The 57,671-nt window shown below is 30.8% G+C and carries 52 protein-coding genes; 45 read left to right on the top strand and 7 right to left on the bottom strand.

What is annotated here, in order from left to right:
- Positions 1–305: 305 nt before the first annotated feature.
- From C6368_RS15145 to C6368_RS14940, 42 genes are all read left to right on the top strand, one after another.
- Positions 306–2,564, top strand: a complete 2,259-nt coding sequence (locus tag C6368_RS15145) for a TDP-N-acetylfucosamine:lipid II N-acetylfucosaminyltransferase (protein ID WP_107040071.1) — start codon at positions 306–308, stop codon at positions 2,562–2,564.
- A gap of 102 nt (positions 2,565–2,666) precedes the next feature.
- Positions 2,667–3,782 (top strand): glycosyltransferase, encoded by a 1,116-nt coding sequence (locus C6368_RS15140; protein ID WP_107040070.1) that lies wholly within the window; start codon positions 2,667–2,669, stop codon positions 3,780–3,782.
- A 1-nt stretch (position 3,783) separates the two neighbouring features.
- A complete protein-coding gene (locus C6368_RS15135; RefSeq protein WP_107040069.1) occupies positions 3,784–5,016 on the top strand; it encodes an EpsG family protein in 1,233 nt (410 codons plus the stop codon).
- A 736-nt stretch (positions 5,017–5,752) separates the two neighbouring features.
- Positions 5,753–6,841 carry an MBOAT family O-acyltransferase gene (locus tag C6368_RS15130; RefSeq protein WP_199851657.1) on the top strand — a complete coding sequence of 363 codons (1,089 nt, stop codon included), beginning with the start codon at positions 5,753–5,755 and terminating at the stop codon, positions 6,839–6,841.
- Positions 6,842–6,843: 2 nt separating this feature from the next.
- Entirely contained in the window at positions 6,844–7,779 is a 936-nt protein-coding gene (locus C6368_RS15125) for a hypothetical protein (protein ID WP_107040067.1), read from the top strand.
- A gap of 247 nt (positions 7,780–8,026) precedes the next feature.
- A complete protein-coding gene (locus C6368_RS15120; RefSeq protein WP_107040066.1) occupies positions 8,027–9,133 on the top strand; it encodes a hypothetical protein in 1,107 nt (368 codons plus the stop codon).
- Positions 9,134–9,145: 12 nt separating this feature from the next.
- Entirely contained in the window at positions 9,146–10,261 is a 1,116-nt protein-coding gene (locus C6368_RS15115) for a hypothetical protein (protein ID WP_107040065.1), read from the top strand.
- A gap of 36 nt (positions 10,262–10,297) precedes the next feature.
- Positions 10,298–11,362: a glycosyltransferase gene (locus C6368_RS15110; protein WP_159038630.1), complete on the top strand. Its 1,065-nt coding sequence runs from the start codon at positions 10,298–10,300 to the stop codon at positions 11,360–11,362.
- 3 nt (positions 11,363–11,365) lie between these two features.
- Positions 11,366–12,310 (top strand): hypothetical protein, encoded by a 945-nt coding sequence (locus C6368_RS15105; protein WP_107040063.1) that lies wholly within the window; start codon positions 11,366–11,368, stop codon positions 12,308–12,310.
- Positions 12,307–13,446 carry a glycosyltransferase family 4 protein gene (locus C6368_RS15100; RefSeq protein ID WP_107040062.1) on the top strand — a complete coding sequence of 380 codons (1,140 nt, stop codon included), beginning with the start codon at positions 12,307–12,309 and terminating at the stop codon, positions 13,444–13,446. The genes C6368_RS15105 and C6368_RS15100 overlap by 4 nt, the downstream gene beginning before the upstream one ends.
- Before the next feature lie 145 nt (positions 13,447–13,591).
- Positions 13,592–14,653 carry a ketoacyl-ACP synthase III gene (locus tag C6368_RS15095; RefSeq protein ID WP_107040061.1) on the top strand — a complete coding sequence of 354 codons (1,062 nt, stop codon included), beginning with the start codon at positions 13,592–13,594 and terminating at the stop codon, positions 14,651–14,653.
- Between the two features lie 23 nt (positions 14,654–14,676).
- Positions 14,677–14,907, top strand: coding sequence for an acyl carrier protein (locus C6368_RS15090; protein WP_107040104.1), 231 nt, complete (start codon positions 14,677–14,679; stop codon positions 14,905–14,907).
- 26 nt (positions 14,908–14,933) lie between these two features.
- Positions 14,934–15,992 carry a 3-oxoacyl-ACP synthase III family protein gene (locus C6368_RS15085; RefSeq protein ID WP_107040060.1) on the top strand — a complete coding sequence of 353 codons (1,059 nt, stop codon included), beginning with the start codon at positions 14,934–14,936 and terminating at the stop codon, positions 15,990–15,992.
- Positions 15,993–16,772 (top strand): SDR family NAD(P)-dependent oxidoreductase, encoded by a 780-nt coding sequence (locus C6368_RS15080; protein ID WP_107040059.1) that lies wholly within the window; start codon positions 15,993–15,995, stop codon positions 16,770–16,772.
- A gap of 34 nt (positions 16,773–16,806) precedes the next feature.
- Entirely contained in the window at positions 16,807–17,556 is a 750-nt protein-coding gene (locus C6368_RS15075; protein WP_107040058.1) for an SDR family NAD(P)-dependent oxidoreductase, read from the top strand.
- A gap of 70 nt (positions 17,557–17,626) precedes the next feature.
- A complete protein-coding gene (locus tag C6368_RS15070; RefSeq protein WP_159038629.1) occupies positions 17,627–18,250 on the top strand; it encodes a PglD-related sugar-binding protein in 624 nt (207 codons plus the stop codon).
- Between the two features lie 49 nt (positions 18,251–18,299).
- Complete coding sequence (locus C6368_RS15065) at positions 18,300–18,641, top strand: holo-ACP synthase (protein WP_107040056.1); 342 nt, start codon at positions 18,300–18,302, stop codon at positions 18,639–18,641.
- A 41-nt stretch (positions 18,642–18,682) separates the two neighbouring features.
- Positions 18,683–19,408, top strand: a complete 726-nt coding sequence (locus C6368_RS15060) for a sugar transferase (RefSeq protein WP_107040055.1) — start codon at positions 18,683–18,685, stop codon at positions 19,406–19,408.
- An 11-nt stretch (positions 19,409–19,419) separates the two neighbouring features.
- Positions 19,420–20,166, top strand: a complete 747-nt coding sequence (locus tag C6368_RS15055) for a YdcF family protein (protein WP_159038628.1) — start codon at positions 19,420–19,422, stop codon at positions 20,164–20,166.
- A 141-nt stretch (positions 20,167–20,307) separates the two neighbouring features.
- Entirely contained in the window at positions 20,308–21,456 is a 1,149-nt protein-coding gene (locus tag C6368_RS15050; RefSeq protein WP_107040053.1) for a LegC family aminotransferase, read from the top strand.
- A gap of 234 nt (positions 21,457–21,690) precedes the next feature.
- Entirely contained in the window at positions 21,691–22,773 is a 1,083-nt protein-coding gene (locus C6368_RS15045; protein ID WP_107040052.1) for a DegT/DnrJ/EryC1/StrS family aminotransferase, read from the top strand.
- 2 nt (positions 22,774–22,775) lie between these two features.
- Entirely contained in the window at positions 22,776–23,975 is a 1,200-nt protein-coding gene (locus tag C6368_RS15040; RefSeq protein WP_107040051.1) for an ATP-grasp domain-containing protein, read from the top strand.
- Positions 23,976–23,991: 16 nt separating this feature from the next.
- The gene (locus C6368_RS15035; protein ID WP_107040050.1) at positions 23,992–24,666 is read left to right on the top strand and encodes an LbetaH domain-containing protein; all 675 of its coding nucleotides are present in this window, start codon (positions 23,992–23,994) and stop codon (positions 24,664–24,666) included.
- Between the two features lie 5 nt (positions 24,667–24,671).
- Entirely contained in the window at positions 24,672–25,148 is a 477-nt protein-coding gene (locus tag C6368_RS15030) for a DapH/DapD/GlmU-related protein (RefSeq protein WP_107040049.1), read from the top strand.
- Between the two features lie 295 nt (positions 25,149–25,443).
- Positions 25,444–25,878 (top strand): GNAT family N-acetyltransferase, encoded by a 435-nt coding sequence (locus C6368_RS15025; protein WP_107040048.1) that lies wholly within the window; start codon positions 25,444–25,446, stop codon positions 25,876–25,878.
- Between the two features lie 1,223 nt (positions 25,879–27,101).
- The gene (locus C6368_RS15020) at positions 27,102–28,106 is read left to right on the top strand and encodes an SDR family oxidoreductase (protein ID WP_107040103.1); all 1,005 of its coding nucleotides are present in this window, start codon (positions 27,102–27,104) and stop codon (positions 28,104–28,106) included.
- An 86-nt stretch (positions 28,107–28,192) separates the two neighbouring features.
- Positions 28,193–28,525, top strand: coding sequence for a hypothetical protein (locus C6368_RS15015; protein ID WP_107040047.1), 333 nt, complete (start codon positions 28,193–28,195; stop codon positions 28,523–28,525).
- A 78-nt stretch (positions 28,526–28,603) separates the two neighbouring features.
- Complete coding sequence (locus C6368_RS15010) at positions 28,604–29,950, top strand: lipopolysaccharide biosynthesis protein (protein ID WP_107040046.1); 1,347 nt, start codon at positions 28,604–28,606, stop codon at positions 29,948–29,950.
- Positions 29,951–29,968: 18 nt separating this feature from the next.
- A complete protein-coding gene (locus C6368_RS15005) occupies positions 29,969–31,261 on the top strand; it encodes a glycosyltransferase family protein (protein WP_107040045.1) in 1,293 nt (430 codons plus the stop codon).
- A 3-nt stretch (positions 31,262–31,264) separates the two neighbouring features.
- Positions 31,265–32,515 (top strand): EpsG family protein, encoded by a 1,251-nt coding sequence (locus C6368_RS15000; protein WP_107040044.1) that lies wholly within the window; start codon positions 31,265–31,267, stop codon positions 32,513–32,515.
- A 16-nt stretch (positions 32,516–32,531) separates the two neighbouring features.
- Entirely contained in the window at positions 32,532–33,149 is a 618-nt protein-coding gene (locus C6368_RS14995; RefSeq protein ID WP_107040043.1) for an acyltransferase, read from the top strand.
- Positions 33,150–33,205: 56 nt separating this feature from the next.
- Complete coding sequence (locus C6368_RS14990; RefSeq protein ID WP_107040042.1) at positions 33,206–34,612, top strand: phenylacetate--CoA ligase family protein; 1,407 nt, start codon at positions 33,206–33,208, stop codon at positions 34,610–34,612.
- Between the two features lie 116 nt (positions 34,613–34,728).
- On the top strand, positions 34,729–35,769 hold the full coding sequence (locus tag C6368_RS14985) for a GNAT family N-acetyltransferase (protein WP_107040041.1): 1,041 nt from the start codon (positions 34,729–34,731) through the stop codon (positions 35,767–35,769).
- The gene (locus C6368_RS14980) at positions 35,769–36,731 is read left to right on the top strand and encodes a polysaccharide deacetylase family protein (RefSeq protein WP_107040040.1); all 963 of its coding nucleotides are present in this window, start codon (positions 35,769–35,771) and stop codon (positions 36,729–36,731) included. Before C6368_RS14985 ends, C6368_RS14980 begins: the two co-directional genes overlap by 1 nt.
- Positions 36,724–37,884: a glycosyltransferase family 4 protein gene (locus tag C6368_RS14975; protein WP_199851656.1), complete on the top strand. Its 1,161-nt coding sequence runs from the start codon at positions 36,724–36,726 to the stop codon at positions 37,882–37,884. Before C6368_RS14980 ends, C6368_RS14975 begins: the two co-directional genes overlap by 8 nt.
- Positions 37,885–38,029: 145 nt before the next feature.
- Positions 38,030–38,665: an acetyltransferase gene (locus tag C6368_RS14970; RefSeq protein WP_107040038.1), complete on the top strand. Its 636-nt coding sequence runs from the start codon at positions 38,030–38,032 to the stop codon at positions 38,663–38,665.
- A gap of 283 nt (positions 38,666–38,948) precedes the next feature.
- Positions 38,949–40,160: a polysaccharide biosynthesis protein gene (locus C6368_RS14965; protein ID WP_107040037.1), complete on the top strand. Its 1,212-nt coding sequence runs from the start codon at positions 38,949–38,951 to the stop codon at positions 40,158–40,160.
- A gap of 175 nt (positions 40,161–40,335) precedes the next feature.
- A complete protein-coding gene (locus C6368_RS14960) occupies positions 40,336–40,770 on the top strand; it encodes a four helix bundle protein (RefSeq protein WP_107040036.1) in 435 nt (144 codons plus the stop codon).
- A gap of 143 nt (positions 40,771–40,913) precedes the next feature.
- Positions 40,914–41,585 carry a sugar transferase gene (locus C6368_RS14955; RefSeq protein WP_107040035.1) on the top strand — a complete coding sequence of 224 codons (672 nt, stop codon included), beginning with the start codon at positions 40,914–40,916 and terminating at the stop codon, positions 41,583–41,585.
- A 119-nt stretch (positions 41,586–41,704) separates the two neighbouring features.
- The gene (gene wecB / locus C6368_RS14950; protein ID WP_107040034.1) at positions 41,705–42,799 is read left to right on the top strand and encodes a non-hydrolyzing UDP-N-acetylglucosamine 2-epimerase; all 1,095 of its coding nucleotides are present in this window, start codon (positions 41,705–41,707) and stop codon (positions 42,797–42,799) included.
- A 320-nt stretch (positions 42,800–43,119) separates the two neighbouring features.
- A complete protein-coding gene (locus C6368_RS17595; RefSeq protein WP_107040033.1) occupies positions 43,120–44,001 on the top strand; it encodes a hypothetical protein in 882 nt (293 codons plus the stop codon).
- On the top strand, positions 43,998–44,603 hold the full coding sequence (locus C6368_RS14940) for a hypothetical protein (protein WP_107040032.1): 606 nt from the start codon (positions 43,998–44,000) through the stop codon (positions 44,601–44,603). The genes C6368_RS17595 and C6368_RS14940 overlap by 4 nt, the downstream gene beginning before the upstream one ends.
- A 115-nt stretch (positions 44,604–44,718) precedes the next feature.
- Here C6368_RS14940 and C6368_RS14935 read toward each other — a convergent pair whose 3' ends face one another.
- The 4 genes from C6368_RS14935 to C6368_RS14925 form a co-directional block, all read right to left on the bottom strand.
- Positions 44,719–45,771 (bottom strand): alpha/beta hydrolase, encoded by a 1,053-nt coding sequence (locus C6368_RS14935; RefSeq protein WP_107040031.1) that lies wholly within the window; start codon positions 45,769–45,771, stop codon positions 44,719–44,721.
- Positions 45,772–46,434: 663 nt separating this feature from the next.
- Complete coding sequence (locus C6368_RS14930; protein ID WP_107040030.1) at positions 46,435–47,475, bottom strand: alpha/beta hydrolase; 1,041 nt, start codon at positions 47,473–47,475, stop codon at positions 46,435–46,437.
- 215 nt (positions 47,476–47,690) lie between these two features.
- Positions 47,691–47,813 carry a hypothetical protein gene (locus tag C6368_RS17560; RefSeq protein ID WP_262494886.1) on the bottom strand — a complete coding sequence of 41 codons (123 nt, stop codon included), beginning with the start codon at positions 47,811–47,813 and terminating at the stop codon, positions 47,691–47,693.
- Positions 47,814–47,904: 91 nt separating this feature from the next.
- Positions 47,905–48,714 (bottom strand): alpha/beta hydrolase, encoded by an 810-nt coding sequence (locus tag C6368_RS14925; RefSeq protein ID WP_107040029.1) that lies wholly within the window; start codon positions 48,712–48,714, stop codon positions 47,905–47,907.
- A gap of 429 nt (positions 48,715–49,143) precedes the next feature.
- Here C6368_RS14925 and C6368_RS14920 point away from each other — a divergent pair, with 429 nt between their 5' ends.
- Together C6368_RS14920 and C6368_RS14915 are read left to right on the top strand one after the other, a co-directional pair.
- Positions 49,144–50,601 (top strand): MBOAT family O-acyltransferase, encoded by a 1,458-nt coding sequence (locus C6368_RS14920; protein WP_107040028.1) that lies wholly within the window; start codon positions 49,144–49,146, stop codon positions 50,599–50,601.
- 9 nt (positions 50,602–50,610) lie between these two features.
- Complete coding sequence (locus C6368_RS14915; RefSeq protein ID WP_107040027.1) at positions 50,611–51,537, top strand: hypothetical protein; 927 nt, start codon at positions 50,611–50,613, stop codon at positions 51,535–51,537.
- 520 nt (positions 51,538–52,057) lie between these two features.
- On the opposite strand, the gene C6368_RS14910 is transcribed toward C6368_RS14915, so the two are convergent.
- Positions 52,058–53,257 (bottom strand): exo-beta-N-acetylmuramidase NamZ family protein, encoded by a 1,200-nt coding sequence (locus C6368_RS14910; RefSeq protein WP_234369150.1) that lies wholly within the window; start codon positions 53,255–53,257, stop codon positions 52,058–52,060.
- A 57-nt stretch (positions 53,258–53,314) separates the two neighbouring features.
- Between C6368_RS14910 and C6368_RS14905 the strand changes: the two genes are divergently transcribed.
- The gene (locus tag C6368_RS14905) at positions 53,315–55,015 is read left to right on the top strand and encodes an ABC transporter permease (RefSeq protein ID WP_107040025.1); all 1,701 of its coding nucleotides are present in this window, start codon (positions 53,315–53,317) and stop codon (positions 55,013–55,015) included.
- A gap of 184 nt (positions 55,016–55,199) precedes the next feature.
- On the opposite strand, the gene C6368_RS14900 is transcribed toward C6368_RS14905, so the two are convergent.
- Positions 55,200–56,162: a GSCFA domain-containing protein gene (locus C6368_RS14900; RefSeq protein WP_107040024.1), complete on the bottom strand. Its 963-nt coding sequence runs from the start codon at positions 56,160–56,162 to the stop codon at positions 55,200–55,202.
- A gap of 3 nt (positions 56,163–56,165) precedes the next feature.
- Positions 56,166–57,452 carry a polysaccharide deacetylase family protein gene (locus C6368_RS14895; RefSeq protein ID WP_107040023.1) on the bottom strand — a complete coding sequence of 429 codons (1,287 nt, stop codon included), beginning with the start codon at positions 57,450–57,452 and terminating at the stop codon, positions 56,166–56,168.
- Between the last annotated feature and the right edge of the window lie 219 nt (positions 57,453–57,671).

The raw sequence follows: 57,671 nt of genomic DNA, 5'->3' as shown, positions 1-57,671 counted from the left end.
ACACCAAAACTACGATATACTGGATTCTGTCATTTGGCCTTGATTTGGGAGAAATCTCATCTGCTTAAATTTCAGAAAAACTTAATAATTTACCATTGACGGATAACCTAAATACAATAAAAACTATTCAAAACAAAAGGGACATTTAGCTTATCAAAATAGAATACAATTTCAATGTACCGAAATCAAAAAGGTAGTAAAATATATAATTTTTCATTAATTAAGAATTGCCTCACTGTTTTACATAAAATATGAAATCACCATCATCCCTAAGAATTGAAATTTAAAAAAAATAGCACTTAATAATGAAAAAATTCAAAATAGTTCATATACATTCAGATACCAAATTCATAAATGAATCTTATCGATTTTATGGGGAACAATTTGAAAACAGTATATTTATTATTGGTCTAAAAGACAGTTATAACGGAGAACTAAGTGAATCTGTAAAGTACTTCAACTCTTCAAAATCTGAATTTAACAAAATCATAAGTATCTGTAATAATGCAGATATGGTAGTAATGCACAATTTGAATTTCCCTAAAAGTTATATCGCAAATAGATTACATAAGTCTGTTAAAATAGCTTGGCGATTTTTCGGCTCAGAACTATACAGTAGAAAACCAGAACTAGTTTACTCAGAAAGGACTAATAGCATTCTGGATAAACAAAAGAAAAATGGCAACTTTTATAATTTTAAAAACAAAATAATAAATTATTTGGTCAGCATAAAATACATGGCAAGTCCTAATAAAGAATTTGAAAAAGCAGCTTTTAAACGAATTGATTATTTTTTAGGACTTTCAAAAAATGAACATTTATACTTAAAAAACATATATCCTGAACTACCCGAATTTTTCCAAGTTAGTTATAGACCATATCTAAAAGCTAAAGAATTTAGAAATACTAAAAGCAATACCATAATAATAGGGAACAACAAAAGTGCATACAACAATCATAGCGACATAATTGATCAAATTCAGAATTCTCCATTTAAAGAGAAATTTAAATTCTTAATGTTTTATAATTATGGACAAGATAATTTTTACACCAGTTCAATAAAAAAACAAGCCAAAAAAATTAAGGAAATTGAGGTTGTGGAAAATTTTCTACCCTATGAAGATTTCCAAAAAGTATATTCAGATTCTAGCGCATTCGTTCTAAATGGTTTAAGACAAATGGCCATGGGAAATATTTGGACGGCTATTAAAGAAAACACTAAAATATACTTAAACAAACATAATTTAGTATATCAATGGTTAATAGAAGAAGGTTTTTACATTTCTTCAGTAGAAAATTTCACATCAGATCTAGAAAACAATAATATTTCCCTTTCTAAAGAACAAGCGAACAGTAATCAAGACCAAATGATTAAGTTCACTGAGAAGTACAATAAACAAAATTTTCATAATACACTATTTGATATTTTAGATAAGAAATTAACAATCTATCATGTCCATACCGATGTAAAATTCATAAATGGAGTTGGAATATTCAATAATAAAAAGTTTGACAATAAATTAATTGTATTGGGTCAAAACAATACTTACCAAGGTCCTTATAAAGATCAAATACAATATTTCGAATATACCCGAAATGAATTTAAAAAAATAATTCAATTATGTAAATCAAGCGATATTGTTGTGTTATATGGTTTAAATTTTCAAAAAAGTTATATTGCCAATCGACTACCTAAATCAGTTAAAGTAATATGGAGGTTTTTTGGTTCTGAATTGTATAATTTAATCCCTGAATTCGTTTTTTCAGAAAAAACCCAACCTATTCTAAGTGGTGAAAAGAAAGATGGGTTTATATTGAAAACAAAAAAATGGATAAGATTTACCTCCATTCAAGTAAAGTATCGTGCTAAAGTAAAAACAGAAATAAAGAAAGCTGCATTTGAGCGTGCGGATATATTTTTGGGCGTGTTCAAAGATGAATATGCGTTTTTGAAAAGTAAATGGAATGAACTACCACCATTTATGCAAATTGGAATACCAACTATAAAATCCTCAAGCAGTTACACACCTGTAGTTAGTAACAAAATCATTTTAGGGAATAACAGAAGTGCGTACAATAACCATTTAGACATTCTTGATTATATCGATCAATCGAAAAAGAAAGGCAATTACAAATTCTTAATGTTGTATAATTATGGTTACAAGGACCACTATACTGAAACAGTTAGAAGTAGAGCTGCTGAAATAAAGGAGGTTGAAGTAATTGAAGATTTTATGAATTTAGATAAATTCAATGAAATATATGAAGAAGCAGATGCATTTGTTATGAATGGAAGAAGGCAAATGGCCCTCGGAAATCTATGGGAGGCACTAAAAAGAAATACAAAGTTATATTTAAATGAGAAAAACATCACCTATAAAACTTTAAAGGAAGAGGGTTTTGTTGTATTTACAATTGATGACTTCGTTAAAGACATAGAAAACAACAACTTAAAACTAACTGAAGTAGAATCCAATAAAAATCAAAAGAATCTCCAAATATATTCCGGAAGATATAACTGTGAAAATTTCCATCATTCCATAAAAAATCTTTTAAATCATTAAATTAAGTCAGTTAGCAATATTAGGATAAGAATCTAAAAAATATAATTTTGCATTACTGAATCTTACTTAATTACTTGGATTTCGTAGAAAATTTAACAACCAATGAATAAAAAGAATATTTTAATTATAGCTAGTGGATTCTATCCAGTTCAAAGCCCAAGATCTTTCCGGGCAACAGAATTAGCAAAGGAATTTTCTCGTCAAGGCCATAAGGTAACAATAATGGTACCTCATAAGGAGAACATTCAACCATTTCTCAATGAATATAAAATTGATTATATAAGTCTAGGAAAATTAACTTGGAAAATACCTAATCTAAAAAGACTTGGTAAGATAGGTGCATTATTCAATAAAGGTGTTAACCGTTTACTTCCATTATTTTTTGAATTCCCTAAGATTGAGCATTACTTTAAAGTGAAAAGGAAATTAAAAGAAGAAAAAAACAATTATGACCTGCTCATTTCAATTGCTGTTCCCTATCCTATTCATTGGGGAGTTGCAGCTGTCTGGAAAAACGATAAATCAAAAAACATAGCACCCGTTTGGCTCGCAGATTGCGGAGATCCATATTGTATTCAAGAAAATGATACTTATCAACCTCCATTCTATTTTAAATGGATAGAAAAATGGTTTATGAGAAAAGTAGATTTCATCACCGTACCAACTGAAACGTCTTACAGAGGTTATTTTCCTGAATTTCATTCTAAAATAAAAGTAATTCCTCAAGGATTCCGGTTTGAAGATATTGACAAGAAAGCTACAATAAATGATGGAATAATTCGTTTTGGATATGGTGGTTCTTTTGCCCTCAATAGAAGAGATCCTAAAGAACTTTTAGAGTTATTAACTAATTTGGATAAATCAGTATTATTTGAATTTCATATCTTTACCAGACATAGTAAATTTGTAGAATCATTTGCTAAAAAAGACTCAAGAATTGTTCTACATAAACCTACCTCTAGAATTGAATTATTAAACACTCTTTCTGAATTTCAATTCGTAGTTAGTTTAGCTAATTTTGGTACTGCACAAACGCCTAGTAAATTGATTGATTACGCAATAATAGATAAACCTATCTTAGAAATTCAAACTGGAAATCTCGATAAAGACACAGTATTACAGTTTTTAGATGGAAATTATAATAATAAGGTCCAGATAAACGAACCTAATCGCTACCGTATTGAAAATGTGGTAACCCAATTTTTAAAATTTTCTTAGCATGGCTAAATTTGATAAGAAGTCTTTTCTTTTAATGTGGTTGGTAAACCCAATGATTAGCGCTATATATTTATTTAAAAATTTCAAGCAAAACACAAATATATTCCCTTACTTACTGTTATCGATATTTTTCGGAATTTCGTTCATTGTTTCTACAGCTGGTGGAGATTCACAAGCCTATGCTTTAGAATTAGAGGAATATAGAATAAAAAATGTTACACTCGTAGAGCTTTTTGAAGGTTTCTATTCGGCTGGAAGTACAACAATTGATATTTACCAACCATTAGTGACCTGGTTGGTTAGCCAATTTACCGGTAATTCAAAGGTACTATTTGGAGTTTATTCACTAGTATTTGGTTTTTTTCTATTCAAATCTCTAATAATAGTTCGGAGTCATTTAAATATTAAACTAAAAGGGCTTGCATTATTGGTATTCATCCTTCTGGCCCTTATGAATCCACTTTGGAGTATTAATGGTGTTCGAATGTGGACTGCTGTTGCCGCATTCTTCTATGGAATGGTTTCATTACATTTAGATAAATCTAAGGCTTCATGGGTTTATTTGGCCTTGCCTATGTTAATACATTTCTCAATGTTTATGCCCTTCGCTATATATTTAGCTTACAGATTTATTCCTTACAAGAATATGTCTGTACTTATGGCATTGTATGTGGTTACATTTTTCCTGGGAGAATTAAATCTAGATATATTTAAAAAATATTTTTTACTTCTACCAGGGTTTATGCAATCTAGAGAAGGATATCTAAGTGACGAATATGTGGATGTAATTAATATGAAGGCTGAGGCGAAATCATTTTTCTATAAGACTGCCGCACTTGCATTGAAATGGAGTATATTCGGGGTAGCATCTCTAATTTATTTCTATACTATTTATAAAAACAAAATTAAGGATAGGTTTATGAATGAGTTCTTTCACATGGCCTTGATTTTTATGTCCTTTAGCAACTTGGTACAGGTTGTTCCTTCTGGAGGAAGATTCCTAATTTTATCAAATTTGATTTTATTGACAGCTTTTCTATTCTTTTTAAATAAAAACATTTGGATGCATCCAATATTGAGATCCTTCCTTAAGCTTTCGACCCTTTTAGTCATTATTCTAAGAATTCGTGAAGGAATAGAACATTTTGGAATATTCCTTTTCATTGGTTCTCCTTTTACGAACTGGTTCATTATAGATACCACTCTAATTGAAGTACTTAAGTCTATATTTTAAAATGAGGTAATATTGACGAATTGATATAATATTTTATTGATTATTTTTTAAGATAATACAAATTTATGAATCTTTGAATTTCAATAATCTTATCTTGACTGTTTAATTTATGTAGAAATAAAAGTGGAATTTGCTAATAGAATCGAATAATGCTATAGAAATAGCAGATATCGAACTTTTTTAGTAACCTTACCATTTGACATAGGAATAAAACCTAATAACATTATTACTATAAAAATTCAATCAAGAATGATCAGAAGTTAAATTAGAAATAACTTTTCGCAATGTTAAAAATAACCTTTATCACAAAAAAAAGATTATTTATTCACATTTTAGCAAATACATAATACAAGATTTATACACTTTTTTCTTATATGCCATCATATATCACCTAAAACAAATCATATAAATGCTTTTTAACTCATTAATTTTCTTAATCTTCTTTCCGACGGTGGTGCTGATTTATTTTTTGCTGCCACATCGATTTAGATGGATATTTTTGTTAATAGCTAGTTACTTTTTCTACATGAATTGGGAGCCAGTTTATGCGTTATTAATAAGTTTCTCGATTTTAAGTACATGGACGTGCGGTTATTTACTTGATAAGACGAACAATGTCCTCAGGCGTAAAACCTACCTAACCATTAGTATTCTTGCAAATTTCGGAATCCTGTTTATATTCAAGTATTATAATTTCATTAATGAAACAGTTTTTTCCACTCTAGAGTATTTTAATATGAGATGGGAAGTTCCGAACCTAGATATACTTCTACCAGTGGGGATTTCATTTTACACTTTCCAAGCAGTTGGATACACAATAGATGTATACCGAAAAGATATAAAGTCTGAAAAACACATTGGTATCTACGCAATGTTTGTTACATTTTTCCCTCAATTAGTTGCTGGTCCAATTGAGCGCTCAGGAAATCTATTACCTCAATTTAGGGAAGAGAAAAAACTTACTGCTGCAAATCTATCAGCAGGTTTTAAAATGGTTTTATGGGGCTTTTTTCTAAAAATTGTATTAGCAGACAATTTAGGTATGTATGTAGATGCCGCTTTTAATAATGTAGAAAATCACGGTGGAACTACTCATGCCTTGGCTTCATTTCTTTTTGCTTTTCAAATTTATGGAGATTTTGCAGGGTATTCATTGATAGCTATTGGTGTTTCGAAGATGATGAGTTTTACACTCATGACCAATTTTAGACGACCTTATTATGCAACAAGCATTACCACATTTTGGAGTAGGTGGCATATTTCATTATCAACTTGGTTCAAGGATTATTTATATATCCCATTAGGAGGAAATAGAAAATCAAAAGCGAGAACTTATTTCAATTTATTTCTAACTTTTTTTGTAAGCGGTATCTGGCATGGCGCAAATTTCACTTTTATAATTTGGGGTGCTTTACACGGCCTATATATCGTTATTGAGAAAGCATTGGGTTTAGGTAGAAAGAAAGAAAAGAACAAATTATCCTTTAATGTTTTAATCAATATCGTAATTACTTTTATTCTTGTTGATTTAGCTTGGATATTTTTTAGAGCTAGTAGTTTAACTGAAGCTTGGGAAATTATCACTAGAATATTTACTGATTTTGGTTCTCAATTATTTATTAAATGGGATATATTCTTTATTGCAGCAGTATCTATGATGATTTTGTTTTTCAAAGAATTTACGGATGAATTCTATCCCAAAAAGTTTGAATTACTCAACAATAAGAATTTATATGTTAGAGTATTCTCCATGGCATTATTGCTTTGTATAATTATTTTGTTGGGCGTTTTCGACTCAGATAAGTTTATTTACTTCCAATTTTAGATATGAAAAAACTAAACAAAAAATTTCTGTATAAGGTTTTTCTATTTATTGCAATAGTCTTTTGCGTTGATTATGCTTCAGGTATAGTTTTTGGAAAATTATATAAAACGGCTAAATCAGGAGTTGCATTTCAAGAAAACTATATTATGAATAAAACCAGCCAAGAATTATTGATTTTTGGATCTTCTAGGGCTGCCTATCATTATATACCTGCAATATTAAAAGACACTTTAGGAATTTCAACATATAATTGTGGGAGAGAAGGAACAGGTATTTATTATCACTATGGCGTTTTACTCAGTACATTAGAAAGATATACGCCAAAAGTTATTTTCCTAGATATTGATTACAGGGATATTTATGTTGGGGAAGGAATCTTTGGCGTAGATGCACTGAAAGAACATGCTCCATTTTACCATTCAGTTTCACCAGAATTTGACTCACTTTTATCGTTAACTGGAGAAAAGGAGGTTTTTAAATTAAATTCTAATTTATATAAATATAGCTCCAAAAGCTTTAAGATTTTAACAGGAAATTTAATTCAAGGTCGCGATAACAAACAAGGATTTAGAGTTCTTACAGGAAATTGGAATAAAACTATTGATTCTTTAGATGCCGAAAAGTTGGCTGTGGACGAAAAAAAAATAGAAACCCTTCAAAAGTTTATTGATAAAGCCAAAACAAATAACATTAAATTTGTTTTCACAGTGTCTCCATATTTTAAGATCACCCCAGAAAATTTGTACAAGCCTTTAATAGAACTTGCTAAAAAAAATGATATTCAAGTATTAAATCATCTGCAAGATCAAAGATTCTTAAGTGATAAATCAATGTTTAATGATGAGCTTCATCTAAACAAACAAGGAGCTCAACTGTACTCCAGAATGATCGCTTCTGAAGCATACAGTATTCTAAACAACACATTAATAGATAGATAAATTAAACACAATATTCAGGACCTATAAATTTATAAAAGTTGGTTTTTAGCCTTTTAAACTAAATAAAAAGGATTGTAAAACTTTAAACTAAAACATAAAAGGATCACAGTAAATCGAAAAAGAAATATTATTTATTAAGGACAAAAATTGTTTTAATTTTCATAATTAAAGAATCAGAATAAAGTCAATCGTGAATATTATTCATAATTTTATCATCTCATATTCCAAATTTTAAAAAGTATCAATCATGCTCTCGTTAAAAGAAAAAACAGCAAAAAACTATATAAACTTCCGCGGTTGGTCAACCAAAAGAAAAATAGTAGTTATAGAATCAGATGATTGGGGAAGTGTTAGAATGGCGGATCAGAGTGTATACAATGAATTACATGAAAAATATCCACAAATTACCAAACATAGATATCTGGTTTATGATGGTTTAGAACGAAAAAGAGATTTAGAAAGCTTATTTGAAATGCTAACTAAACACAAGGATTCTAAAGGTAAACCACCTGTTGTTACGGCATTATCTTTAACATCAAACCCAGATTTTAAGAAAATAAGAGAGACCGACAATTATCATTCTGAAACAATTAAAGAAACTTATGATCGATATGATGAAACTGATCTATTGAGTTTTTGGAAGGAAGAGGGAATAAAAAACAATTTATTGTATCCCCAATTTCATGGTAAAGAACATCTATTTCCTGAAAGATATTTCAAAAGAGTGAAAGATTCGAATGATTTAGAACATGTTGGATTTAACCACGACTCTGTATTTGGAGTTGATAATTTTACGAGAGAGAAAAATTTCCTCGCTGCTTTCGAATATCATAATGAAAGTGACAAAAAGTTAATTGAAAAAAGAACTGCCGAAGGATTAAAAGAATTTAAAGAAATTTTTGGATTCAATTCTATATCATTTTGTCCTTCGCAATCAGTTTACGGAAATCATCTTTTTGATGTATTGAAGAACAATGGAGTATTAGCAATTCAAGCTGGTCAGCAGTTTTACCCAGAAGACATGAAACTCAAGAAAAAGAATCATTTATGGGGAGATAAAACTAAAAATGGGATAGTATTTTGGAGACGTAACTGTACTTTTGAACCAGGTAGAAGCAAAAACTCAGATTATGTAGACAAATGTTTAAAAGAGATTGAAATTGCCTTTCGTTGGGGAAAACCTGCTGTTATTAATAGCCATAGAATTAATTACACAAGCAGAATTACAACTGATTTGAGAGATAGAACATTAAATGATTTAAACAACATGTTGACCACAATAATTAAAAAATGGCCAGAAGTTGAATTTATGAATAGTGAACAATTGGCAAAAACATTACTTGAAGATAAGTAACCGAAAAGGATAATGAAACAAACTGTAAAGAAACACCTCATTAATCTTCGTGGTAGTAGAATCAATAAAAAAATTGTTGTCTTTGAATCCGATGATTGGGGATCCATCAGAATACCAAACGATACTATAAAGCAAGAATTATTAGAAGAGGGATTGATAAGATCTAAAGATGCCTTTTCAAAATTCGATACTTTAGAGACATCTGATGATTTCACATCTCTGTTTGATGTTCTTAAAAGTTTTAAAGACAAAAATGGAAATAATCCTGTAATTACGGCCAATATCATTTTAAATAACCCGGACTTCAATACAATAAAAGAAACTAATTTTGAAGAGTACCATAGTGAACCTTTTTACAAAACATATCTAAGTTACCCAGGAAGTGAAAATGCTTTTGAAACATTGAAAAGTGGAATTAATCAGAATTTAATTACTCCTCAGTTTCATGGCAAAGAACACCTAAATGTTGTGCGATGGATGGATTTTCTTAAAGCCGGTGATCAACGCTATCATTTTGCATTCGAAAGAGGATGTTTTTCTATTGACGAAAAAAGCGCTCAAAATAGAAGAGGAAATTTAATGGCTGCCTATGATTATGAAAACGATTCTGAACTCGATTATGTAAAAAGGAGCATAAGAGAGGGACTCAAGCAGTTTGAAGAAATATTTGGAATCAAATCAAAGACAACTGTAGCGCCATGTTATGTTTGGGATGAACATGTGGAAAAAACTTTCCTTGCAGAAAATGTTCAAGGTCTACAGAGTTCTTACCAACAAAACATTCCATCACCTGGAGCGGCGTTCAAAAAGAGATATCCTTATTCAGGACAAAAGAATAAATTAGGACAACTTTATTTTGTTCGTAATAGTTTATTCGAACCTAGCATTAATGCAAACATTGATTGGGTTGAAAAATGTATGGAAAGTATAGCAATTGCTTTCAAATGGGGGAAACCAGCAATAATTGGTACACATAGAATAAATTTCTGTGGAAGATTAGACATTAATCAAAGAAATAAAAATCTAGAGGACCTTAAGCTTCTATTGACTAAAATGCTTAAAAAATGGCCTGAAATTGAATTTATGGATAGTCCAACCATTTCGGATTTTTATAATGCCAATCAATAAGTAACTTAAAAAATTAACAGTAAAAAAAACTTTTTTTTGAAAAACATTATACTTGTTTCACCCAAGTTAGGAATAGGTGGTATACAAAGAGCACTTACTAACATTGCCAATTGGTTTGCTGAAAATGATTTTCAGGTTACTTTCATCTCATGCAAAAATGAAGAGGTCTTTTATGATTTGGATAAAAGAGTCGAAGTCATAGTTCCCAGTAAAAAACATCCTGGTAAGGGAGGAAATATAGTTTCACACTATTTATATATCATCAAATTTTTACGAAAAGAATTTAAAAAACACAGTGCTGAAAATATAATATCGTTTGGCGATACATTCAATCCTTTGGTATTAATTGCGGGTCTTAGGTTGAAAAAGAAAATTCATATTTCAGATAGGACAAGTCCAGATTATAAGTTTAAATCTTATGTGAAGATCTTAAAAAAGAACACCTATCCCCTTTCCACTACATTTATTGCTCAAACAACAAGAGCAGCGAAATGGAATGAAGAGAAATTTGGAAAAAAATTGAACATAAAAACAATTCCAAATCCAGCCAGGAAAGTGCAGGTTCAGGATATTGGAAAAAAGAATATTGTTTTATACGTTGGAAGATTCGCATGGGAAAAAGCCCCAGATAGATTAATTAAATCTTTTGCGAAATTAGAAAATCGCCAAGGATTTAAACTAAGGATGTGTGGGGATGGACCATTGCTAGCCAAAATGCAACAACTTGCTATAGATTTGAAAATTGCAGATGAAGTAGAATTTCTTGGAAGAGTAAATAATGTAGATTTTCATTTATCGGAAGCAAGTATTTACGTTCTACCTTCTGTACTGGAAGGGTTTCCAAATGCATTATGCGAGGCAATGTCCGCAGGCTTACCTTCAATTTGTTTTGATACAATTCCTTTTGAGGATTTGGGAATTCCAAATGAAGACTTCTTAGTTGCTGAAGAAAATTCTAAAAACAATCTTGAATTTTGTATTCAAAAGTTAATAGATTCGAAAGAAGTAAGAACTAAAATTGGTAATTCAGCTTTAAAAATAAATGATACACTAGATAATGATATCATTTGCCAAAAATTTGCAGATTTAATTGCACCCTAACTTATGAATGTTCTATTAAGTTTTTACTACTCGTTGCCCAAGTTAGAAAATAGATTTCTAATTTATAAAGCATTTATTAGAGGAATAGCCAAAGTAATTAAATTATATTTAGACTGGTGGTATCCCATTTTTCTGAATAAGAAAGGTAGTAAGCCAAGTCTGAATGAAAACTCAGGAAAACCAGAAAATGAAAAGGTAATTGCTAGTTTAACAAGCTTCCCTGCCAGAATAAAATACACTTTCATTAGCATTGAATGCTTACTTCGCCAAAGTGTTAAACCAGATAGAATAATTTTATGGTTAGCAGAAGAACAATTCCCTAATAAAACAAGTGATCTCCCGGAAAACCTAGTGAAATTAACTGATCGAGGATTAGAAATCAAGTTTTGTGAAGACCTCAGATCTCATAAAAAGTATTATTACAGTTTATCCAACAATCCAAAAAACAAAGTAATTATGTTTGACGATGATCTTTATTATCATAAGGATATTGTTAAGCACCTCATTGAACACTCCAAAAAGCATCCGAAGTATATAACTGCATCACGTGTTCATAAAATGAAGTTTAAAGATGCAGAATTATTACCTTATAGAAATTGGACCCATAATTACCAAACTAATGAACCCGGCTTAAATCTGCTTCACACTAGTGGAAACGGTACATTAATACCAACAAAAGAAATATTAGATGATATACTATTTGACAAATCACTGATTTTAGATTTGTCTCCAAATTCAGATGATGTATGGTGGAAAATAAACCTAATTCGATTGGGGATAAAGGTTTCTGTTTTTAACAAATACAATAGAGATCCAGTTACCGTTAAATCAACTCATCAAAATTCACTAGTTAGTTCTAATACGTTCAAAGGGGGAAAAGATTTGCAAATTAAAAATACTGCAAATCACTTTGGTATTAAATTTAAAAAAGACAAACACTCATTATGAAAAAACTAATCATTGGAATAACGGCCGAGGGTTCTGTAAATTTATTGCTAGGCCAATTAAAGCATTTTAAATCATTAGGTTACAAAACCTATGTAATGGGACCATTAAGTGATCGATCTGCAGCATTTTGTAAAAACGAAGGTTGCGAACACTTGATTATAAATATTGAAAGAGAAATTTCACCTATCAAAGATTTTAAAACATTATTACAAATTAGGAAGATTTTCAAAGAAGTTCAACCGGATATTATCAATTTTGGAACTCCGAAGGTTTCATTGCTAGGAATGATAGCAGGTGCAATGGTTGGTGTCAAAAAGAGAATTTATACATGTAGAGGATTTAGATTTGAACATGAAACTGGTGTAAAAAGAAGAATCCTGATAAGTATGGAGAAGATAACCTCTTCCCTAGCCCATAAAGTGATTTGTATAAGTAATTCCGTATTAGAATTAGGATTAAAAAACAACATATTCAAAAAAGAGAAAACGATTATTACACATAAAGGAAGTAGTAATGGCGTGAACCTTGATTTATTTAACCCTGATATTAAAAAATATCAAGATGTTAAGGACAGTCTTATCAAAGAATATAATTTAGAAGACGCTTTTGTTTTTGGATTCTTAGGAAGAATAGTTGACAGGAAAGGAATCAATGAATTGTACGAGGTATTTTCTAAAATTTACAACTCAAATCCGAAGACCAAATTATTTATAGTTGGTCCATTCGAAATGACACAAATTAAAGACAAAACGTTAGTTGATAAAATCAATAATCATCCAGGAATAATTAATTACGGTAGAATTCTCCAGGATGAAGTTCCCCCATTCATGATGATTATGGATGTATTTGTTCTTCCAGCTTGGTGGGAAGGATTCGGAAATGTTTTGGTTCAGGCTTCTGCTATGGGGGTACCAGTAATTTCAACCACAGGAACCGGAACAGTTGATGCTGTTTCAAACGGATATAATGGCATTCTAATCCCTGTTAAAGATGAAGTTAAGCTTCAAGAAGCCATGGAAAGCATGCTTAATAACGAAAATCAAAGAATAACTTATAGTCAAAATGGACCAATTTGGGCCAAAAACTTTAACAGAGAAACCATTTGGGAACAATTGGACCATGTTTATAAGAACTAAATATTTTTGATATTACTAAAAATAATCTTGGATTATCTCCAAATCTACGTTACAGAAAATCAAATTGTTGACATTGTTTAATCAGTTCGTTGATTCTTACTAATATTACGACTTTTTTATTACTTTTGATTTATAATTATTTCGAATGGCCTTTCAACACTTCAAAAATATAAAAATACAAGGTTTTGCAGCCTGTGTACCTAAAAACATAGAGTCTAATGAAAATCTTGAACTTTTAGGTAATCCTGATCAAATTAAGAATTTTATAAAATCGACTGGAATAAAGCAACGTCATACTGTAACTGGAACTTCCATTAGAACTTCTGATATGTGCCTGGCTTCCGCTGAAAAGTTAATTGAAGAATTAAATTGGGATAAATCAGAAATTGACTGTCTTATATTTGTCTCTCAAACAGGAGATTATATTTTCCCAGCAACATCATGCATATTACAAAATAAATTAGGCCTTTCAAATGATTGTTTCACACTTGATATCTCATTGGGATGTTCAGGATGGATTCATGGAATGGCAACCATTGCTGGATTAATTCAAAATGGTGGTTTTAAAAAAGGGATTTTATTAGTTGGAGATACTTCAACGATGACTAAGTCTCCTTACGATAAAAGTTCGTATCCTTTATTTGGAGATGCAGGTACTGCCACAGCCATTGAATATGTTAATGGAGCCGATGGAATTAAGGTGCATACTTCTACGGATGGAAAAGGCCATGAAGCCATAATTATTCCAGATGGCGGTTTTAGAAATTTTTATTCTAAAGATTCTGAAACCTACTCTGTAGATGAAGATGGTAATAAAAGAAACAGACTTCAAACATTTATGGATGGCGCTGCAGTTTTTACTTTTGGAATTACCAAAGCTCCTAGAAGTGTAATGGGTTTAGCGAAGGAATATAATATTAACTTGGATGAAGTTGACCAGTTTGTATTTCACCAAGCGAATAAATTTATGCTGGAAAAAATTGTAAGAAAACTTAAAATTCCTAGCGAAAAAGTTCCTTATTCATTAAACGAGTATGGAAATACATCTTGTTCATCAATACCTTTAACAATTGTATCAAGGTTATCTGAACAAGTCAAAAATGAAAAATTAAAGATAATGACATGCGCTTTTGGTGTAGGACTATCATGGGGTTCAATTTATTTTGAAACCACTGACATAGTGTGCCCGAAAGTGATTATGATTTAAAACAACAACATAAAAACAAAAATATGGAATCAAAATTTATTGAATTATTCAAGGAAGTATTAGAAAAGGAAGAGCAAGAAATGAACTTAAGCGATAAGTTTAGAGAATATGAAGAGTGGGATTCTTTAGCTTTTTTATCAACAATTGCCATGCTAGACGAAGAATATGAAATTATCATTGATACTGATGAATTCAAAAAGATCGAGACAGTTGGTGAACTATTAGATGAAGTAAAAGCACGTTTATCTAAGTAATTTTCAAAAATTAAATACAAGCAGTTATGGCTTTTCAAACAATTCCAAACGTTAAAATTTCTGGTATCACGGCATGTGTGCCTAAGAATATTGAAAAAAATATTGAATCTATAGCCTTTACGAATAGAGAAGATGCAGAAAAATTCATAAAAAGTACTGGAATAATTGAAAAAAGAGTATCATCAAGTGAAATCACAAGTGCTGACCTTTGTTTCCACGCTGCCGAAGATTTAATTGCTAATTTAAATTGGAATAAAGAGGAAATAGATTGTTTAATATTTATTACCCAAACACCTGATTATGTCGTTCCGGCCACATCATGTGTATTACAACACAGGTTAGGTTTGTCTAAAGAATGTCATGCTTTTGACATCTCTCTAGGTTGTTCTGCTTGGACTTATGGATTATCAATAATGGGTTCCCTAGTTTCAACTGGTAATTTCAAGAAAGCACTATTGCTGGTAGGTGAAACAACAACTAAAACGAAATCAAAAACGGACAGATCTACTTATCCACTTTTCGGAGATGCAGGTTCAGCAACAGCAATTGAATTCGATCAAGGAGGTGTTGGCTTTAAGATTCATTCAGGAACTGATGGATCTAAATTTGAAGCTATTCATATACCTGATGGAGGTTTTAGAAATCCAACAAATCTTCAATCTTTAGAGACAATAAAAATTGATGAGGGAATTGTAAGAAATAAATTGCAATACATAATGGACGGAGCAGCAGTATTTACCTTTACTATTTCTGCTATACCAAAAAGTATAGCAAAATTAATGAAGGAAAATGGATTAGAAAATGAAAATATCGACTATCTAATTCTGCATCAAGCCAATAAAATGATTGTAGATAAAGTGAGTAAAAAAGTAAAATTCGAAGAAGATAGAGTTCCTACTTCATATGAAAGCTTTGGAAACACTTCATGTGCATCCATTCCTTTAACTATGGTTCATAAAATTAGAACTCAACTCTCTGAAAAGAAGTTGAATTTAATTGCTTGTGGTTTTGGTAGTGGCCTTTCTTGGGCTTCAGTTTACTTTGAAACAGATAAAATCGTATGTTCTAACTTAATAGAAATATAGATGGACAGATTTAACCTAATCAATAAAAACATAGTTATCACAGGAGCGTCTTCTGGTTTAGGAAGAGATTGTGCAATAGAATGTGCCAAGATGGGTGCTACACTTATAATTCTTGGTAGAAACAACGACAGGCTTTCGGAAGTTTATGATGAATTAAACAAACATTCAAAGGAAAACACAAGGGATAAACATCTAAAGTATAGTCTTGATTTATTAGATAATATAGATCAATTATCAAGTATAATTAGTGATGCTGTTCAAAAAGTTGGTAAAATTAACGGGTTAGTTCATGCTGCTGGTATTGAGAAAACCCTACCTATTAGAGCATTAAAAGAGTCTGATTATGCTGATATGTACAAACTAAATGTCATCAGCGGATTTGAATTAGCCAAAATTGTTTCTAAAAAGAAAAATGTCGCAGACCACAGTAGTTTTGTATTTATTTCCTCAATTACAGCTGTTATAGGTAGACCAGGAGTTGTAAGTTATGCTGCGTCTAAAGGAGCTTTATTAGCTGGTGCCAAATCTATGGCTCTTGAACTGGCTCCAAAAAACATTACAGTAAATTGTATTTCTCCAGGTACTATCTTAACTCCAATGATGGTAAAATATCTTGATTCACTAAATGATGAGGAGAAATTAAAAAGACAGGAAGGTTTTCCTTTGGGGTTAGGAGAACCTAAAGACGTTTCGAATCTTTGTATTTTCCTATTGTCAGATTCATCCAAATGGATAACTGGCCAAAACTATATTATTGATGGAGGTTATACTTCCAGATAGAATTATCTATAAATAAAATTAAACGACTATTTTAATGAGTATAAATCCTTTTACACTTAAAGATAAATCCATTTTTGTGACTGGTTCGTCTGCTGGAATTGGAAAAGAAATAGCTTTTAGTTGTTCAAATATGGATGCTAATATGATAATTACTGGACGAAACAGTCAAAGATTAGAAGATACTTTTAATGATCTTAAAACAAATTCTAATAATCAGTTCATAGTTGCAGATCTAAAAAGTAATGAAGATATTGAAAAGCTTGTAGATAGATTACCACTATTGGATGGAATTGTTTTAAATGCTGGTATTGTAAAAACTGTACCCGTAGCATTCATTAAAAAAGAACAAATTCAAGAGGTTTTTGACGTTAATTTTACTTCTTCGGTAGTTCTAATTCAGAAATTACTTCGTAAAAAAAAGATAAAAAAAGGAGCTTCAATTTGTTTTATTTCCTCAGTAGCTTCAAACTATGTTAACCTTGGTAATTCATTATATTCTGCTTCAAAAGGAGCAGTAAATTCATTCACTAAGTCTTTAGCTTTGGAATTGTCTTCAAAACAAATACGTGTGAATGCAATCCTTCCCGGTTTTATTCAAACAAGTATTTTAGAGAATAGTGGAATAGATCAAGATTCTATAAAGGAGCATCTAAATAATTATCCAATGGGTAGATTTGGTAAACCAGAAGACATAGCAAACGGAGTAATATATTTAATGTCAGATGCTTCCACTTGGACAACAGGTAGTTTATTAACTATTGACGGAGGATACTCTATTAAGTAATTTAATTCAAGCCAAAAATGGGGCTTGATTAGAAAAAACAAAATTAGTTTCAAATAATACGATGAGAAATTTGATAATATTAGGTGGTGGTGCCTTTGCTAGAGAAATTTACGATTTAGCTAAATATTGCTACGGTAATGATGAAGATTTTAATTTAAAAGGATTCATAAGCGAAAAAGAAGATAAGATTGAATTTGATGGTTATGCTCCAATAATTAATACGATAACTGATTATAAAATAGAAAAAGGAGATGTATTTTTCTGTGGTATTGGCAACGTCAAAATAAGAAAGAAATGCGTTAAAATGATTCTTGAAAAAGGAGGCGAATTTATCAATCTAATCCATCCAAATACTGTAATTTCTCCAAGTGTTAAGTTGGGAACTGGTATTGGTATTAAGGCCTATTGTGTAATAGCTAGTGATGCAATTATTGAGGACTACGCATTTATACAAAGCTCTGTAATTATGGGGCACGATGTTAGAATTGGTAAATACTCTCAAATCAACTCTTTTTCCTTTTTTGCTGGAAAATCTGAAGTTAAAGAAATGGTTTTAGTTGGTGCTCACTCCAAATTTATTCAAGGGGCAATTGCTGAAGATTCCTCAACAATTGGAATGGGAAGTCTAATTATCAGAAAAGTTAAAAAAAACACAACGGTTTTTGGATCACCTGCCAAGGTTGTTGAGTTCTAATTTTAATATAGATAGAGCGTTTTTATAATATGAACTATTCAATACATATATGATAGGCATCGACATAGAACATATATCAAGATTCAAAAAATTATTTGATCATAAAAACAGACTACTTCAAAAAATGTTCAATTCATCTGAGTGGGAATATGCAATTTCCAAAGCCAACCCATCTCAAACTCTAACTGGTATTTGGTGTGCTAAGGAAGCAGTAGTTAAGGCAACATTCTCAATTGAAGAGATTTTTATTAAGGATATAACAATCGCGCATAAATCATCAGGTGCTCCTTATGCGAACTTTAAAAGTGAAAGTATAAATTGTGAATCAATAAAAATAAGTATTTCTCATGCTAAAGATTATGCCACAGCTGTTGCGATTGTGTTAATTTAGCGACGAATTTAAAATTATAGTGTTAAAATAATTTCATACAAATGAGTAACAAAAAGAATTCAATTTTCTATTCTTTCATCAAAAGATCTTTTGATTTCATAGTCTCTTTATTAGGGTTATTGGTTATCTCACCTTTATTTTTAGTTATTATTGTCCTTCTTAAATTTAATGGAGAAGGCGAGGTTTTCTATTTACAAGAACGTTTAGGTCGCAAAAATAAGCCTTTTTTCATATACAAGTTTGCTACGATGTTAAAAGACAGTGCAAACATTGGAAACAAAACCCTAACAGTTAGAAATGATCCCAGAATAACCAAAGTGGGTAAGTTTTTAAGAATGACTAAAATCAACGAATTACCACAAATTCTTAATGTAATTAAAGGTGATATGGCATTGGTTGGACCCAGACCTTTATTACTGAGAAGTTTTCAAAATTATACTCCAGAAGTTCAATCTATAATTTATAAAAACAGACCTGGAATTACTGGCATTGGTTCACTGATTTTTAGAGATGAAGAATTACTGGTTACGAAATACAGAGATTTAGGAAAAGACCCGAAAGAATATTACAGAAAGTATATTTTCCCTTATAAAGGAGCTTTAGAGCAGTGGTATTATAAAAATTGCTCAATAACAGTAGATTTTAAAATTCTATTTTTGACCTTTTGGTCTCTCGTAAATAAAGATTCTCAATTGGTTTTTAGAAGCTTGAAAAACTTACCTAAAAAACCAGCATCTTTGACCGTTTCAGGAGTGAGTAAATTATAAAATCAAAACAAGTGATTGACTTTTTAAAGGGTATTCCAGACGTAAGTTTATATTTCCTAACTTGGGGTTCAATAGCATTATGGTACCGAAAAAAACCATTTAAATATTTTAAAGCATATCTTATAACTGGTATAGTTTTATTCTTACTTTCTTCTACAACTTACTTACCCAAAATATTGATTAATTCCATTGAAAGCAAGTACAACCCTATAGAATTTAGTGAACTTGATTCTTCACAAGTATATCATATACTTGTATTAGGAGCAGGTTCCACAACAGATCCTAGGCTTCCCTCTACAATGAATATTAGTTCAGAAGCTTTAAAACGATTAATTGAGGGAATAAGAGTTTATACACATTTAAATAATTCAATTTTAGTAACTTCGGCATACTCAGCTGAAGGAGACAAGAGTTTAGCTAGGCTTAGTAAAGAAGCTGCCATCTCGCTTGGCGTAAATGAGAAGCAGGTAAAAATGTTAGAAACGCCAACAACAACCCTTGAAGAAGCGAACGCCTTTAAAGACACTTTTGGAACAAATAAAAAAATAATCCTTGTTACTAGTGCCCTTCATATGCCAAGAGCAATTGAAATTTTTAAGGATAAAGGATTAGATGTTATTGCTGCCCCAGCAGACTATCTATATAAAGATGGTCAAAGAAACAGAATTTCATTTCCTTCTTCAAACTCCATAGAATTAATGAATGCCTATCATATAACCGTACTCAAGAAATGGTATTATAAAATATTCAAAAAGTAAACAATGCTATTCCTTTCAATAGATTCACAAAAAATAGCTAATTTCGACCTCTTTAACAGATGAAAAAGGGCTAAATTTGAGCTTTTACTCTGATCTCAGCTAATTAACAGCATAAATAGATATTAAACTAATAAACTAAAAATGATCCCATTATCAATTCCAAAAATCGAAGGAAACGAATCGAAATACGTCCTTGATTGTTTACAAACTGGTTGGATTTCTTCAGCTGGTAGTTATGTTAACCAATTCGAAGAAATGGTGGCTAATTATGCAGGTGCCAAATATGGTGTGGCTTGCATGAATGGTACAGTAGGACTTCACATCGCACAAATACTTCTAGGAGTAAATGAAAATGACCATGTAATAGCACCAAACATTACATTTATTGCAACCCTGAATGCAATAAAATATACTGGAGCGCAACCGATTCTAATTGATGTGGACGCTGATAATTGGCAAATGGACCTCAACTTATTGGAGAAATATCTTCAAGAAAACACAGAAATTAAAACTTCCAATAATGGTACGTTTAGTTTTGACAAGTCTACAGGTAATAGAGTTCGCGCTATAATGCCAGTTCATGTTCTTGGTAATATTGGTGATATGAATAGAATGCTAGAGATAGCCGAAAAACACCATTTAGCTATTATCGAAGACAGTACTGAAGCATTAGGAAGTACTTATAATGGAAAACACTCAGGAAGTTTTGGGGAAATCGGAGTTTTCAGTTTTAATGGGAATAAAATCATCTCCACAGGTGGAGGTGGTGTGATTGTTACAAATGATGAAGAAATCGCTAAACAAGCACGTCACCTTACAACCCAAGCAAAAGTGAGTGCGATGGATTACATCCACGACGAAATTGGTTACAATTATCGCTTGGTAAATGTATTGGCGGCAATTGGAGTTGCGCAAATGGAAACTTTCGATGAAACTTTAGAAGCGAAGAAAGCAATGGATGCATTCTACCGCGAACAATTAGAAGGTATTGGAGATATCAAATTCCAAGCAATTCCAGAAGGAACAAATCCGAACTGTTGGCTATTTACGTTTAGTACTTCTCGCATGCGTGATTTATTAGAATATCTAAATAAAAACGGAGTTCAATCAAGACCATTTTGGATGCCTATGAACCAATTGGCGATGTTTAAGGATGATATCTACTTTAATGAAAAAGATGTTTCTTCAACAGTTTATGAGAATAGTATAAGTATTCCTAGCTCTGCTGGAATCACAAGAGAACAATTGGAAACTGTTGTAGAAACGATTAAAGAATTCTTTAGGAATTAATTTACTGACATTTCCAATGTATAAATAACAGAATCAAAATTCCGTTTAAATAAAGTGGTTAAAAATATAGAAGGTAAAAACTATATTTCTAACCATTTTTTTTTGTTTAAAACAATAAAAAATTCGAACTTAGAAAAACTTATTTATTATTGTTACAAATTATTATTCTTACCTTTATTGGAATTAAAATAAATCTTGGAATTATTTTTTTGAAGCTTTAAAAAACAGAAAACTATGATACCCATAACCAAACCCTTTCTTCCACCTCTCGAAGATTATAACGAATACCTCCAGGGAGTTTGGCAACGTCAATGGTTGACAAACATGGGGCCGTTAGCCTCCGATTTGGAAATGAAATTAAAAGATCATTTAAATCTAAAACACTTATTATTTGTTACAAATGGAACCATAGCTTTGCAGATAGCAATTAAGGCTTTAGAATTAAAAGATGAAATTATCACAACTCCTTTTTCATTTGTTGCTACTACTAGCAGTATTGTTTGGGAAGGTTGCACACCAGTTTTCGTTGATATAGATGAAAACTCTTTAAATATTGATGCTTCTAAAATAGAAGCTGCAATTACTGATAGAACAACAGCAATTCTAGCAACCCATGTTTATGGGAATCCTTGTGATGTTTTAGAAATTGAAAAAATTGCTGCAAAACATAATTTAAAAGTGATTTACGATGGTGCTCATGCTTTTGGAGTGCAGGTTCATGGAAAATCAATATTTGAATATGGAGATATTAGTATTTGTAGTTTGCATGCAACAAAATTGTATCACTCAACCGAAGGAGGACTAATTATCACAAAAGATCCTGAACTTTTGAAAAAAATTGCCTTTATGAGGAATTTTGGTTTTTCAGGAACAGAGTCTTTTGCCGAATTAGGAATTAATGGTAAAAACTCTGAATTCCATGCCGCTATGGGATTAGCTAATATGAAATATATAAAATCCATCCATAAAAAAAGAAGAGAACTTACAGAATTATATGATGAAAAATTAGAAAACGTTAAAGCATTTAAACCTAAATGGCAAAATGGTGCGAATTTAAATTATGCCTATTATCCTATTGTATTTGAAAGTGAAACTTTAATGTTAAAAATTAAAGAAAATCTAGAAAAACAAGATATATTTACGCGAAGATATTTTTATCCAGCTCTATCAAATGTACTACCGTATACTAAGTCCATTGGAATGCCGATTACAGATGACATTTCAAAAAGAGTTTTATGTCTCCCCCTTTTCTATGACCTTACTTTCGAGGAAGTTGGATTAATAAGTAGATTAATATTAAGAATCCAAAATAATTAATTATGAAAAAACTATTGTTACTTGGAGGATTAAGATATCTTATTCCAGTAATAAAATCAGCGCAAAAAATGGGAATTCATGTAATCACTTGTGATAACTTGCCTGAAAACATTGCTCATTCTCATTCTGATGAGTTCCATAATATTAGCATTCTAGATAAAGATGCTATTTTACATTTGGCTCAAAAGTTAAAAATAGATGGAATTATGTCTTTTGCCGTTGATCCTGGAGTAACAACTGCTGCATACGTTTCCGAAAAATACAATTTACCTTCTGCTGGCCCGTATGAATCAATAAAAATCCTTCAAAACAAAGGTTTGTTTAGACGGTTTTTAGAAAATCATAACTTTAACGTTCCTAAATCTCAAACTTATACAAATGCCAAAGATGCAATTAATAACCTTGATTATTTTGAATTTCCAGTAATTGTAAAGCCAGTAGATTCCGCAGGAAGTAAAGGTGTCAAGAAAGTGGAAAATCAGGATGAATTAATAGATGCAATTGAAAATGCACTCTCTTTTTCACCTACAAAAACATTTATTATTGAAGACTTTTTAGAAGGAAAAAGCTTCTCTTCAGACTCCGATTGTTTTTCTATTAACGGTGATTTATGTTATGTCTCATTCTCTAATCAGCGGTTTGATTCCAATTCACCAAATCCTTATACACCCGCTGCATATAGTTGGCCTTCTTCTATGGCTGAAGAAAGTCAATCATTTTTAAAATTAGAACTTCAAAGATTAATTAGCCTATTAAACATGAAATCTTCCATCTATAATATTGAAGTTAGAGAAGCCACAAATGGAAAACAATATATAATGGAAGTATCCCCAAGAGGTGGAGGTAACAGACTTTCTGAAGTTTTAAAAATGTCTACAGGAACTGATCTTATATCACTTTCTATAAAGGCGGCTTTGGGAGAAGAAATCATCGATGTGAATCACCCAATTTATAATGGAAATTGGGCTGAAATTATACTCTATAGTTATCAAATAGGAGTTTTCAAAGAATTAAGTATTGATAATTCCCTTAAAAATAACATTCAAGAAGTGGACCTTTGGATAAAAGAAGGAGATAAAGTTAATGCATTTACTGGTGCTAATGAAGCAATAGGCACATTGGTGTTAAAGTTTAAAACAAGGAAGGAATTGGAGAAAGTAATGTCAAATTACACAAAATTTATTAAGGTTATTTTAGAATAATTACAAAGGTAAAAAAATGATTGAAGGAACTAAATACATAATTATTGGAGGTAAAGGAACTGCAGTCAATATTGCCGAAGGAATTTGGGATGCACAAAATAACCATAACGCTAAAGTAGAATTCTTAGGTTTTGCTTTCGATGACGAAGATTTTGGGGATGAAATAAATGGCTTTCCTATATTATGCAAAACTAATTCTTTGTATGAAAAATATAAAAAATATAAAGATGTGAAATTTATATTTCAAATGAACAACCCTTTAAAGATGCCTGAAAGAGAGGCTCTTATAAAAAGTTATAATATTCCAACAGAGAAATGGGGTAACTTCATTCACCCTTCCGCTTTTATTTCTAAAAGTGTTAACATGGGTTTTGGTAATGTTATTTTTGTAAATTGCGCTATTCATTCGAATGTATCAATTGGTAACCATTGTACATTTTTAGCCCAAACGACAATTGGACACGACACTGTAATCAAGAACCATGTTTTTACTGCAACACATGTTTGCATAGGAAGCTCAGTTAATATGGAAAAAAATATATTTTTAGGGCAAAAATCTGCCGTTAAAAATAACATTTCTATTGCTGAAAATAGTTTAGTTGGATTAGGGGCTAACCTTGTTAAAGATATTAAAGAGTCAAATAAAATAATAGTAGGAAGCCCAGCTTCAGCAAAAAGTAACATTAAATAAATAATATGATATCAAAGTACGCAAAAATTGGAAAAAACGTTGAAATTGGAAATTACATCGTAATTGAAGACGGAGTTGAAATTGGAGATGGAACAGTTATTAAAAACTATGTTGAATTACGTAAGAACACCATCATTGGTAAAAACTGTTATATCGATTCTAGAGTTTCTACTTCTGGAGAATGTAAGATAGGAGATAACGTTACCTTACGCTATGATACAATAATTGCCAGAGGTTGCGAAATTGGTGACAACACATATGTTTGTCCAAGAGTTATGACAAATAATCTAGACTCAGGTAAAGAATCAATTGGTGGTGCAAAGATTGGAAAAAATTGTTTTATCGGTACAAATTCAGTTCTTCATCATGGAATAACAATTGGTGATAATTCCGTAACTGGAAGTATGGCTTTTGTTAATAAAAATATTCCATTTAATGAAATTTGGTTAGGTAGTCCAGCTAAATTTTTCAAGAAAAAATAATCCAACTAGTATTGTTTTAATCATTGTAGGAATACAATTATATAAAAATAGTACTTAAAAGCTGTAAATATAAAATTTCACCAACTCATATAAATAATTAAAAAAATAGTAATACTTGTAAAACGCAATTCATACAAAGAATGCTTAAATTCTATTATGATTGATTAATGAAAAAGTTTGAGAAATTAAAAAACTGACTTTGTTTGAGAAAATTTCACAAGATACTTGGTCTTAACCGATTCTCATTTATTAGTATTAAAGGCGAAATGAATATTAATGTAAGTATAGAAAAGTGATGATTAAGCTTGATACAACCACAGAAGAAGATATCATTGAGTATTTAACCAAAATGAACCAACACTTCATTCCTAATTTAGATGAAAGAGTAAATATTAAGGCATATTCAAAAAAGATTTTTGAACATGCTTATAGAATAGAATATTTTCACGAAAATATATTAAGTGGTTTATTAGCATTTTACATAAACGACAGTTGTAACTTTTCATTTATTACAACAATTAGCGTCAGCCCTATTTCACAAAAACAAGGTGTTGCACAGAAATTATTAGACAAGTTGTTTTTTCTATGTAGCACATATACTAGTATTCATCAGATAAAATTAGAAGTTTCCAGTAGAAATTTAAACGCAATAAAATTTTATAAAAAAAATAATTTTGTAAATATTGATTGCAAAAACCAAATTCAATTAATGTCCAAAAGTATAATTTAAAATTAATGGTATTACCACTCATTTCAATATGTAGAGATACATTATGAAACGAGCCTTATATTTATTAATGTATATTAGTTTTAATAAATCAAATTATCAACTCAAAAGAATAGCTGAATTCGGGGAAATCTATGGTAACTGATAGCTTTTTACTTAAAAGTGACCTATTAAATATAAAAGAAGTACATGGGATGAAAGATGATTTTTCGGTAGTTTATATTATGAGATCTAAGTATCAACTAAGAGCCAATAATGGTGATATCCTTTCAATGACAACAATTAATTATTAAGCTATAGAAGGTTAATAGTTGTTTACATTAACCATATTTTTATAGATTACAATAATGATATGAATTAATAAATGTCTTTTTCATGAGTTTTACTATATTTTCTGGAATTGTATGTATTTACTCTTTTAGTCAGTGAAGTCAAAAAATATTACAGCAATACTTCGTTCAATTTTTAAATGTATTCTTTGAGGTGATTTTGTTTTTCCCACTCTAATTATTTTTCCTATCAGTATTTAATTCGAAATTAATTTCCTAACATTCAATACGTATAAATAACAGAATCAAAATTCTGTTTAAATAAAGTGGTTGAAAATATAGTAGTCAAAACTGTATTTCTAACCATTTTTTTTTGTTTAAAATTTTAGAATTATAAACGTAACACTACCACAAGCCAATCCAATTAAAAAAACAGTTTATCAGAACATAATCAATATTCATCCTAAACAACTTCTGATTTGTCGAAACAACCGGAATGTTAGCACCTCAGATTGCAAGAAATCAAGCTTTTAGAAAGATTAAAATAATGTAAATTTAATTTAGAACCTAACCCTTTCACCCTCTACAACTTACAATAGAAACCTAGTTAATACGTGGTATACAAAAAAGTTTCGGAGAGGTTTATGTGAAGATAATCAATATTAAATACATACTTTTGTGCTTTCAAAAACAAAAATATTAGGTTTTCATCGGTTATACTAAATGAATTGAAAACTAATATTTTAAGCAATTTACAACCACCCCTAAATTATTTATGTTAATCAACATATTGCTTTTCGCAATGTGACTGATAATGGCGAAGCCGTGGAAAAAAGTAGATATTAAATCGAATTTGAAAAAAATTGTTTGAAAATTCAACATTTAATATTCCTTACTTGAATCAAGCTTAAAAATGACAAGAAGTACCATTGTCACTTCTTAAATTACAATATGATTATGAATACACAACAATTCCAAGTTTTAAAAGAGAAAAACATCCTCATTACAGGAGGAGCAGGGTTTATTGGATCAAACCTATGTGAAATTCTTTTGGAAATTGGAGCTAAAGTAACTTGTCTGGATAATTTCGCAACTGGACACCAGTATAACATTGAACCATTCTTGAAAAACGAAAACTTTACTTTCATTGAAGGAGACATTCGTGACTTAGAAACTTGTCATAAAGCTTGTAACGATCAGGATTTTGTTTTGCATCAAGCCGCTTTGGGTTCTGTTCCTCGATCTATAAATGACCCTATTACAACCAACGATGTCAATGTAAGTGGCTTTCTAAACATGTTAGTTGCTGCAAGAGATGCAGAGGTTAAGCGTTTTATTTATGCAGCAAGCAGTTCTACTTATGGTGATTCTGAAAACCTTCCGAAGGTAGAGCACATTATAGGAAAACCCTTGTCTCCATATGCAATTACAAAGTATGTAAATGAATTGTACGCAGATAATTTCTATACAACCTACGGTTTAAACACAATCGGATTGCGCTATTTTAATGTATTCGGAAGACGTCAAGATCCTAATGGGGCATATGCTGCAGTAATTCCATTGTTTGTTAAGCAATTTATGGATCATAAAAGTCCAATCATTAATGGTGACGGAACATACTCTCGCGATTTCACCTATATCGACAATGTTTTACAGATGAATTTACTGGCAATAACCACAGAAAACAAAGCTGCACTCAACCAAGTGTACAATACCGCTGTTGGTGATCGCACTACCCTACTGCAACTGACAGAATTATTAAAGAAAAACTTAGCTGAATTTGACGAAAGTATAGGAAACATGGAAATTAAACATGGGCCACAAAGAACAGGAGACATTCCACATTCGTTAGCAGCAATTGACAAAGCAAAGGAGTTAATGGGATATGAACCCACTCATAATATTGAAGAAGGAATAAAAGAAGCTATTCTATGGTATCAAGGAGAAATGTTAAATCTGTAAACAATCAGAAAAACTGCATAAACAGCTCCGCAACCTCACGAATAACAACTTTACAATTTAACAACCAACAAATAAACAACTAACATATGAAAACTGAATTAAAAAATCAATGGATTGCATTGGAAGAGAAATACCAAGCTACATTAAATGAAAAAGTTGAAGTAAACAATTCAACATCAATAAAACAACCTAACATCACTAGTCAACTCACTTTTTGCACTGATGGAGTACAAATTAGAAGATACATTAACCCAGACTTCCAAAAAGGAATTTCAGTTAAATCTTATAAGAAAACCTTGGCAGAAATGAAACTTGTGGATGATTTTGCTAATAAAACTCTGGTAAAATTGGACCTTCCTATAGTTGAATATGGAGTTGATGAGTTTGATAAATTTGAGGCATTTGAGATAGAGGGGTGAAATTTAGAGGTATAGACAATAATATGATATAATTAGTTCCTATGATTTTAAAATCTACTTGCATTTAATAATCAAACTTTGAATATAAAAAACTCCTTTGCTAATTTCAAAAAGGGATCTACTTATAGTAGTTTACTATTAGCTATTACACAAAGTATAATTGCATTATTTTTTATTCTTTTTGACTTTATTTTTTCAAAAAGTTTAACGGTAGAGCAATTTGGTTATTGGAAAGAAATGTTCTTTTTGATCAATTTAGGAATACCTTTGCTTTCATTCGGAATTCCAGAAGGATATAAATATTATTTAGCCAAAGAAGGAAAACATAAAGTAATATTTTCAAATACTTTAATAACCTTTTTTATTATTAGCTTTTTCCTAGCTATAATACTAATAATATTCAATGCTTTACACTACTTTAATTGGATTGATTTAAACAAATATTATCTGATTAGTCTGTTTTTCCCTATTGCATATTTAGCCTCAAATATTAACAGAACATTGAGGTATGGGTATATTAACGAAAGCAAGGTACCCTTACATTCTAGGATAACATTAATCTGTTATCTTTTAACACTGGTTTTAACAATAATAATTTATTTTTATCTTAACCAGTTAAAATCCCATTTTTTATTAATTGGAGTTTTACTATTTATTGCTTTATATGCCTTCCCAATATATGTCTTAATAAAAAAGGCTAAATTAGTTTTTAAACCAAAATGGTTTAATAAAGCTTTTATAAAAAAAGTTCTTAAGCAAGGTTTACCCCTGTATCTAGCCACCTTTATTGGTACCATTAGTGTTAATCTAGATAAATCAATTGTTTCAATATTTGAGGATAAGGAAACATTTGCAATTTTTTCAGTAGGTGCTTTAGAAATACCTATATTTGCTATGCTTAGTGCCGCATTCTCACAGAATATCTACCCTAAACTAGTAAAGTTAATAAACTCTGATAAGAAAGAAGACGCTAAAAACTTGTGGATATCGACAACCAAAAAAGTATCTTACTTTACATACCCACTACTCTTAATTTTAATGATATTTTCAAAGGAAATAATCTTTTTTATTTATAATGAAAATTATCAAGAGTCAGTATTAATATTCCAAACTTATTTACTTATTGGATTGGTTAGGAATAATTACTATGGGGCATTAATTACTGCATCAGGACAAACAAAATATATAACACTATATAGTGTTTCTATGTTATCGTTGAACCTGATTTTATCTCTTATTCTGTATTCTTATTTGGGTATTTTCGGTATTGTATTGGCTTCACTTTTCTCTACCTTATTCATTCAATTTTTACAATTGAATCATGAGAAAATGATAAGGAAATACATCGTAGATTTTTTAATGGATTTCAAAATAGCGACTTTAATTCTCGTGATTTTCTCTTCGTATTTATGGCAAATTCTTTAAACTTTTAATTGATACATAATGAAAAAAAACGTACTTATCATTTCTTATGCTTATCCTCCTAATAATGTTGCAGGTGCTCAAAGACCTTATGCTTTGGCCAAACATTTAGATAAGAAAAAATATAACGTTAAGGTCGTTACTTGTGATAATCCTGATCTGTCAATTGGTGAGAATAAAAAATTCGATCCTACTTTAGATGGAGTTGAAATAATAAAAATAAGAAGTAAAATTGGAAATTCTGCTAGTCAACTACGTCCAGAAATAGACAGTGTGAACAATAAAACAAGCTTACTTTCAAAACTAAAATCTATAATCTTTAAAACGGGACAACGTTTAATTTTTCCAGACAAAGGAATGTTCTGGACGCCCAATGTCAAAACCTATCTAAAACAGAATCAAAAACTTATTAGAGATACGGATATTGTATTTTCTACTTCACCAGGTGTTACAAGCCATCAAATTGCTCAGTTAATCAATAGAAAAAACAAAAGCATTCAATGGATTGCAGATTTTCGTGATTTTAATTACGTCGAAAACTGGAGCGATAAAAGGGGAATTAAAGCACAGTTACATAAAAGAATGGAAACATCATTCCTTAAAGAAGCTGCTGCAATTACCTTTGTAACAAAAACAATGCAGAATGCTTACCAAGATTTTTACCCTCAGTATCGAGATAAAATGAATTGTGTTTACAACGGTTTTGAAAATAAAGAATTCAAAGGATCAGCTAACTTCTCAGTGCAAGAAAGTAAATTAAGCTTCTTTTATGCCGGAAGTTTTTATAATGGCCAACGCTCTCCATTTACATTAATGCAACTCATAGACAAAGCTATAGAAGACAACTTGATTACAGAAGATGAAGTTGAAATTCGAATAGCAGGAAATATTGAAGCAGATATGAAATTAGAAATGAAAAATTTTAAATCATATAGCTGTTTAGAGTTTCTAGGAACTATTCCTCGAATTGAGGTTTTGGAACAAATGAATAATTCTTCCTTTTTATGGCTAATTGTGGCTAATCTAAAATCACATTATCAAACTGTTCCAATCAAACTCTTTGAATATATTGCAGCAAGGCGCCCCATCATTAATTTCGCTCCGAGTCAATCAGAATCCTCACAAATTATCAAAAAAAATAATTTAGGTTATAATTTCGAGACCTTAGAGTTTAACCTAGAAGAAAATTATCTTTTATTTAAAGAATTATTATTTGATTTTAAGAATGGACAGTTTGATGAACCTCTATCAGATCTTAGTCTAAAAGATTTCACATGGGACAATCAAATTAAACAAATAGAAAACCTGTTCTAAAATATGAGAAAAAGAATTGCCGGTTTAGGTTTTCATTTACTTTTTATATTACCTGTTTTAGGTTTTTTACTGTCTTTAGTAAACCTACGTTCAAAAACTAGTGCTTTTGTTTATGTAGTATTTGCAATGATTTTTGGATATGCAATATCATTTTCCAATACTTCCGCAGATTCATACCGATATGCACAAGCATTTGCTAATTTCGATAATAACATATCATTTAGTAGAATTACTGCAATGTATCAAAATGGAGAATTAAGAGATATGTATAGATTATTACTTTTCTATATTGTTTCATTAATCTCTAATAACCCGAAAGTATTATATGCTTTTGCGGGAGGAATATATGGGGTTTTCAGCTATTTATCATTGAGGATTTTTGTAAAGGAACGAGGAGCTAGATTCGACAATAATGTAATTATCTTAGCGATAATATTCTTTACCTTCATCTCGTTGACAAATATTAATGGTTTTAGATTTCACACTGGATCTGTAGTACTATTTTATTCACTATATAAATGTATTATCCAAAAAAAAATAATTTGGGTAATTGGGATTATTATCACTCCTTTATTTCATTATGGTTTTATAATCATAGCCCCAGTTTTTGTTTTGTACAAACTTAGCGAAGGTAATTTTTATAATAAAAAAGGTATTCATCCAATTCTATATTACACATTCATATTAACATTTCTTGCGTCTTGGGTTTTAACAACAAATTCAATAAATCTTGGATTTTTGACCCAATCCGATTTGATTTCTGGTGCTGTTGGAGAAAGATTGGAATATATTAATAGTTCCGAGGTAGGTAGTTTGGTAGACAATAGAAGAGAGTCTTCATTCTTTTTGAGTGTTCAAAAATATTTTGATTACGGAATTAAAATTTATGTTTTTGTAGTTGTAATTTTCATGTACAAATCAATAAATAAAATGACTGTTAATAAAGCCAACTACACACGCTTACTAGCTTTCGTTTTATTTTTTTATAGTATTGCATTCGTAGCCTCTTCAGTCCCATCTGGTGGACGATTTCTAAATATAGCTCATCTATTTATGATTTTACTTTTGGGCAAGTTATATGCTGTTGATAAAGGAATAAAAATAAAAAAATTGATTTTATGGTCACTACCCGTCTTTTCTTTTAGTATTCTATTTATTAATATTATGGCTCCTATTTTGGTGCTTTCGCCAACCTTTTGGTATGCAAATGTAGGTTGGATTATATTAGAGGGTATTTCTCAATTTTCACCTTAATTTTTCTTATTAAATTATGAAGTCTTATCTATTCTTTAAAACATTGCTGGGAATGATTTTCCTGCCAATTATAATGAAATTAAACAAAAACATTATAATGGAAGGTAAAGTAAGAGTAAAATCATTTCCTTATATTCATTTAAAAAACAATTCCAAATTACATTTAGGAAACAATGTTATGTTAAATTCTTCGAATTACGGTTATCACATTAATATGTACAAAGGGGTTAAAATTTTTGCTGATGGAATTAATTCAGAAATTCATATAGGAACAAATACTAGAATTCATGGAAGCTGTATTCATGCCCAGTCAAAAATAACAATTGGTGAAAATTGTTTGATCGCAGCAAATTGCAATATCATTGATAGTAACGGACATTTGACATCAATGGATAGTCCAGAAAATAGGATAGATACTATAGATTTTCCTCAAAATATTATTATAGAAGATAATGTATGGATTGGTGCTAGTTGCATTATTTTAAAAGGGGTAACAATTGGTAATGGGAGTGTAATAGCAGCAGGTTCTGTAGTTAAAAGCAGTATACCACCCAATGTTATTGCAGGAGGAAATCCCGCAAAGGTTCTAAAAAGTAATTCGAAAAATGTCCAAAACGAAAAAAGGTTAAAATAATTATTATCCACCTACAGTTAAAACTTAAATTTAAATCTCTACTTCAAAATTATAACATGGGAAATATTAAAGATAAAGTATATAGATTTTCACCTTTATTTATAAAAACAGTTCTATTGAACTTGGTTGCCTTAAAAAATAATAAAAATAGATTTTCGAAGCCATATTATGGTTATTTAGAGGAATATCAAGCATTATGGAAATTAGAGAGAATAGATATTTTAGAATATCAATCTAAAATGTTAATTAAATTATTAAAAGAATGTTACGAATATGTTCCCTATTATAAAAAAGATTTTTTAAATAAGAACATTTCCCTTGATGATATCGATAATGACCCATATATGGTTTTATCAAAATTGAATATTCTAGGAAAGCAAGATAGAAAAAGAAAAGCTGAGGAATTAGTAAATAACCACCCAAATCGTAAAGTTTCTGAAATTGGTTTTACAAGTGGAACATCAGGAGCGCCAACTAAGACCTATTTAGACGAAGAAAGTACTAATAGATCGTTTGCTCTTTGGACAAGGTTTCATAAAAATATTGATATAAAAAGAGGAGATAAAAACATTAGATTTTCAGGAAGATTAATTGTTAATCCTGAAAGAACTAAACCTCCATTTTGGATGTATAATATTGTTGAAAAGCAGTTATTCATGTCCACATATCATTTGAGAAAAGAAAACATTAAAGATTACATAAAAAAATTAAATAAGTTTAAACCAATTCTAATTGATGGTTATCCATCCGCTTTATATATAATAGCCCAACAGATTAATTCCAATTCTATAAAATTAAATTTCACACCTAAAGCTCTCGTTGTAACTGCTGAAACTCTATACGATTATCAAAGAGAAGAAATTGAAAATGCTTTTAATTGCAAAGTTTATAATCAATACGCATCTAGTGAAGGTAGTCCTCCAATTACAGAATGTCAATTTGGTAGACTTCATGTTAATGAAGACTCCGGGGTTTTTGAATTTCTAAACTCAAAAAATGAAAAAGCAAAACCTGGAGAAATAGCTAAAATGGTAGTAACAAGCTTTAGAAATTGGAAAACTCCGTTAGTTAGATATGATATTGAAGATACCGTTTTACTGCCTGAAATACAACAAACATGTGAGTGCGGTTGTAAAATGTTTTATGTTGATAAAATAATTGGTAGAGAAGACGATGTTTTATGGACAGAAGAAAAAGGATATGTAGGAAGAATGGATACAGCTTATAAAGGATTAAATGGTATTATAAAAAGCCAATTGGTTCAAAAAAGTAAAAATCTATTAATCGTAAATCAAATTATTGATGAGAACTACTCTACAAAAATGAATCAATTATTCATAAATAACCTTAAAGACAGATTAGGTAGGAATATAGAGATAAGGATAAATATAGTAAAAGATATTCCTTTAGGAGCTAATGGAAAATTTGATGCTGTAAAACGAGAGTTTAAAATAGATAATTAGCTATTATTTAAATAACGAGCTATTCGTTTATTATTCGCAGTTTAGATGATTTAATGATATAAAAAATTAGTTGAATAATGATTCTAGTAAACTTAAAACAATAATTACGCAACATTATGGATGAGCTTATTTATAAAAATATTTCATTAGAAACATTAGATGAATATAAAAAATGTTTTGACAATAACGGTAGTAAGAAAATTAGGGAAGTATTAAAATGGCAATTATTAGAGAATCCCATTGAAAAGAAATTCGCATATATTGCTTTAAATAACCAATCAAAAGCTGCAGGTACATACGCAGTTCTACCGTCAGAATTTAAAATTGGAGAATCTACATTTCTTGGATCTCAAGCTATAGATGCAATGACCGATGTCAATTTTAGAGGACAAGGACTTTTTATTAAATTAGCTAAAGATGTTTATGAAAATGCAGAAAAAGATGGAGTTAAACTAGTTTTTGGTTTTCCTAATGGACAATCAGTTCATGGGCATCAGAATAAATTGGGATGGAATTTAATGGATCCCCTTCCATTTCTTCTAAAACCATTAAATACACAGTATTTTTCAAAAAAAATAAAGATGCTTTCATGGCTACCTAATGTTAGAATGGCAAGCAAGAGCAGAATTAATAAGGATATTAAAATCTCTTTGAAAAATGAATTCCCATCTGAAGTAAACGATATTTGGGAAAAGTTTTCAAGAAACATTAAAGTAGCTGTTATCCGTAATAAGAAGTATATGGAATGGCGATATTTAAAAAAACCTTTGGAAGATTATCAAATAGCTCATGCGTATACAAAAGAAAACGAGTATATAGGATATATAATCTATTGTGTAAAAGGAAAGCATGGTGGAAAAATAGCCTACATAATGGAATACATCTATAATCCTAAATACTCAAGTTTAGCGAAAAACTTAATGAAGTTTGCATGTAATGAGGCCATTGAAAAAAATGCTGATTGTATTTTGGCATGGGGTATGGAACATTCTGAAAATTATATAAATTATAAGTCAAGTGGTTTCTATAATTTACCTGAAAAATTACGTCCAATAGAACTGCATTTTGGAGCCAAAGCTTTTGACAAGAACCTTAAAGATCTGATTTCTAATCGTGAAAATTGGTATTTAAGTTATTCAGATTCTGATACAGTATAATGGGAAAAGGAAACTTCATAATATCATTAGATTTTGAGCTTCACTGGGGGGGAGCAGAAAAATGGGATCTATCAGAGAGAAAAGCATATTTTGATAATACACGGAAGAGTATTCCTTTAGTTTTAGCATTATTTGAGAAATACAATATTCATGCAACTTGGGCAACAGTTGGTTTTCTATTCGCAGAAAGTAAAGAGGACATTATTAAATATTCACCCGATTTAAAACCTAGTTATCTAGATCATAAGCTTTCTTACTATCCATACATCGAAAGCAAAGATGTTGGGAGCAATGAAAAGGAGGATCCTTATCATTTTGCTCATTCTTTAATTAAAAAAATTATATCAACGCCTAATCAAGAATTAGCATCTCATTCGTTTGAACATTATTATTGTAACGAACCTGGTCAAACGATGCTTCAATTTGATGCAGACTTAAAAGCTGCTCAAGCGATTTCAAGAGATAAGTTTAATATAGAGCTAAAATCTCTCGTATTACCACGAAATCAATTTAACTTAGAATATATAGAAATTGCTAAAAATAATGGAATTAAGGTAGTTCGTTCAAATCCTGATGTTTGGTTTTGGCAAGGTAAAGATTTGGAATATCCTATTGCCAGAGCAATAGATGCTTTAACTAAAATAAGTAAATCTTCAATATTTTCAAAAAGCTTAGTTAAAAATGGTGAAATATTATTATTACCGGCAAGTCGATTTTTAAGACCATATACTAAAAATGAAAAAAAAGTACATTTTCTAAAATTCAGTAGAATCAAAAGAGAAATGACCAAAGCAGCAAAGCAAAATAAAAACTACCATTTATGGTGGCATCCTCATAATTTTGGAAATTCACTTGACGAAAATTTAAAATATCTCGAAGATATTCTAAAACATTATAAAAAATTAAATCATAAACATGATTTTAATTCAAAAACAATGATTGAAATGTATGAAAATGAATAAACTCATCCGTATCACAACCATACCTCTGTCTTTAGAAATTCTGTTAAAAGGACAACTGGAGTACATGCAAGACCATTTCGATGTTACAGCAATATCGGCTGAGAAGGAAAATTTAAAAAAGCTAGGAGAAACTTGTCAATACCCTACTTATCATGTAGAAATGACCCGCGAAATTACTCCAATAGAAGACATAAAAGCTGTAAGAAAATTATACAAATTTCTAAAAAAGGAGAAACCTCAAATAGTTCATACTCACACGCCAAAAGCAGGAATAGTTGGAATGTTAGCTGCTAAACTAGCTGGAGTACCTATTAGATTACATACTGTAGCTGGATTACCACTTATGGAAGCTACAGGTTTTAAACGTAAGATTTTGAACAGCGTTGAGAAAATGACCTATTCATGCGCCACACAAGTATTTCCTAACTCTAGCGTTTTAAAAGATTTTATTATTGATGAGAAGTTAATTTCAAACAATAAGGCCAAAATAATTGGTAAAGGAAGTTCAAACGGTATCAACACTGCTTACTTCTCTCCTGACCTTTTTAGCAAAGAACAAAATTCTACACTCCGTCAAGAATTAAATATTTCTGAAAATGATTTTGTTTTCGTTTTCGTTGGACGATTAGTCTCAGATAAAGGAATCAATGAATTAATTGAAGCTTTCAAAAATATTGATAAAATTCACAATAATGCTAAACTTTTATTGGTTGGATTTTTAGAAGAAGAATTGGACCCATTGAAACCTGAAACAATGCAGGAATTAAAATCTAATCCTAATATCATATTTGTGGGTTATCAAAAGGATGTTCGTCCTTACTTTGCGATCAGTAACGCACTCGCTTTCCCAAGTTATCGTGAAGGATTTCCTAATGTTGTAATGCAAGCAGGAGCAATGGGTTTACCATCAATTGTTAGTGATATCAACGGATGCAACGAAATAATAAAAGAAGAAGAAAATGGTCTTATTATACCTGTAAAAAATTCCGACGCAATTAGGAATGCGATGGATCGCTTGTTAAATGACAACAAACTATACAATCAGCTACGAGCAAACTCTCGAGAAATGATCGTAAACCGTTTTGAACAAGCTAAACTTTGGGAAGCGCTTTTGGAGGAGTATAAGAATTTACTTGCTCAAAAGAAGGTGTAATAATCAAGTATCTAAATCCTAACGAAAGTGTTGAACTATTGAAACAAATACATTACAGCTTTTCCAATCAACTGACCAAAAACCATCTATCCAACAATTTAGGTTAAACTAATTAATAAGTTACTACATTTTAAAGACTTTCATTATGAATTCACAAAACAAAATTGCCTTCATTGGATATTCTGGTCATGCCTATGTATGCATTGAAACTGCCTTTCAGATGGTTTATGATATCTTAGGATATTTTGATTTAGAAAAGGTGAAAAGAAACCCGTATGATTTGGATTATCTTGGAAAAGAGGAAGAATTTGAAAAATATAATGCGGCACTCTTCTGTAGCATTGGTAACAATCATACACGGGAAAAAGTCTTCAACATTATTTCTGCTAAAAAAGAAAATGCCTTCACTTCTTTAATTCATCCAAGGGCTATTGTGTCTAAATCAGCGACTATTGGAACAAATACATTGATTTCAGCTAGAGCTGTTGTAAATGCATTGGCTGTAATAGAAACAGGATGCATTATTAATTCTGGAGCAATCATAGAACACGAATCTGTGGTAAAAGCATTTGCTCATATTGCACCAGGAGCAGTTTTATCTGGAAACGTAACGATTGGTGAAAGAAGCTTTATTGGTGCTGCTGCGGTTATTAAACAAGGGGTAACTATTGGAAATGATGTAATAGTAGGTGCTGGCGCAGTGGTACTAGAGGATATACCAGACAACTATACAATTGTTGGAAATCCAGCTAAAAAATTAGAAAAAAGACAATACGCATAACACATCGGTTGAAGGATTCAGGAATTCAAGGATTGACAAATTCAAAAATTCAAGAATGTATAAATTAATAAGATTTAAGGATTAAACTGTTGAATTCGATTACTGAGCTTGTCGATGTGAGTTTGTCAAAATAACTCAACGCCGATAGATTGAATTATTAAATAACTAAACGTTTGAATTTTTGAGTAACGTAGTGTTTTGAATACTTAAATTATTGAACTACTTTTGAGACATACATAACCGCCATATTAAAACCCATTTCACTGAATATAAATAAATTAACATGAATATTATAGACATACCCAACTTTATCAACACTCACATTACCAAAAGACATGAAAGTCTATTTAAAAATGACATCGAAGCCAATAAAGACCTTTTAAGTAAAAAGATTGAAGGTAAATCAGTTCTTGTAATTGGTGGTGCAGGAACGATAGGGTCTTCTTACATAAAAGCTATTTTAAAGTTTAAACCTGGGAAATTATTTGTTGTAGATACCAATGAAAATGGTCTAACTGAATTGACAAGAACATTGCGTTCTGATGCAAATATGTTTGTTCCAGAAGATTTCAGAACTTATCCTATGAATTTTGGTGACCCTGTTTTTAAGAAAATGTTTCTTGCAGAAGGTCCATTTCATATTGTAGCTAATTTCGCTGCTCACAAACATGTACGTAGCGAAAAAGATAAGTATTCTATTGAAGCGATGATTGACAATAATGTTTTCAAAGCGAAAGAGTTTTTAGATTTATTGGTAAGCAAAAAACCGGAACATTTCTTTTGTGTTTCTACAGACAAAGCTGCTAACCCAGTTAACGTTATGGGAGCAAGTAAGAAATTGATGGAAGAGGTAATTATGGCTTATAGTAATGAGTTACAAATTACAACAGCTCGTTTTGCAAATGTTGCTTTTTCTAATGGATCGTTATTGGCCGGTTATATTGAAAGATTATTCCAAAACCAACCTATCTCCTGCCCTTCTGATGTTAAAAGATTCTTTGTTTCACCAGAAGAAAGTGGTCAAATTTGTATGTTGGCGTGTATGTTAGGTAATTCAGGTGAAATTTTCTTCCCTAAATTAGCTGAAGAAGAAATGGCATTCTTCAAGAAGATTACCGTTGATTTCTTTAAAGCTTCAAATCGTCCTATCATTGAATGTGAATCTGAAGTTGAAGCAAAAAAATTAGCGCAAACAACTAAAGATGGAGATCCATATCCAGTATATTTTTTCGATACAGATACTTCTGGAGAGAAATTATATGAAGAATTCTTCACCGATACAGATGTAGTAGATCAAGAAACTTTCTCAAGTCTAGGTGTAATTAAAAATGCACGAAAACTTCCTAAAGAAGAAATTAATAAAACGACTTTAGAATTAAAACATTTAATGGATTCAGGAAATTATGATAAAACTGCAATTGTTGATTTACTAAAACAATACCTACCTGATTTTGAGCATATCGAAACAGGAAAGAGTTTAGACCAAAAAATGTAGAGAAATTCAAAAATTTAAGAATTCAAGAATTCAAGAATTCAAGAAAAATCTTCGATTTTTTTTATTCAAAAATTCAAAAATTAGAATCCTTGAATCCTTGAATAACTAAATGTTGAATTTTTAAAAAGCGTAGCGTCTTGAATCTTTGAATACTTGAATCTTTAAATTAAAAACCATGGCAAAAGTAAGCAGTTTCGAAGATCTAAATATTTGGAAATTAAGTAGACAACTCAATATTGAAATGTTTGATATTCTTGCACGAAAAGATGATAAAAGTTATGGATTTTTAATTAATCACCTTTTCAAAACTAGTGGTAGTATTATGGATAACATTGCTGAAGGATTTGAAAGAGGGGGAAACAAAGAGTTTATAAACTTTCTTTCCTACTCGAAAGGCAGTGCAGGTGAATTAAGATCTCAATTTTATAGAGCTTTAGATGTTGAAGTTTTAAATCAAAATGAATTTGATAAACTACAAGCAATTACAATCAGTATTTCAAAACAAATAAGTCTATTTATGAACTACTTAAAAAACTCGAGCTATAAAGGATCAAAATTTAAAGAACCACCTATAACTTATGAAGGTAACGAGTATCCGGATAATGAATAATACTTGAATCTCCGAATCTTTAAATCTTTAAATCCTTGAATTATTAAATACTTGAATTATTGAATCCTTGAATTATTGAATTATTGAATCCTTAAATACTTGAATCCTCGAATCTTTGAATACTTAAATCTTAAATAAAAAAAATGTACAAACTATTTAAACGTCTTGCTGATATTTTTGCTTCTGGAATAGCATTAATCATACTTTCCCCCTTATTAATTCCCATAATGATCGGTCTTAAACTTACTGGTGAAGGTTATATTTGGTATAAACAAGAACGTATAGGATATAAAAATAAACCTTTCTTGATTTGGAAATTTGCGACGATGTTGCTGAATAGTCCAAACATGTCTGGTGGGGTGATCACGACCAAAAGAGATCCTAGAATTACACCAATGGGCGGTTTTTTACGTAAAAGTAAAATCAATGAACTTCCTCAGCTTATCAACATCTTTAAAGGTGACATGAGTGTTGTTGGTCCTAGACCAGTAATGAAAGTGAGTTTTGATGCTTACCCTAAACATGTTCAACAGGTAATTTACAACGTTAAACCAGGATTAACAGGAATTGGTTCAATTATTTTTAGAGATGAAGAGGAGTTAATCACCGAAGTAAAAAACCGAGGTGAAGATACTTGGGAATTCTATTCACAAAAAATATATCCATTTAAGGGAGAAGTTGAAAAATGGTATCAAGAAAACGAATCATTTATCACTGATATAAAAATAATCATCGTTACTGCTACGGTAATTTTGAAACCTGAAAGTGAAATCGTTTACAAATGGTTTAAAGGTTTACCGAAAAGACCATTCTAGAATTAGAAACATCTAGAGGTGAAAAACTTGAATAAAAAATAACAAAAGGTTAATTCTCTTTTGTTCAATGATTCAAGAAAAAAAGAAGAAATTAGTAGAATTAAAGAAAAAACAAAAAAATGCTAAATATTACAATCATTGCTGGTGCACGTCCAAATTTCGTAAAAATTGCACCCATAATAAAAGCCATAAATGTTGCAAAATCGGAAGGTAAAGCAATAGATTTCAGATTAGTTCATACAGGTCAACATTATGATAAAAAAATGTCTGGAAGCTTTTTTGAGCAATTAGGTATTCCTGATCCTAACGCAAATTTAGAAGCAGGAGGTGGAACACAAGCTGAACAAACAGCCAATATTATGGTACGTTTCGAGCAAGAACTTATAGAAAACCCTTGTGATGTTGTATTAGTTGTTGGAGATGTTACTTCTACAATGGCTTGTAGTATTGCAGCGAAGAAATTAAACATTCAAGTTGTTCACGTTGAAGCTGGTATTCGCTCAGGTGACTTAAGCATGCCAGAAGAAATCAATAGAATGTTAACAGATTCTATTACAGATCAATTCTTTACAACTTCAGAATTGGCAAATGAAAATTTACGTAAAGCTGGAGTTGAAGAAAACCGCATTCATTTTGTAGGAAATACAATGATTGATACACTATTAGCTCAACGACCACACTTCCAGAAGCCAGAAGTATGGAATACATTAAATCTTGAAGAAAAAGAATACTTGGTAATGACCTTACATCGACCAGCAAATGTAGATGAAGAAACCAAACTTAAAGATTTAATGGACGAAATCATTAACAACACCAAAGACTTACCTTTAATTTTCCCTGTTCATCCAAGAACGGCCAAAATTCTAAATAATCTAGGGATTTCTCATCCACGATTACACATGGTTGAACCTTTAAGTTACTTAGAATTCAACTATTTGGTGGAAAAAGCAAAAGCAGTAGTAACAGATTCTGGTGGTATTACTGAAGAGGCTTCAATAATGAATGTTCCATGTATGACCTTGCGAGACAATACAGAGCGTCCTGAAACAATGGATTTAGGTACAAATGAACTGGTAGGAACCAATCCTGAAGCAATTGCTCCGGCAATGAACAAACTATTTAGCGCAAACTGGCAACAAGTTCAAGACATTCCAATGTGGGATGGTAAAACATCAGAAAGGATTGTAAGTAAGCTTTTGGAAATATATAGTTAATTCAACTATCGGTTAATTAATAAGTATGAGAAAGAAGAGCACATTATTGTGCTCTTCTTTTATTTTAGCTAATTTTCTGAATCTAATTTTTGATAAGTACTAATAATATTATTGCTGCGATTAAAAATAAACCCCTACAACCTAAATTATTTGAACTTTCGAAGTGCAATTTTTATTATTATATATTAATTAGAGAATATCCCCAAACCATTGAATTAAAATATACTTAGTTTCTCTTTTTTTTGTAATTTTAACTTTTGATATTTATTTTTCAATAGACTTGAATCAAATATTCTAATTTTCGTACTTAAAACCAATCTATGAAACCTAATAGTTATTTCAAAAATGACCAAATTATAAGAGATAATGAATTTTTATTGACCTATGCTGTTGGACAAACCGATATGGAATATACAATAGCATATGCTAATGATTTAAAAGTCTTAAAAAGTATAAATGATATTCCGAATATTTCATCAATTATCACCACTACAGACCTATCGGAATTTGTTAACCCATCTAAAGGTTTAATTATAAGCCAAAACCCCCAAAATGACTTCTATTTACTGCATAATTTCATGATTGAAAACAATTATATGAAACCACTTCAGGATAGTAAAATTGATGAATCGGCCATTATTTCACCAACCTCAAGAATTGGAGAAAATGTGGTTATTGGTAAAAATGTAGTGATTAAAGACTATGCAATAATTGAATCAAATGTTGTAATTAAAGATAATTGCGAAATAGAACAATTCGCTGTAATTGGAGCAAACAGTATGCAACGTACAATTATTGATGGTAAATTATTTCAGTTAAAATATGCAGGAGGTGTAGAAATCGGTGAAAGAACGCGAGTTTTAACAGGCGCTATAATACAAAAACCTTATCAGGCATTTTATACAAAAATTGGACATGACTCAGTAATTAGCACTCGTGTTGTAATTGGACATGGAAGTAAAGTTGGTAACAGAACCTTTCTTTCTGGAGGTTCAGGAATAGCGGGAAACTGTATTATAGGCGATGAAGTTTGGATTGGTGGTGGCGCAATTGTTTCTGATGGAATTAATATTGGTGACAATGCTAAAGTTTTAATCGGAAGTGTCGTTGTAAGAAATGTCATGACGAAATCAACCGTATCAGGAAATTTCGCATTAGACCATAAAAAAAATATTTTAAATCAAGTAAAACTTAGACAATGAGAGAAGTAAATTTAGAGTTTAGTTTTAAAGGAGATAGGAAATATGTTCACGGTACAGATATCTTCAAGCAGATTATAAAAACGGTTGATTCGCTTGAGTTTAACAATTGGGATTATTTAGAACTGAATATACGTAAAATTAGTTCTTATAACATGATTTGTTATATCTCAGATAAAAAGTTAAAACAGAACGGGGAAGTAATTAATTTTCTAGTCAAAAAGGGTGAAGTTCAAATGTATGGTTCAATTGTCGAAAATATTAACAACGAAATCAAAACAAGAATCGAACTTGATGAAACTGATATTTCAAGTAATTGTAAAATCAATGATAACGAAGACTCTATAACATATAACAATCCTTTAAATACTGTTCATTCAATAGATATTATAACTTCAATTTGCAAGATATATTTAGAGAGTCAAAGTAATAGTTCTGATAAATGGTTTTTTAGAACTTTGAAATTATTCAGATCAATCGATGAAATCGAAAGTAAAAAGATACGCTTAAAGAAAACATCACAAAAGCTAAATATCCAAGCCTTCGATATTTTCATAGGTGATGAAATGATTGCTCAAGGTTATGCGGCATCAATTTCTATGTGAATAAAAAAGGAAAATTTTAGCTAATTAATTTAAAAACATCCAGTGATTAAAGTAAAAAGGCGCAAAACATGCACCTTTTTACTTTCTAAATTATATTTGGAAATATTAAACTATTCTACTCTTCGATTTTTCTGACTATAAAATCATAAACAGACTCTCCATTTCTAGTATCTATGTTCATTGTTGGTAAATAAACTTTTGTACTCAAATTTACTGCATTTGCTTTATCCATCAAAACTTTACCTTGAAGAGGATGATGCAAAAGAGAATTAACGTAAGTAGGATAACTGTTGCTCACACCCGTATTTTCAATATATAATTCAGGATCATCCGATGATAGTTTATTTAGATAATCTAAATTCGCCCTATCTTGAATTATTTGAGGAGTATTTAATTCACTCATTTGGTTTATTCCATAAAATTTCATTATCAATGACTCTGAAACCAACGATTTTACGGTTTGAAAACTAAACCCCTGTGTCAAATAATCATCAAACACTGTATTATGCCAATTTACAAGGTCGTAATTTCCTTGGGTTTGAATTGCAACAACTCCTTTTACTCTAGTGGTTTCTCTCAAAATTCCATTAGGGGAAGTCATATCCGCCATATCATCATTTAATCCTAACCATAAACTTGCGCCAGCACCAGCAGAGCCTCCCACTAGCACAATTTTGTCAGTATCTAAATGTAAAATTCTCGCATGATGGCGCAGATATTGTAAAGCTAGCTTACAATCTTCCATTGTTTTAAGAACTCCTTCTTGTCCATTAATTCCTAGCAAGTGATAATTTATAGATACAAAGGCAATATCATCATCCATTAAATCTTTAATTAAAGTTCTTATCCTAGGGTTTGTATATGCCATGCTCTTATCTCCAGAGGTAAATCCTCCACCATGGATAAATAATACTAGCCCAATTTTCCCCTCAGAATCAGGTAAAAATAAATCAAACTTATGGCGATCGTCAACTCCATAAGGAAGATCACTGTAAAATCTCACCCCAGGTGTTGTCATAGAAAATGGAGAGACTGATACTGGAATTGCTTTAGTATCTAAATTCAAATCAGGAATTGACTTTTCATTTCTGATTTGACTCACTTCTTTCCGACAAGAAAAAAGACTAAATAATGTAAAAAATAACATGGTAAACTTAAATAACTTCATCTAACTAATTTTTAATTTTCGATAAAACTAGATTTATTATTTTTATAAAAAATTGAGTTATTGTAACCTAAAAGACAACAAAAATTAGATTTAAAAATTCAATCATCTGTGTATTTTTTTTTCATTAAGTTTGTCGAGAAAATAAGATATTTTACACTTAGAATCTCATCATTCATTGGGAAAAACTTTTTTTAAAAAAAGCAAATATGGAAACTAGACGGGGAGTTGAATAAATTGTTAAAACATGTTAAACTACATTTATTATAGGGAATTCCCTTTAACAAAAAGCTAAAACAAGTAAAAAAACTAATCGCTTTGAAGAGGGAATTGAATTTCACAAATCATCGCATTCTTCCTCATTTTAAGTTGTCTAATCCTAGAATAGTCATCAGCCAACATGAAGGATAAAGTTAATGAAACAGATTTTTCTATAAATTACTTCCCTATTTAGTATCTACTCTAATTATAGAATTGGTTTGGCTTAACTATATCTTATCAAGGATAATGTATACCACATAGAAAAAACTTAATTATTGATTAAACAGTTTTTTTGCAAATTTCATTATATCAATATATATACCTGGAATAATTGAAAGTAATAACCATTCGCGGTTTATTCAATATTTTTAAACAATTTATTATAAGGATTGCCAGTTAACGAATTTACTCTTTAAACTTTCGCACTACAAAATCAATCATATCCTCACCTTCCCTTGTATCGAGATTCATGGTAGGTAGATATACACGCGTTTTAACATTCACTGAGTTTGCTTTATCCATCAATAATTTAGAATGCAATGGATGATGCAGTAAAGCGTTAGCGTTACTAGGAAACTTATAAGAAACAGCTGTATTCTCTAAATATAATTCAGGATCATCCGAAGTTAATTCACTTAAAAAATCAAGTTCATCTCTTTCCTTCTGCAAATTAGGAGACATTACTTCCTCCATATTTCTGACACCATAAAATTGTTTTATCGCTCGCTCTGAAATTAAAGTTGAAATAGTATTAAAATCAAAACCTTGTGGTTTGTATTCATTAAAGACAGTGCTTGACCACTCCAATAAGTCATAACTTGCTTGAGTTTGAATCGCTATTACACCTTTAACTCGTGTTGACTCTCCCGAAGTAGTTTCATTTTTAGCTGAATTGGCCATATCATCCTTCAAAGCAAGCCATAAACTTGCTCCAGCACCAGCAGAACCTCCCATAAGGATTATGTCACTCTTCTTTAAGTTATAAGTTTGAGCATTCATACGAATAAATTGCAATGCTTTTTTAGTGTCATTTAATGATTTCATTACACCATCTACATCGTTCTTCACTAATAGTTGGTAATTAATAGTAGCAAATGCAATATTCTTCTTTAGGATTTCATTTATAAATAATGCTGAGCTTTTATTAGTATATGCTAAGTTCTTATCTCCTCCAACAAAACCTCCACCATGGATGAAAATCACAATACCAGTTGGCCGATCAGATTTAGGCATAAATAAATCAAATTTGTTTCTACTATGAGTTCCATATTCTATATTTTCTAAAAATGTAACTCCCGAAGCAGATACTGGAAATGGTGTTTCTGTACCACCTTGAGTAGGTTCTGGTGAAGTTGGGTTTTGTGGGTCTGCCTCAATCAAAATTGATGACAACTCTGAACATGAAATTAGTGTTAAGAATGATAAAGTCAGTAATAAAATCTTCATAATATATTTCAAATTAGAAACCAAATATATATAAAAAATCAGCTCTATTATCAATTCCAAAGAAGAATATAACCATTTCACTAGTACATAAATAGAGAATTAGTTCATGGGTCTGAGATTGTTATTCTTGATTCATGTGCAGATTACTTAAATTATAAAATTCAAGATATCATTCAAGTAACTTAGCCTTAAAAAAAATGAGATTGATATGGATTTTATTCATCCAATTTACGAATTACATAATCAACAGCACTTTCACCATTTCTGGTATCAATATTCATTGTAGGTAAATATACACGAGAATCAACATTTACTGAAGCTGCTTTTTCACTAAGCATTTTAGAATGAAGTGGATGGTGTAAAAGTGAATTTTTATTATAAGGAAAAACGTGATCCACAGCATCATTCTCTAAATAAATTTCAGGATCGTCAGAGGTATACTGACTTAAATAATTCTATTCTTTCCTGAACGATCTCTGATGAATACACGTGATTTAAACTATCAACCCCATAAAACTGATTTATTACATCATCAGACAATAAGTTAACAATAGTTTCAAAGCTGAAACCTTCACCTAAATATTCTTGAAAAATTGAATTAGGCCATTCAATAATATCATAACTACCTTGTGCTTGAACTGCAATTACACCCTTAACACGCGTTGATTCACTTGAGACATCTGGAACCAAAGTATTATTAGCCATATCATCGCTTAAAGCAAGCCACAAACTAGCTCCCGCTCCTGCTGATGCGCCCATTAGAACAACATCTTCTTTGGAAATGTTGTAAGAATCTGCATGAAACCTGATGTACTGAAGTGCTTTTTTACTGTCATTAACAGATTTTAAAACACCCTCCTCTTCATCAGTATCGAGTAGTCTATAATTTATTGTTGCAAAGGCAATATTCTCGGAAAGCAGCTCATTTATTACATTTTTAACTTTCGGATTTGTGTAGGCAAAACTCTTGTCTTCGGCAACGAATCCACCACCATGTATAAATATGACTATTCCTGTTGGAGATTCTGATTCAGGTATAAATAAATCATACTTATTTCTAGTGTTAGGACCATATTGTATATTCTCATAAAATTTCACTCCAGCTGCAGTTATTGTGAAAGGAGGACTAGTAAGAGTAGAATTAATATCCACAATAACTGGCTTCTCTAATAAAGGATCATCTTTTTTCGTACAGGAAAATATGGATATTAGAATTACGAGAACTATAGTTAGTTTCATCTGTTTACTTTTAATTTATCAAAATTAATACTTAAGCATAAATCAGTTTGTTATTTAAATACAAAACTTAATCTAATTAAGTTAAAATATGTTATTAGGATAAAATTACGTCAAAATACATTAATAATTATACGATAACTTGCTGAATTTTAAACCATCTACAATTAAACAAAGCGATCAAAGATTTGTTCGACTCTAAATATGTTAGCTCCAATACTGTTATACGTAGAAATAAGTTCTTTTTGAAAAAGTTGAATTTTGATTAATTCTTAATTTTAATTGCTTGACAATAGCTCAATTATACCTATCTTTGTCTTTTAAGATTTTTTATTGAAACTAAGTCAATTAAACTAATTTCACAACTTATGAGACCATATACCTATTTCCTTAAATTATGGATTGTAAATTAATTATTTTAAATATCAATAAATGTTATTTAACTCTATAGATTTCGCCATATTTTTACCAACTGTTCTAATACTTTATTGGTTTGTATTCAATAAAAGTTTAAAAGCACAAAACTTTTTAATTGTTGTAGCCAGCTACCTTTTTTATGGACTTTGGGATTGGAAGTTTCTATTTCTTATCCTTTTAAGCACAGTAGTAGATTACTCCATTGGGCTACTTTTAAAGAAAGAAAATCATTTAACCAAACGAAAGGTTCTACTTTGGACGAGTGTTGCAGTAAACCTTGGAATTTTAGGTTTCTTTAAATATTACAACTTTTTTATCGAAAATTTCATTGAAGTCTTCTCGATTTTTGGAGTATCCATCCAAGCCAACACACTGAATATAATTCTTCCTGTCGGGATAAGTTTTTATACTTTCCAAACCCTGAGTTACACTATTGATGTATATAAAAGAAAGCTCGAACCAACAAAAGATTTTCTTGCATTTACCGCATTTGTTAGTTTCTTTCCTCAATTGGTCGCAGGACCAATTGAAAGAGCGAGTAACCTGCTTCCACAAATAACAAATAAACGAACATTTGACTACTCAAAGTCTGTTGATGGTTTAAGACAAATTCTTTGGGGGTTAATAAAGAAAATGGTTATTGCAGACAATTGTGCAGTGTTTGCTAACCAAATATTTGCGAATTCAGCAGACTACAATGGTAGTACTTTAATTTTAGGGGCTTTCTTTTTCACAATTCAGATATATGCTGATTTCTCAGGTTATTCTGATATCGCAATAGGTTCGGCAAGATTGTTTGGAATAAACTTGAGACAAAACTTTGCTTTCCCATATTTCTCTAGAAACTTCGCTGAAGTATGGCAAAGATGGCACATATCATTGACTACTTGGTTTCGAGACTATTTATTTATCCCTATGGTGAGGAATAGTAAAAGCACCAGTATGTTTGTAAAAATAAGAGCACTCTTCTTACAATTCATTATCATTGGATTTTGGCACGGTGCAAATTGGACCTTTATACTATGGGGAGTTACACACGCTATATTTTTCTTACCTAACATCCTTAAAAAGAAGAAAAAGAAAAGTATCAAAACCAAGACATATAAATATAAATTTGTTTTCAACTCTTTAGATAAATTAAGAATGATTAAAACTTTTGCTTTAATCACTTTCTCTATGATTATTTTTAGAGCTGAAAGCGTTCAACATGCATTCAACTATATATCTAAAATTTTCTCAACTTCTACATTAAGCTTCCCTCGCTTTATGAACATGCGAGATGCCGCACTAACATTACTTTTAGTGGCTGTATTTTTTGTAATAGAATGGTTCGGTAAAAACGACCAATATGCAATAGAGAAGTCTCTAAATAAATTTAGTCGACCAGTTAGATGGTCTATTTATTATGTTCTTGTTCTTGTTATGTTTTTGTTTGTGGGCAAGCAGCAAGAATTTATCTATTTCCAATTTTAGAAGAATCCTATGAAGCAGTTTTATAAAAAACTCACTATCTTCTTAGTTCCAATAATCGTAATCACGGTTGTTTTAGAGATAGGCTTAAGGAATATCCAAAATGATTACAAGCTAAAAAGTGACTACTTAGATAAGAATGCAGGAGAAATTGAAACATTAATTTTAGGTAGTTCTCATAGTTTTTATGGTTTAAACCCTGAATTATTTAGCTCTAATACATTTAATACAGCAAATCTTTTTCAAGACATTCATTTTGATCATGAAATATTAAATAAATATTCTTCAGATTTAAAAAGTCTAAAAACTGTTATCCTGCCAGTTTCTTACATCTCATATTTTGGAAACCTGAAGTATTCTGCAGCAGATTGGAGAGTAAATTACTATTCAATTTATGCCGGAATTGAGCCAGAATCATTCTTCGATAATTTTGCCATTTTAAGCACCAAAATAGATTTTTCTATAGGCCTACTTTATAAATATTACGTAAAAAAGCAAAAGTTAATACAAAGTTCGGATTTAGGCTGGGGATCAAAAAACAAACCTTTTAGTCAAGAAAGACTAAATAAATCAGGAAAAGAAGCCGCCGCTCGACACACCCATGATATTGAAACAAATAAACTAGCTCAACAAGCTTATGCTGAAAATATGATAGATGTTAACTCTATTTTAGAATGGTGTAAAAGTCAAAATGTAAAGGTTATTTTATTTACACCACCAGCCTACGAAACTTATAGAGATTATTTGGAACCTAAACAACTTCAATTAGTTATTGATATTTCTGAAGAATTAGAAGCTAAAAACGACAATTGTACCTATTTAAATTTGTTAGCAGACACAACTTTTGTTTCCACAGATTATTATGATGCTGACCACTTATCTAAAGAAGGTGCCGAAAAATTATCTAAAATAATGAATGATATTATTGAAGCGAATTAAAAGTTAATCCTATAAAAAACCATTAAAAACCAATAGAAAAGGTATAATCCACTTTCGAAACTTCAACCACCTACATGATGCTGGACTCTACTATCAATTAAAGCTTAAAAATTCTACTTTTCTATTAAAGTCGTATTCAACCATTTTCAATAAAATAAAAAGGTGCTCTAAATTAGATTTGACTGATTAAAACGAATTCCAAAAATTTGTCTACAACGGAATAATATAAATAATATTTAAATGATATCTTTTATTGCATACCAGCTAAGGTATAGTAACCCCATCTTTTCTGAAAAAAGATATCGTGGAAATCCCAAACTGATTTTCTTAGAGCTTAAGAAAAGAAAATTAACACAGCCATAGACTGGTGAAGAGTAGAGCATATTGAGTCGAATAATAATTCTTTGCTCTTCCTTGAAACTTATAGACTTTAAAGAAAAACCGTCAACCTAAGAATGATGTATCTCATGATTGGATATCAGTCTTTGTTTTAATGCAAACTATCTTCTTCAACTGTCAATTATTCGTAAATTAAATACCCTTTCCTCATTTCCATAAAATCCATTAATCCAATTTTCCAGCTTGCTCGGATTTCTTCTTCGCTCTTCCCCGCAATGATATCTTTTCTCAATTGATCTGTTCCTGCAAGAATATCAAACCATCTGTTTTTTGTAATGAAAAAATCCGTTGTTTCCATGGCCCTATATGCTTTGATTAGCCATTGAATTTCTAAATGCTTCACCTTTCCGTTTTGGGCGTAATCATGTAAATTTTCACCATAACATGTTTGGTCTTTGTGTTTAGGATTTTTTGATCCAAAACTAGATACAGGTTTAAATGTATCGTTGAATCCTTCTTTTCCTTTTAAATCTGGATGACCATAAACTTCAAAAGGAGTTGCTGTACCTCGTCCTACGCTTAAAGTTGTCCCTTCAAATAAACACAGCCCTGGATATAATTGAATTGCTTCATCACTTCGTAAATTTGGCGAAGGTGCAACAGGCAAAGTGTATGGCATGTGTCTGTCATAATTTAAGCATGGAACAACTTTCAATTCACATTGCACTCCGTTTTTCAACCATTTCTCACCATTAATCATTTGTGCGATTTCACCAACAGTCATTCCGTGAACGATAGGAATTGGATGCATTCCTACAAAAGATTCATAACCTTCTTTACGAATTGGACCGTCAACATAATGACCATTTGGATTTGGACGATCTAAAACAACAACCTCCACTCCACTTTCTGCAGCAGCTTCCATTATATAATGCAAAGTTGAAATATAAGTATAGAATCGAGCACCAACATCTTGAAGGTCGAATAGCAAAACATCAATTCCTTCCAATTGGGCTGCATTTGGTTTTTTATTGCTTCCATAAATTGAAACAATCGTTAATCCAGTTTTAGGATCTTTATCTGTAGCTACATGTTCTCCAGCGTCAGCCTCTCCCCGAAAACCATGTTCAGGAGAATAAACTTTAACTAGATTTATTCCGCTAGAAATTAAGGTATCAACAAGGTGAGTTTCTCCTACTCTACTGGTTTGATTACCTACTAATCCAACTTTTTTATTCTCCAGAAGAACTTTGATGCTATCAATTTGTTGCGCACCTACAATAATTGGTTTTTCTTCCTTAACTTCCAACTTTTCTGGAGAATTTGAAGTCATTGCTTCTTGAGCTGGTAAATTGCTTTGACAAGAAACGATGAAAAACACAAAAAAACTTTTTAGGAACAGACGCATTGAGTACATTAGCAAGCATTTTAAGATATTGTGAATAAAATATATTACATAGCAAAGAAAATCCATAAAGGGAATGGCGAAGATAAAAAAGTTTCGCAACCCATCACGCGAATTGCTCGCTTGAGTATAATTTTGGCTATGGTAATCAACATCATCACCTTAGCTGTAGTTACAGGTTTTCAGAACAAAGTCAAAGATAAGGTAATTGGGTTTGGTTCGCACGCAACAATTGTTAAAGCTGGTGAAAATTCAACTTTTGAATCTGCTCCAATTGTTTACAATGATTCTTTAGAAAAAGCGGTAAAGAATATCCAAGGTGTAAAAAATATTCAATCCTTTGCTTATAAACCCGCATTATTGCAGTCAGATCCTGATACCAATAGATACAATGTAAACGGAATTGATACTTTTCAAGTGCAACAGGAAATTCATGGGATTGTTATGAAAGGAGTTGGATCAACCTACGATTGGACATTCTTTGAATCGCACCTCATCGAAGGCATTGTGCCAGATGTCAAAGATTCTATTCCGCACAATGAGGTAATTATTTCTTCACAGATTGCCAAAAATCTAAATATTGATGTTGGTGATGACGTAAATGTATTCTTTGTTAAGGCAACTCCAGTAAAACTCAAATATAAAGTATCTGGGATTTTCAAAACGGGACTTCAAGAATTCGATGAACAAGTTGTAATTGGTGACATGAGAAATGTTCAGCGCTTAAATGATTGGGGAATTCAAACCGCTATTCGTGTGGCCGACACTGCAACAAGCGATGGTCAATTAATTGTTTATGCTGATACGCGAGGTGGAAATGGTAATTACCGTCATGATTGGGGCCAAGGCTATGAAAACGCACAAGGTTTTACATATTGCGATTTTAAGGATACCGTGATTCGATTAATCAGCTCAGATTATTACACATTTATAGATGGTTTTGGTGAACTTAATTCAATTCCAGATACTGCTTTTTTACATGTTAAAGTTGAAGGAAATAAATACCTACCTTGTTATCCAAAAAATTTAGAGTTTGGTGAAATTCAAAGAGAATTCTTAAATGAATCTGGGACAAAGTTTGCCATAAATTTTAAAGGTGGAAAAAGAATGGTATTTGAATACTTCGATGGCAAAGGAAGTCATCAGAATTATATTGGTGGATATGAAGTTGAAATTACCGACTTCGCAAAACTCGATGAAATAGCAGCGAATATTAAGCGCGCTATTTATTTCCAAGAAACAGACGAGAATATTGAATATAGAGTGAGAACAATTTCAGAAGATCAACAGGAAATTTTCTTGTGGTTGGACTTTTTGAACTTAAATGTCATCATCATCTTGGTTTTAATGTTATTGATAGGAACAATCAATATGGGATCAGGTTTACTGGTATTAATTATCACGAAAACACAATTAATTGGTTTATTAAAGGCTATAGGAGCATCAAATTGGGAAATTAGAAAACTCTTCTTATACCAAGCGGTTTTTATCATTCTTAGGGCAGTAATCTTTGGTAACATTGTTGGAATTGGACTATGTTTACTTCAATACCACTTTACAATTATTCCTTTGAATCCTGAAGTATATTATCTTGATGCAGTGCCCATTGAATTAAATTTCTGGCATATTGGATTGTTGAACATAGGAACTATTGTATTGTGCACCGCAGCTTTGATTATTCCATCTTATGTAGTGACTAAAATTTCACCCATTAAGGCGCTAAAGTTTGATTAATGAAATGCTCTTAATAATTGAAAAGTACTACCTCTGCTCCTTTCTATACTTCTAAATATCTAGATAGAGTCCCTCATCCAACAAAGGGAGATGGATTGTTATGATTAAAGCGAAAATTAAACCCTAGAAAAGAATTCGGGTCGGCAATATTTCTATAAAGTAATGAAATTATACTTTTCTAGTGCTAGAGTGAGTTTTCATTTTGTGATGATATAAAACTACAATCCACAAAATCAAATCTTCCCATGAACTCTTTAAGCTTCTTTTCTCTCTCATCTTGAAATTGCTTGGCTTTTTTCGATGATGGGTGCAAAGCTTTATGCTGAAATAAAATCCTTATTTTATCGTATTCCTTGTAAATCTTACCTGCTTGCTCACTAAAATAAGTATCTTTAAATCTAGTCCAAATTTCTTCAACCGCTATTTCATTTGGATGAATTCCGTCTTTTCCATAAAATGCATAATCTCGCATTTCATCTATCATCAATTCATATGCTGGAAAATAATCAACATTAGAAAACTTATCATTCAATTCATGAACTGCATTTAGTAAAATAGCTTTACTGCGTGAGTTTTCAATCATTCCATCTTTCGTATGACGAACTGGACTCACCGTAAAAATGATTTTAGTTTGACTTGCAGTATTTAGTTTCTCTATAACTTCAGTCCACTTTTGTATAATCTCGTTTGAGCTAAGTAATCGCTTTTCAAAATCCTCTTTTGGTGCTTTATGACAATTGGCAACAATCTGATTGGAAGATTTCTTTTCATAAATCCAAGCAGTTCCAAAAGTCACAAATAGAATTTTTGATGTGGATAAAACCCTGAGAAAGTCTTTTCTTAATTCAATCAATTTGGACTTTAATTCTTTCTGAGAATAAGCAAAACATGTACTGTTTGCCACCCAAGAAAGTGCCACATCATCTCTTTCGAATATTGAATCTTTTAAACACTCATCACTTCTCAAAATTAACTCTGCTAATGAAATTGGATTAAAAACTACACCAAAAGGATTTGATTGGACATTAAATCCTGAATTCAACATTTTTTTAGACAAGTGCTCCGAGAAACAACTCCCTAAAAACGAATAATTCGAATGGTAATCAATTAAGTTTTGGTGTGCAATTTTGATTTTGGTTTTATACATGGGCTAATCTTTGTTAAGCGTTTCCTCTAAAACTCTACTCCAACCCTTCCATTTCCCATAATCACCAATGGTTTCATTGTGCCAAAGTGCAACAAAATTTCCTCCATAAGTTCGAACTTCCGACTTTAACATTTTTACCATTTTTATAGCATCGTCAATGTTTAATTCCATGTATTCATTCAAGGTTCCATCCATATATGAAATGGGATGTAATTTTAATTTAGAAGGTCGATTTTCTTTCAAATTATAAAATACAAATGGTCTAGCAATTCCAGCCCTAAACCCTATTTGATCAGCATAACCTAGAGAATAATCATCCGTAAAACCTACCTTTTCCAAATCTGCAAAAGTATAAGGTAATTTGACCTTCAAAAAATGTTGACGTGTGTTAGCCACATCTTTTTCTAAAATCTCTTCAATTCTTAATTTCTCATCTCTTAATACAACTCTCGACTTATTAGACTGGTAGCTAGGGTGTAAACCTACGTCTGCAAATTCATTTACTTCTGAAATTAATCTGCGGTGCTCTTCGTTATCATAATCTACATTCCGATCAAAAGTCCCATATTCTCCTAATAGCCAGAAAACTTTTACAATAAAACCTCTGTTGGCTATACCTTCGATAATTTCGTAAGTGTCATAAGGGTCTTTCTTTAATCCCGCCAAGACCTCTTTTCGTTCTTTCAAACGATCCTTATTATATTTTAATAAATCTTTGGCAATACTCATATATTTTCGCCATCCTTTTTTTAATCGATAAGCATAAACATTATCAATATCGAAAGTTGGAATTACTTTAAATGGAATTTTAGCTGCACTTAAAGAACAAGCATTTTGTGTTTCGATGTAAGATATAAATGATTCAGACCAACGCTCAACTACTAATTTATTCAACCATTTCATTTTAAACATCAACGATTTGGAACCAATATTTCTATCATGTTCATCCGTTTCTTCATTTAAAAAATCGTCATATAAGGAAATGACATAGAAAATACTTCCTAAAACATCAGAAACTCCATCTATACTTAACAGTTCTTCTCCATTCCAATTCGATTTTTCTACTATGTGATGAATTAATTCTTCCTCAAAAAGAATCATCGAAGGATAAAGTGTTGCGTCTTCATCAAATATACTGTCCTCAGAATAAGCCAATTTGGGCAACGGTGCATCCTTAAAACTTTTAACGTCATTCACCAATCGGAAATTGATATTTCTATCATCAAAAATTACCGACAAAGTATAGGTCAAGCGTCTTGTGATCTGATCTGCGTAAATTGTGAGCATCATATTATGCTAATCTACTTATTTTTTGAAATATGAGGGATTTTTGAGTTGAAAATTTAAGAATTGATCAACTCACAATAAGAAATTATATCCTACGTTGAATAGGGTAACTACATTCAAAAATTATGGTGAGGTTTATTATTACTACTTTCCTATGTTTCACAATTTTAACTTCTTGTATAAAAGAAGTCAATCTTAATCTCGATAAATTACCTCAAAAAG

Source organism: Brumimicrobium mesophilum (assembly GCF_003025005.1).
Classification (GTDB): Bacteria; Bacteroidota; Bacteroidia; order Flavobacteriales_D; family Crocinitomicaceae; genus Brumimicrobium; species Brumimicrobium mesophilum.
The sequence above is the reverse complement of the archived record's forward strand: the minus strand, read 5'-3'. Positions and strand labels throughout refer to the sequence as shown.

What these genes read in the sequence shown, in the direction of transcription:
- C6368_RS14995 (WP_107040043.1), top strand. Translation starts at nt 32,532, where the DNA reads ATGAAGTCTTATCTATTCTTTAAAACATTGCTGGGAATGATTTTCCTG.
- C6368_RS15060 (WP_107040055.1), top strand. Translation starts at nt 18,683, where the DNA reads ATGAGTAACAAAAAGAATTCAATTTTCTATTCTTTCATCAAAAGATCT.
- C6368_RS15145 (WP_107040071.1), top strand. Translation starts at nt 306, where the DNA reads ATGAAAAAATTCAAAATAGTTCATATACATTCAGATACCAAATTCATA.
- C6368_RS14930 (WP_107040030.1), bottom strand. Translation starts at nt 47,475, where the DNA reads ATGAAGATTTTATTACTGACTTTATCATTCTTAACACTAATTTCATGT.
- C6368_RS14955 (WP_107040035.1), top strand. Translation starts at nt 40,914, where the DNA reads ATGTACAAACTATTTAAACGTCTTGCTGATATTTTTGCTTCTGGAATA.
- C6368_RS15140 (WP_107040070.1), top strand. Translation starts at nt 2,667, where the DNA reads ATGAATAAAAAGAATATTTTAATTATAGCTAGTGGATTCTATCCAGTT.
- C6368_RS15045 (WP_107040052.1), top strand. Translation starts at nt 21,691, where the DNA reads ATGATACCCATAACCAAACCCTTTCTTCCACCTCTCGAAGATTATAAC.
- C6368_RS14975 (WP_199851656.1), top strand. Translation starts at nt 36,724, where the DNA reads ATGAATAAACTCATCCGTATCACAACCATACCTCTGTCTTTAGAAATT.
- C6368_RS14920 (WP_107040028.1), top strand. Translation starts at nt 49,144, where the DNA reads ATGTTATTTAACTCTATAGATTTCGCCATATTTTTACCAACTGTTCTA.
- C6368_RS15100 (WP_107040062.1), top strand. Translation starts at nt 12,307, where the DNA reads ATGAAAAAACTAATCATTGGAATAACGGCCGAGGGTTCTGTAAATTTA.
- C6368_RS14900 (WP_107040024.1), bottom strand. Translation starts at nt 56,162, where the DNA reads ATGTATAAAACCAAAATCAAAATTGCACACCAAAACTTAATTGATTAC.
- C6368_RS15015 (WP_107040047.1), top strand. Translation starts at nt 28,193, where the DNA reads ATGAAAACTGAATTAAAAAATCAATGGATTGCATTGGAAGAGAAATAC.
- C6368_RS14925 (WP_107040029.1), bottom strand. Translation starts at nt 48,714, where the DNA reads ATGAAACTAACTATAGTTCTCGTAATTCTAATATCCATATTTTCCTGT.
- C6368_RS15095 (WP_107040061.1), top strand. Translation starts at nt 13,592, where the DNA reads ATGGCCTTTCAACACTTCAAAAATATAAAAATACAAGGTTTTGCAGCC.
- C6368_RS15040 (WP_107040051.1), top strand. Translation starts at nt 22,776, where the DNA reads ATGAAAAAACTATTGTTACTTGGAGGATTAAGATATCTTATTCCAGTA.
- C6368_RS14915 (WP_107040027.1), top strand. Translation starts at nt 50,611, where the DNA reads ATGAAGCAGTTTTATAAAAAACTCACTATCTTCTTAGTTCCAATAATC.
- C6368_RS15090 (WP_107040104.1), top strand. Translation starts at nt 14,677, where the DNA reads ATGGAATCAAAATTTATTGAATTATTCAAGGAAGTATTAGAAAAGGAA.
- C6368_RS14960 (WP_107040036.1), top strand. Translation starts at nt 40,336, where the DNA reads ATGGCAAAAGTAAGCAGTTTCGAAGATCTAAATATTTGGAAATTAAGT.
- C6368_RS15030 (WP_107040049.1), top strand. Translation starts at nt 24,672, where the DNA reads ATGATATCAAAGTACGCAAAAATTGGAAAAAACGTTGAAATTGGAAAT.
- C6368_RS14990 (WP_107040042.1), top strand. Translation starts at nt 33,206, where the DNA reads ATGGGAAATATTAAAGATAAAGTATATAGATTTTCACCTTTATTTATA.
- C6368_RS14985 (WP_107040041.1), top strand. Translation starts at nt 34,729, where the DNA reads ATGGATGAGCTTATTTATAAAAATATTTCATTAGAAACATTAGATGAA.
- C6368_RS15130 (WP_199851657.1), top strand. Translation starts at nt 5,753, where the DNA reads ATGAGATGGGAAGTTCCGAACCTAGATATACTTCTACCAGTGGGGATT.
- C6368_RS15025 (WP_107040048.1), top strand. Translation starts at nt 25,444, where the DNA reads ATGATTAAGCTTGATACAACCACAGAAGAAGATATCATTGAGTATTTA.
- C6368_RS14940 (WP_107040032.1), top strand. Translation starts at nt 43,998, where the DNA reads ATGAGAGAAGTAAATTTAGAGTTTAGTTTTAAAGGAGATAGGAAATAT.
- C6368_RS15115 (WP_107040065.1), top strand. Translation starts at nt 9,146, where the DNA reads ATGAAACAAACTGTAAAGAAACACCTCATTAATCTTCGTGGTAGTAGA.
- C6368_RS15005 (WP_107040045.1), top strand. Translation starts at nt 29,969, where the DNA reads ATGAAAAAAAACGTACTTATCATTTCTTATGCTTATCCTCCTAATAAT.
- C6368_RS14895 (WP_107040023.1), bottom strand. Translation starts at nt 57,452, where the DNA reads ATGATGCTCACAATTTACGCAGATCAGATCACAAGACGCTTGACCTAT.
- C6368_RS17595 (WP_107040033.1), top strand. Translation starts at nt 43,120, where the DNA reads ATGAAACCTAATAGTTATTTCAAAAATGACCAAATTATAAGAGATAAT.
- C6368_RS14965 (WP_107040037.1), top strand. Translation starts at nt 38,949, where the DNA reads ATGAATATTATAGACATACCCAACTTTATCAACACTCACATTACCAAA.
- C6368_RS14980 (WP_107040040.1), top strand. Translation starts at nt 35,769, where the DNA reads ATGGGAAAAGGAAACTTCATAATATCATTAGATTTTGAGCTTCACTGG.
- C6368_RS17560 (WP_262494886.1), bottom strand. Translation starts at nt 47,813, where the DNA reads ATGCTTAGTGAAAAAGCAGCTTCAGTAAATGTTGATTCTCGTGTATAT.
- C6368_RS14970 (WP_107040038.1), top strand. Translation starts at nt 38,030, where the DNA reads ATGAATTCACAAAACAAAATTGCCTTCATTGGATATTCTGGTCATGCC.
- C6368_RS15035 (WP_107040050.1), top strand. Translation starts at nt 23,992, where the DNA reads ATGATTGAAGGAACTAAATACATAATTATTGGAGGTAAAGGAACTGCA.
- C6368_RS15080 (WP_107040059.1), top strand. Translation starts at nt 15,993, where the DNA reads ATGGACAGATTTAACCTAATCAATAAAAACATAGTTATCACAGGAGCG.
- wecB (WP_107040034.1), top strand. Translation starts at nt 41,705, where the DNA reads ATGCTAAATATTACAATCATTGCTGGTGCACGTCCAAATTTCGTAAAA.
- C6368_RS15085 (WP_107040060.1), top strand. Translation starts at nt 14,934, where the DNA reads ATGGCTTTTCAAACAATTCCAAACGTTAAAATTTCTGGTATCACGGCA.
- C6368_RS15075 (WP_107040058.1), top strand. Translation starts at nt 16,807, where the DNA reads ATGAGTATAAATCCTTTTACACTTAAAGATAAATCCATTTTTGTGACT.
- C6368_RS15105 (WP_107040063.1), top strand. Translation starts at nt 11,366, where the DNA reads ATGAATGTTCTATTAAGTTTTTACTACTCGTTGCCCAAGTTAGAAAAT.
- C6368_RS15000 (WP_107040044.1), top strand. Translation starts at nt 31,265, where the DNA reads ATGAGAAAAAGAATTGCCGGTTTAGGTTTTCATTTACTTTTTATATTA.
- C6368_RS15135 (WP_107040069.1), top strand. Translation starts at nt 3,784, where the DNA reads ATGGCTAAATTTGATAAGAAGTCTTTTCTTTTAATGTGGTTGGTAAAC.
- C6368_RS15125 (WP_107040067.1), top strand. Translation starts at nt 6,844, where the DNA reads ATGAAAAAACTAAACAAAAAATTTCTGTATAAGGTTTTTCTATTTATT.
- C6368_RS15065 (WP_107040056.1), top strand. Translation starts at nt 18,300, where the DNA reads ATGATAGGCATCGACATAGAACATATATCAAGATTCAAAAAATTATTT.
- C6368_RS14935 (WP_107040031.1), bottom strand. Translation starts at nt 45,771, where the DNA reads ATGAAGTTATTTAAGTTTACCATGTTATTTTTTACATTATTTAGTCTT.
- C6368_RS15120 (WP_107040066.1), top strand. Translation starts at nt 8,027, where the DNA reads ATGCTCTCGTTAAAAGAAAAAACAGCAAAAAACTATATAAACTTCCGC.
- C6368_RS15050 (WP_107040053.1), top strand. Translation starts at nt 20,308, where the DNA reads ATGATCCCATTATCAATTCCAAAAATCGAAGGAAACGAATCGAAATAC.
- C6368_RS15020 (WP_107040103.1), top strand. Translation starts at nt 27,102, where the DNA reads ATGAATACACAACAATTCCAAGTTTTAAAAGAGAAAAACATCCTCATT.